We start from the raw sequence: 57671 nt of genomic DNA on the forward strand, positions 1-57671 counted from the left end.
CCAAGCCTACCGATTGATTGGGTCGAATGCCCGTACTTCAAGGCGTACGGTCATCGCAATATTTTATTGACAAATCTATTATCATTCCGATTGCAGGACTACCGCAAATTTAACGCAAAAAAATACCCCGGCAAGCCGAGGTATTTTTAACATCCGATAAACGACTAAGCTTATGCTTCGTTGTTTACTGCGAATGGGTGTTTTGCTTCTTTTTTAGCAGCTACAACTTCAGCAGCCGTTGGTGAACCGTCTACAGCACGTTTCAGGGCTTCTTTAGTTGCCGCATAGTTGAAAGATTCAATTTTAGCGTCGTCTTCAGCCAACCAGTGAATGAATACACCGACAGAGATGAACAGGTCATCCGCTTCATCAGCCGGGATAGTACCGTCTTCTACACAATCAGCAACCGCCATAGCAACTGCGCGTTGTGCCGGGCCAAACATTTGTACGGCTTGTTTAGAACCTTTGATGGTTACTTTGTTGAACAAAATAGTTGCTGGTTTAACCATCAGGTTAGGAGCAACAACTGCCAACAAAGTTGAAAAACCGTCTTTGTTGTTGGTCAACGCAGTTGCGAAAGCAGTTTCAGCGGCTGAACCTCTTGGTCCAACGATCAAATCAATGTGGGCGATTTCGTTGCCGTCGCCAACTAAAGATTCACCGACGCACATTTTAGTAATTTTTGCCATTTTTATTTTTCCCCTGTGAAGAAAAAGGTTGAAAGGTTTAAGCTAATAGTGGCACAGTTTGTTTTTAATACTGTCCGTACCGGATTATTTGTTTTTGAAAACAAATTCTTGATGGATAGAGTTCAAATCAACTCTTCCTGTAAAAGTACCGCCAGCAACGTCGCTACGGTCATGTCTGCTGTGGTGCCTGGATTTATTCGTTTGGCTTTTAGCTCTTGATCCACCTGATATAGCAACGGCAAGATTTGTTCAGGATTCCGGCTTGCCAGTTCACGACCCAACTTGGCCATCGTTTGCATTATCATGTCAGAATGTTGACCACCATATTTCCTTTCGATATGGCTATCAGGAAACCGGCTTAACAAGGCCATGTAGACCCCTACTGCTGACCAACTTTTGCTTTTCCATATATTCATAGCATTATAGTAGGATAAGATGGCGAAATCAAAAATATCTTCATAATCTGTAAGGTATTGAAGGGCAATACGGTCTTTGTCACTCGCCAGTCCCATCGCGGTTTTTAAGCTTACTGTCGCAGCGGCATGCACATCTTGTGCTTGCGCTTCGCCCAATCCCCCCGGAGCCGCCAAGGCAATTGCCCGGAACACCCAATCAGCATCGGCTATGGTCGTGGTATTTAATATTTCCCTTAAAGAGCCGCGTAAACCAAGGCCGTTTGTGTCAAGGGCGGCTTGTAGCAAAGGCGCGGCCAACAGGACAATACCTAAGTTGGTGTTGCAAGCGACTGCTTCCCGTGTAGCTTTGACGGCGTAATAAATTTTCTCGCCTACACTGTATTCAGGATTACACAATGGTGCGGCACTGACTTCGGCACTGATGCGGAAGTCAGCGACGGTCATATCATGACCATCGGCGTAAACACTGACGTTGCCAGGCTTGAAGGCTTGCAATTCAAGCTCGCAAGCTTCTTTATAAAGTTCTGCCAAACGGGTTGGGGATAGAGCCATTGTCAATTATTTCAGCGTTGTTGGATAGGGACTTTTCGTCAACTGCATTGTTTATGAATCTGGGTTTATGAATCCGGCGATTAATCAAATCATCGACGAGCAATCCGGCGATATTGACTTCACAGACACTTTGCAGCCCTTTCCAAGCAGGGATGCTATTGACTTCAATGACAGTGTACCGCCCTGCCCTGTCTTCAATAATATCGACACCCGCATAATCCATATTCAAGGCGGCGGCGGATTTGACCGCCAAATCAGCCAGCCCGGTATTTAATGTGATAGGTTCACAACTCGCGCCACGCGCGACATTGTTCAGCCAGAATTTGCCGCGCCGCTGCATGGCGGCGACCGCAAGACCATTGATGACAAAAACTCGGTGGTCAGAAAATCCTTCCCCCGCACAGTCGACAAAACGCTGTAAATAATACACACCGCGGCTGCTAGTCAGCCAGATTAAATCGGTCATTTTTTCAACGCGGCGTATGCCTTCGCCCTGGGAACCGAACAGCGGTTTGCTGATGAGAAAATGTCCATTTTTTAACTCTTGTCCGGCAATCGCCAATGCTTCTTCCCGATTACGTAGCACCCAAGTCAACGGGGTCGGCAACCCGGCATTGTGCAGCAAAAAACTGGTCATGCCTTTATCAACACTGCGCTCTATTGCCTGTCCGTCATTGTAGACAGGAATGCCCAATATTTTTAAGGCATGCAGTATATCCAGATATAACACCACTTCTTCCAAGGAACCACCTGGAACGCCGCGTACAAAAACAGCATCAGGCAAAGATTCTTCAAAACCAGGAATCAGTAACGGCAGGCTACCGGCGGCAATCCGCAAACGGCATTCGGTCAAGGACGCATAAGTGCTTGCGTAACCATAGCCAGCAAAAGCCAGTTGCAATTGTTTGCCATGCCAGCCTGGATCATCGGTAAAAATAGCTATTTTGCCCACGGGAATTTTATAGTCGGGAGCGATGGACAAGGCAAAGTGCCTTAAAACATGCAGGGAAAAGAGTGGATATGGCGATGGGGAATGTAGGGGTGGTGCGTAACTGGACACAATCATCCAGCTACGCATCCAATCCAATTACTTCTTAGCTTTATTACGTTCGTTGACTTCTTTGATGACTTCTTCAGAAACGTTTTTCGGACAAGGCATATAGTGCGAGAACTCCATGGAGAACTGACCACGGCCTGAAGTCATAGTACGCAAATCACCGATGTAACCAAACATTTCGCTCAATGGCACATCCGATTTGATGCGCACACCTGTGATGCCAGGATCTTGTGATTTGATCATGCCACGGCGGCGGTTAAGGTCGCCGATGACGTCACCGACATGGGATTCGGGTGTGAAGGTGTCCACTTTCATGATGGGTTCAATCAATTGCGGGCCGGCTTTAGGGATAGATTGACGGAAAGCGGCTTTCGCGGCGATTTCAAACGCAATGGACGACGAGTCAACCGCGTGGAAGCCACCGTCAGTCAGGATAACCTTGAAGTCCAAACAAGGGAAGCCTGCCAATACGCCTTTGTCCAACATGCTTTTAAAGCCTTTTTCCACGGCAGGCCAGTATTCCCTAGGCACGTTACCGCCAGTGACCGCTGATTCAAACACAAAACCGGTGCCTGGCTCACCTGGCTCGATCTTATAGTTGATTTTCGCGTATTGGCCTGAACCGCCCGATTGTTTCTTATGGGTATATTCGTCCTCAACCGGTTTGGTGATGGTTTCGCGGTACGCCACTTGCGGTTTACCAACGATAACATCGACACCGTGGGTACGTTTTAAGATGTCAACCTTAATGTCCAAATGTAGCTCGCCCATGCCTTTCAGGATGGTTTCGCCGCTATCCTCGTCGGTTTCAACGTGGAATGAAGGGTCTTCCTGGATCATCTTACCCAGCGCGATACCCATTTTTTCAGAAGCCGCCTTATCTTTAGGTGAGATGGCCAAAGAAATAACGGGATCAGGGAACACCATAGGCTCCAGCGTGGCAGGATATTTCGGGTCACATAAAGTATGTCCGGTTTGAATGTTCTTCATACCTAAAACAGCAACAATATCACCCGCTTGTGCAGATTCAAGCTCATTACGCGCATCGGCGTGCATTTCGACGATACGGCCTATACGCTCGGTTTTGCCGGTGAAGGTGTTCAGGACAGAAGTGCCTTTTTCCAATTTACCGCAGTAAATACGCAAGAAAGTCAAGGCACCAAAACGGTCATCCATGATTTTGAACGCCAGGGCACGTAATGGCTTGTCAGCATCAACAATCGCATATTCGCCAGTCGGGTTGCCTTCCAGATCCACTTCAGGCTGAGGTTTGACTTCAGTCGGGCAAGGCAGGTAATCGACCACACCGTCAAGCACCAACTGCACCCCTTTGTTTTTGAACGAAGAACCACAGAAAGTCGGGAAGAAATCCATGTTTATCGTGCCTTTACGCAAGCAACGTTTAAGCGTTTCAATATCAGGCTCTTCTCCATCGAGATATTTTTCCATAACATCGTCGAACTGATCGGAAACTGAATCGATCAATTTTTCGCGCCATATTTCGACATCTTTAACCATATCAGCAGGCACATCTTGTATGGTGTAGTTCATTGGGTCACCTGAGTTATCCCACACCCAAGCCTGGCGGGTCAACAAATCCACCACACCGACAAAGTCATCTTCACGGCCAATAGGCAAAGTCATGACTACTGGTTTTGCACCTAACACTTCCTCAACTTGTTTGACTACACGGTAAAAATCGGCCCCGATACGGTCAAGTTTATTGACGTAGATAACCCGTGCGACTTTAGAGTCGTTGGCATAACGCCAGTTGGTTTCTGATTGTGGCTCCACACCGCCGGAACCGCAGAATACACCAATACCGCCGTCCAACACTTTCAATGAACGGTACACTTCGATAGTGAAGTCAACGTGGCCTGGGGTGTCGATGATGTTGAAACGGTGGTCTTTCCAAAAACAAGTGGTTGCCGCTGACTGGATAGTGATGCCGCGTTCACGTTCTTGATCCATAAAATCGGTGGTGGTCGCACCGTCATGTACCTCACCGATTTTATGGATTTTACCGGTGAGTTTTAAAATCCGCTCTGTGGTGGTGGTTTTACCGGCATCGACGTGCGCAAAAATACCGATATTTCTGTAATGGGATAGTTCTGTCATGTATTTACTCTAGGGTTGGGCAATAAAAAACTTTTGGGTGACCACTCATGAACCTTAAACTCAAGAGGGCTCGGTTCGGACTGGGGCATTGGACTACCTTTGCTTCTCACCCGTCCAGCTTCGAAAGCCCCCTATTCTAACCTAAAAACTTAGCAAAAATATAGGAAACCATGGAATAGAAAGTATAAAGCCACTCGAACAGGGATATTTTGAAACGCAAGGGCCGCAATTAGCGGATAAAACAGTCTATATTGCCCGTAAACTTATACACAAAACCTGTGGATAAGTTTGTGGATAGCGTGTCGGCTTTTAGGGTTAATTACGGTTTTTATTAAAGTTTTGTTAAATTGTACAAATATAGACCATTCATATAATTATCTTATTTATCAAATAATTAGATTTTATAACCGATTATCATACAGTTACCTGAACAGTAAATCCAAGTCGTTGATTCTTTCTGTGGGCAACTGTTATTGAATCAAAACCAATTTCGTTGATGAAGCCTAACGCTATTTAGTATTTTTAATTTTTTCTATTCCGCAAACACAATCAAGAATATTTTGCCGGACTGTATTTTAAATCTATACACCTTAAAAAAGTTATACACAAAATCTGTGGATAGCTTGTCGTTACAAATGTTTAGCTACGGATTTTATTGGTGTTTTGTTAGATTGTACAAATCCACGTCAATAATAAATACAATTAAAAACAGTTAGTTATATTTTATAACTATATTTCATGTAGTTAAAATCAGGGCAATCTAAGTGCTTGATTGATTCTGTGGGCAACTGTTATGGAATCAAAACAAATCAGCCCCAAAAAGGTTTTTTATTTGTAAGTTTGCGCTATTTTTGCGCCGCGTTAAAAACGGCTTTGTCCAGTCATTATTTAAAATAGGTTACTTTTTAACTTATACACAAAACCTGTGGATAACTCTGTGGATTGATTGTTTTATTTACAGCTTAATTGCGGTTTTTGTTACAGTTTTGTTAGATTGTACAAATATAAACCAATATAATTGTTTATATTTTTCATTCACTTATAATTTTTCTAATGAGTCAATAGCTTATCTGAATAATAAACTTAAGTGCTTGATTCTTACTGTGGGCAAGTTTAAAAACTCGAAAACATCTTCTATTCAAAATAGCAATATTTTTGTGCTTCAAATCACAAAAAATAGCAAATACTATGTGTTCAGCAACAAATAGGTTGGTATCTAAACTATCCGATGCCTCTATCCTTCCGCCGCCGGCCAAACAAGCTTACCCAAATCTACAGAACGTTACTTCCCCCGATTTCAAACCCGCTCATCCCAGGCTTTATCCAAACGTTTTGCTGAAATTGGATAAGGTGTTTTCAGATGCTGGGCGAACAGCGACACGCGGAACTCTTCCAGCATCCAACGAAAAACCTCCTGCTCAGGCAGGATTTGGATTTTGGCGGCCTTTTTTTCCACGTCTTTCCAATAGCGCAAAACATAGCGGTTCAGCTCTTGGTTTTTCTGGGCATTATTGTCCAGCTTATCCAAGCGGTAGCTGATTGCCTTTAAATAACGCGGAAACGCTTTGAGCTGTTCATAAGGCGTGTTGCGCAAGAAACCGGCATAAACCAATACCGCCAATTGCGCGTTAATGTCTTGCGCCAGTGGATCACTCGCGTTCAGGCGTTGCAATTGGTTTTTGATAGCTGAATAAGCGTTCATGACCTCTAAGGCCAAGCGTCCGGCTTCGTTGGCGACACTCAGCAAACTCGCTTTGTTTTGCTTCAAACTGTCTTCAAACGCGGCTTGGGTGCGGATCGTGCGCCCGTCGATAAAAACATGGTGCAAAATCAATTGCAGCATATCCTCTTTATAAGACGCAGTGGCGGGTAGTTTGAGAATCGGATGTGGGGGCAAACGCTGGTAAGCCAGCTCGGCAGCGGCGGCTTGCAGATTGTTTTTGGTCAAATAGGTGCAGTCTTTGCGTAAAGACAGTTGGAATAAACGCAATAGACCTGCCTGATGTTCGGCATCGGCTTTGGCCCCCGTATCGAAAATCTTCACGCCCACGGCATCGCCTTCATCGACTATCGCCGGAAAACCGACAAAATTTTGGCCTTGCTGGATGGCGGCACGGGTTCCCGACCCGTCGCCGCACTTCCACCCTCCCTGGCGGTCGAACGCATAGGTATCCGGCAAATCATCAAACGCCCATTGGATGCAGCCCGTGTAACTCAACTCATCGGCGGCGATTTGGTCGAAACTTTGCACGGCTTGGCTGGCATGTTTTTGTTGTAATTTTTTTAAATCCCGCCCGTAATCCAGCAATTTGCCGTTTTCGTCGATGACGCGGAAATTCATTTTCAAATGCTCGGTCAGGCCGTCCAGCACCCACGCATTCAACGGAATCGCTTCGCCCGTCAATTTGCGCAAGCGGTTGCCTAGCCATTCTTGCAACGTGCCTTTAAAATCCGGCTCGATTTCCAAACAACGTTTGACCGTTTCCGGCACAGGCACAAAATGCTTGCGGATGTTTTTGGGCAAACCCTTAATCAGCGCGACGCATTTTTCTTCCAGCATCCCCGGCACTAGCCAATCAAACGGCACGGGCGACAATTGGTTAAGCTGATGCACCGGAATCACCGCCGTCACACCATCCTCATCATGACCTGGTTCAAAACGGTATTGCAGGGCGATGCTGAGATTGCCGATTTTCTTGTGGTCAGGATAATCCCATTCGTTGACGTAACCGTCTTTTTCACGCGTCAAATCTTCCTTGGTCAAGAACAAAAATTTCGGGTTCGTTTTTTCAACCGTCTTGCGCCATTGGTCCAGCGTGATGCCGTTGACGACTTCAGCGGGCAGTTTTTGGTCATAAAACGAATACAGCCACAATTCATCTTCGACCAAATCCACGCGCCGCCCTTTGTGCTGGATCATGCCGACTTCTTCCAAGAGCTTTTGGTTAGCGACATAAAACGGCGCGTTGCTGTGGTATTCGTGGCTGACCAAGGCCGATTGGATGAACAGCATACGCGCTGATTTGGCATCGACGCGCTCGTAAGGAATTTTCCGTCCCGCTTGCAAGGTCAGACCGTAAAGCATGGTGCGTTCGTAAACCGCCGAGCGTCCAGCTTTTTTCTCCCAATGCGGGTCGTAATGCGTGTGCTTGACCAAATGCCCCGCACAGGCTTCTATCCATTCCGGCTCGATACGCGCCACGTTACGGGCGTAGACTTTGCTGGTCTCCACCTGTTCCGCCGCCATAATCCATTTGGGCTTGACTTTGTGCAATCCAGAACCTGGGAAAATGAAAAACTTCAGGCCACGTGCGCCGAGATATTCGTGGGTTTCGTGGCGGAAACCAATGTTGGATAGCAGACCCGTTAATAAGGCGCGGTGGATGTTTTCGTAGCGGTATTCGAAAATCCCCCCCGCCCCCTCGGCAAATGCTCCCGGCTTTGCTCTACCTCCTGCATCCATGCAGTCGCCTTTTTCAAAGGGAGGAGTTTTGTCTTTACCTTTATTAGTTGCAGAATGTTCAGCTTCCCCACCCTTTGAAAAAGGGGGGCTGGGGGGGATTTTTTGAACGGTTGAGATTTCATTCAACTTCATATTCAAATCGCCCTTCACCACCTGCAAAATCTGCGCGTGAATATCAAACCATTCGCGCATCCTTAAATACGACAAGAAATTATCCGAGCAATATTTCCGTAATTTGCTGTTGGAAAGATGCTTTTTCTGTTCTTCGTAAGTGTTCCACAAATTGAGCAGCGTCAAAAAATCCGATTCAGGATGACGGAACGCCGCATGTTTGGCTTCGGCCTGGCCCATTTTTTCGGCAGGTTTATCGCGCGGGTCTTGCACGCTCAAAGCCGCGACGATAATCGCCACTTCGTGCAAACAACCTTCCTCATGCGCGGCGACCAACATCCTCGCCAGTTTCGGGTCGGTCGGGAATTTTGCTAACTGCTTGCCCGTTTCGGTCAATTGCCCCGCTTTATCGAGCGCATTGACCTCGTGCAGCATGGTTTTGCCGTCGCGGATCATCTTGTCATCGGGCGGTTCGATGAAAGGGAAATCTTCAATATCGCCCAATTTCAAGGCCAACATTTGCAAAATGACCGCCGACAAATTCGTCCGCAAAATTTCCGGTTCGGTAAATTCCGGCCTAGCTTCGTAGTCTTGCCTTGAATACAAACGGATACATATCCCTTCCGCGACCCGTCCGCAACGTCCGGCGCGTTGGTTCGCGCTGGATTGCGAGATGCGCTCTATCGGCAGGCGTTGGATTTTGCTTTTGGGGCTGTAACGGCTGATGCGGGCGTGGCCCGTGTCGATTACGCCACGAATGCCGGGTACGGTGAGCGAGGTTTCGGCGACGTTGGTGGCCAAGACGATGCGGAGTTTGCCACCCTTAGGATTGAACACGCGCTCTTGTTCGCTGACGCTGAGCTTTGAATACAGCGGCAAAATGTCGTACTCGGTGGGATGATGTTTTTTTAACGAATCAGTGGTTTCGCGGATTTCCCGCTCGCCGCTTAAAAAAATCAGAATATCGCCGCGCAAATCGCGGCTCAGTTCATCCACAGCATCGAGAATCGCATTTTGGAGGTCATCCGTCGTTTCGTCATTGGCAGCTTCTTCATCGTCATCCTTGGGTTCAATCGGGCGATAACGGACATCCACCGGATACGTCCGCCCCGATACTTCAATTATCGGCGCACCGCCAAAATGTTCGGAAAAACGTTGGGTGTCGATGGTCGCCGAGGTGATGATAAGTTTCAGATCAGGCCGTTTCGGCAACAGCCATTTCATATAGCCAAGCAGAAAATCAATGTTCAGGCTGCGTTCGTGCGCCTCGTCAATGATGATGGTGTCGTATTGGTTCAGGTACGGGTCGTTTTGCGATTCCGCCAATAAAATCCCGTCGGTCATCAGTTTAACCAGCGATTCGGCATGGGTTTTGTCGTTAAAACGAATTTTATAACCCACCGATTTGCCGATAGTCTCGCCCAATTCCTCGGCAATGCGATCCGCCACCGTCCGCGCCGCAATCCGGCGCGGTTGGGTATGCCCGATAAAACCCGCCGCACCGCGTCCAATCGACAGACAAATTTTCGGCAACTGCGTGGTCTTCCCTGAACCCGTTTCGCCGCACATCACCACCACTTGATGGTTTTTAATCAGCTCGGCAATTTCATCTTTTTTGCCCGTAACCGGCAAATCAGGGAAGTTCAGCGGCGGGATGCTGGCTAGGCGTTTGTTCCTGAACGCCACGGATTTGTCGATACGGCCGGCAAGATTCGCCAACGCACTATCAACAGGCTTGCCTTTCTTGGCATCCTGACGCAAACGGTCTAACTGCCGTTTCAGCGCGTGGCGGTCTTGGTTCAGGCAAAGGGGTAATTGGCGGGTGAGTTGTTGGAACAGTTCGGTAGTGGACATTAAGTAATGAATAGAAATGACTAAGCTTGGACAATTTTCGGAAACTAACGGCCTTAAACCATTAAGTTTAGGTTCACAGAATTGTTAAGCGGGTACTGGAGGCAATAAACTGACATACGGATAATTTCGGATTTTTCCGTCTAACGTCATAAGCTGGCAACCATAAATACGGGTAGTTGCCACATTTAATTGATCGTCGGGATCGGTGAAATGGTTGTGGCAACTGAGTGGCATCTATAACGATTTCGGGAGTTAAGTTGAGCAATTGGATATTGAGATAAGCAAGAGCTTGCCCGAACCATTCATTTACAGGGCAAGGCAGGGATAAGCGTTGGTATTCGACCAGTTTTGCTATCTCCCAACACGAAATGATGCTGACACCCAAAGCGGTATTTTCATGATTTTCTAAATATTGGGCATATTCAGGCTTTAAACGCTCATCACCATGCACCCACCATAGCCAAATGTGCGTATCCAGCACAATCATTTCAATACATCCCAATCTGTCAACGCCACAGGTTCAAAAGGCTCTTGATAATCAATTTTTGTGTTCCGCAAAGGATATTTAGTTTCTGGCAGTGTTTGTTGTTGCTCTTGGGACAAGCCTAATCGGAATTTATGAATCAAATTATAAAGCTCAGCGAGCTTATCAGCAGGGATATGGTTAATTTCATTGAAAATTTGTTCTTGTAATAACATTTTCTGCACATTTTTAGAAATTTATACCGCATCTAAATCCAGTAATAGGGTTTTTCCTTATTGGTATTCGCGTCTAAGTATCAGATTTCGAGTTATACACCGTTATCAAACACCGGCCTTGTCGTTTACTGATATACATGGCCTTATCCGCGTTGTTCAATAACACTTCAATGGTGTCGCCATGTTCAGGAAAACTGGCTATACCAATGCTTGCGCTGAGTTTAATGTATTTAGATTGATGGCGGATTTGTGTGTTATTGAACTCGTCAACAATTCGTTGGGCCACATCAATTGCTTCATTCTGGTCACAATCCGTCAGGAATACTGCGAATTCATCACCACCATAGCGGGCGGGAATATCACCATCCCTCAGCACCGAGACTAGACACTGGGCAATATTGGTCAATAATAAATTACCCGCTTCATGACCATAATCGTCATTAGTCTGTTTTAAATTATCAGCATCTATCATCAGCACCGATACTTTCCGATTGTGGCGTCTAGCCTGGTTAAGCAATTTTTTTGCAACGGAATTAAATGTCCTATAGTTAAATAATTTGGTTAACTCGTCTATTTCGGATTCGGATTTAAGGATATTAAAACCGCTTTGAATATCAGAAGTCAGCATGGTTGAGATATAGCCAACCAAAAGCATCGGAAAAAATAGCATCAACACATCGCTACTGCCAGCCATGGAAAATAAAACTTCAATATTATTTTGATAAAAATTATTTTCTAAATACACAAAAATAGAAAAAATCAGGCCAACTTGCAATAAGGTGACTAATTTACCTAACGTGATGGCACTGGCAAGCACTGGCAATAAGTAAAGGTTGAACAATGGGCTTTGCAGTTTTCCTGTGTACCATATCACCCAACTGATAAAAACAATCATCACCCAACTTTGGAAAGCAATTTTCCATTGTTTTGCTTCTTTAAAAAAATCCCAATATTGAAAAGCGGCGACACCTAACGCATAAATACAAGCAGCCAGTACAACCAGATTTTTTTCGGCATTTTCTACTTTTCCGACAACTAAATAAAATAATATCAAAACTAATAGAAGCCATTCGATTTCACCTAAAGTCCGCCTAAAACTATTGATGATTAGAGGTTCAGTATTTAGTTTGTAATAATTGTTTTTTTTCATTTCGAAGTCAGTCGCCTCAATGATTTGCTTGCAATCCAGTATAGCGGCTTTACACCTTTATCGGAACAGCTTAGCCTCTTGAAAAACGGCAAAAAAATGAATAAATCATGGGTTGTTTGTGCAAGACATTTATTAGATTGGAAATTATCAATAGTTTTCGAACGGTTTTTCGCTTTTAAAACCTTAAATGCGGGCGATGATTACTGCCTTGTACAACATATTTACCGACTCTTTACGCCTATCAAAGCCTATCATCCGCGTATATACTCAAACTATATACCTTAAACAAACGTCAGAAAAACAGGGTCAGGCATATCATTCCTATCGAAAACCATTGTTACCACCTTAAGCCTGAACTACACTTTAACTGTTTAACCGTGGGAACTGTCAATGTATTCCACCAACGTCAACAACCTAAAGAGCAATTCCTAAAAGACCCTTTGGTAAAAACAAAATGGGTGATACTTCATAGTTATCGTAATTGCTGAAGCTGGGCACTTGACCATCAGACTCAAACAAATCTGCCATCCCATTTCTACGGCTGTGATTGCCGAATTACACACTTCTCACCGGAGCCAATAAGTGAACTTAACCAACTGGACTATCCAGCAATCTGCACAAACCTACGCCATTGATTTATGGGGTGACAGTTACTTCTCGATCAATGAAAACGGGCATGTCTGCGTCAAACCCAGTGCCGATAAAGCCATCGCCCTGGATTTGTACGAAATTGCCCAATCTCTGAACGACAAACAATTGTCCTTGCCCGTGCTGGTGCGTTTCACCGACATCCTGAAAGACCGCGTCACCCGTTTGGACAATGCCTTCAAAAATGCCTGTGCCAAGTTGGAATACACGGGCAAGTACACGCCTGTCTACCCTATCAAAGTCAACCAGCAACGGCAAGTGGTCGAAGGCATACTGGCGGCGGACAATATCGGTTTGGAAGCGGGCAGCAAGCCGGAATTGCTGGCGATCATGGCCTTGTCGCACCAAGGCGTGGTGGTCTGCAACGGCTACAAAGACCGCGCCTATATCCGCCTCGCGCTGATTGGCCTGAAAATGGGCTTGAACCTGCATCTGGTGATAGAAAAACCGCTGGAATTGGAGCTGATTATCGAAGAAGCGGCCAAGCTGGACGTGCAGCCCGTGTTGGGTGTGCGTGTACGATTGTCCAGCATCAGCGCGGGCAAATGGCAAAACAGCGGCGGCGAAAAATCCAAATTCGGCCTTCATGCCTACGAAGTGTTGCAATTGATCGACCGCCTTAAAAAAGCCAATTTGCTAGCTTGCCTAAAGTTGATGCACTTCCACATGGGTTCGCAAATCGCCAACATCCACGACATCAAAATCGCCCTGAAAGAAGCCGGACAATTTTATGTCGAATTGCACCGCCTAGGCGCGGCGATAAAAATTGTCGATGCGGGTGGTGGTTTGGGCGTGGACTACGATGGCAGCCGTTCGCGCAGAGAATCGTCGATCAACTACAGCCTGGACGAATACGCGCACAATATCGTCCGCAGCTTCGCCGACATTTGCGCCGAAAAGCAAGTGCCGCAACCGGACATCATCACCGAATCAGGCCGCGCCCTGACCGCGCACCACGCCGTACTGATCACCAACGTCACCGACATTGAATCGGTGTACAGTAACGATAAAGCCGCGCTGGACGTAACGGACAACCGCAACCTGGTCGAAGCCTACCACGACGCCTATTTCCAATTGTCCGAAGCCCGCGCCAAATTCGCCCGCGACAAACTCAGTATCAATCGCTTGGCGGAAGCCGAAAACGACTACGCGATTTTCTGCCAACAACTGCAAAATTCGCTAAACCCGAACAACCAGAACGAAGCGGAGATTTTGCAGGAACTCAACGAAAAGCTCGCCGACAAGATTTTCTGTAATTTTTCCTTGTTCCAGTCCCTGCCGGACATCTGGGGTATAGACCAAATCTTCCCCATCATGCCCATCCATCGTTTAGACGAACAACCCACCCGCCGCGCCGTCATCCAAGACTTGACCTGCGATTCCGACGGACGTATCGACCAATACATCGACGGGCAAAACCTAGAAAAAACCCTGCCAGTGCATAACATCAACAGTGAAGAGCCGTATCTGATTGGTTTTTTCATGGTCGGCGCCTACCAGGAAATCTTGGGCGATATGCACAACCTGTTCGGCGACACCCATTCCATCAACATCAAACTCGACGACAACGGCTACCATTTCTACGACCTGCAAGAAGGCGAAGACGTGTCGGAATTGCTGGATTATGTCCATATCAGCAGCGAAGAACTCAAAGCCGCGTTTAGGGAGAAATTGGCGAACAGTGATTTGAGCGACGGGCAACGCCAAGAGTATGAACAGGAGTTGGTGGCGGGGTTGAATGCTTATACTTATTTGGAGAAATAGTATTTTGTGCTTACTCTGGTTCCCAAGCTCCAACTTGGTAACCCAAGTCAGAAGCTCTAGCTTTGAGAATGGCAGGAAGCTAGGGCTTCCCAGCCCGCATTCCCAAGCCACAGCTTGGGAATGCGCGGGATGCTGATTTTTATTGGGCAGCTAGGGCTTTTCACTTCCGTCGCAGGTTTGAGCCGAAGGGAGAGGTCATTTATGCAGGTAATACCGGTCTTAAACTCGTTGATGCCCACCTCAACGGCGGATCGGTTCCAACCCAACACATCTTCGGCGGCACGGTGCTTTCCGTCCAGCAAGGACAAGGTGGCATCGCCCATTGCACAGCGCCTGCCAGGGATCAAGCCAACCAAGCGCGAAACCAAAGCCACCACTTCCTTAGAAATTCCGTTTCGTTCAAGAGTTGACGTTTTCATCTGTGGGACTCAATTATTACACTTAGTCATCATTGTACGCGGTATGTTGGTTATTGCTGCTTCCCTTATGGCAATACTGAAAGTTTTTAAAGATACCCAAAAAGCCAAACAGCCACTTGTGTGATATAAAGATTAACTAGAAGGCTGGCTTCTGGTATATTCATTATCAGCGGAATGAGATTACAAGAGCGGATATGGCTCTGTTTTAAATAGAATAATAAGAAATTTACTAAAGGAGAGATGTCGTTATGACAGAAATATTATTTATCCTAACTACTATTTTTGTTGCGTATGTGATTTACAGCATTGTCAATGAGCAGAAAGCATCAATCAGTTCCATCCGGTCGGGGCCTTCCGTACCAATGGTTACTGAAGAAGCGAAGCTTGATGTCGTTATGGAGAAAGAGGCGGTGCCAGTTGTTGGTAAAGTAACGGTCAATGCGCCTTCAGCGACCACCAAACCGGTGGCAATACCCAAAGGTAGTGTCCGTGACCCTAAAACCGGAGAAGTGGTGGCGGTCGCCAATAATTACCGCTTTACCAAACGCTGGATAAAAGAAGCTTTGGTTACTGAGGGCTTGCTGGATAAAGTTTATAAGAACAATGAGTTGGATACTACGGCTGAAACGGTCATCAAAACGGCATTAACGGCGTTTGCGGCGATGGACAAATACCGCACCTAATTGTCTAGATTAAGTTTCTTCAGACGGTAACGGAAGGAGCGGAAAGATAAGCCCAGTTGTTTGGCGGCAGCGGTCTTGTTCCATTTGTTGTCTTCCAACGCGGCAGATATGGCTTTTCTTTCAATATCCTCCAGATAGTCTTCCAAAGATCCCTGTGCCGGATCATAATCTGCCTGAGTTGTCGTTTGTGGGCTGCTAACCGGCAGATTTAGGTCATCAACTTCAATATTTTTACCATTGTATAAAGCCAGCGACCGTTCCAGGATATTCTCCAACTCACGCACATTGCCGGGAAAATGGTACTGTTGTAAAGCCTCTTGTGCGCTGGGCGATAATCCTGGGCTATTATCGCCCGTCAATCTTGCCAAAATATGCCCGGTGAGCAAAGGAATGTCATCAATGCGGTCACGCAAGGGTGGGATGCAAAGGTCAATAACATTAATCCGATAATACAAATCCTGGCGAAAGCTGCCTTCTTGGACCATATTGGCAAGATTGCGGTGCGTGGCGCTTAACAGCCGGATATCGACCGGAATTTCCTGATGCTCGCCAACCGGGCGGATTTTTTTCTCTTGGATGGCGCGTAATAACTTCACCTGTAGTGAAAGTGGCAAGTCAGCCACTTCATCAAGAAATAAAGTGCCGCCTTCAGCCGCTTGGAACAAACCTTTCTTATCGCTGATTGCCCCGGTAAAACTGCCTTTTTTATGCCCGAAAAATTCGCTTTCTATCAATTCATGCGGAATCGCCCCGCAGTTTATCGCAATAAAGGGCTGGTCACCGCGTGAGCTTTGCTGATGGATCAAGCGGGCAACCAGTTCTTTGCCGGAACCTGATTCCCCGCTGATATAAACTGGAGCTTGGCTACGTGCCAGCTTAGTGATTTTCGTGCGTATCTCGCGCATGACAACTGATTCACCCAGCAACGAGTGGCGCATTTGCTGGTTTTTTTCAGTATGGGTATCGGACAGTTTCAACGCGCTTTTGATTAACTGCCTGAGCACCGCCAAATCCACCGGTTTGGAAACAAAATCAAACGCGCCTTTTTTCATCGCTAAAATCGCCGTGTCCATACAGCCATGTGCAGTAATGACGGCAACCGGCATGGGGGCCTGCATGGCTTGGATTTGGTCGATTAATTCCAGGCCGTTACCGTCAGGCAGGCGCATGTCCGTCAGACAAATATCAAAAACATGGTTTTGTAGTAGCGTGTTGGCCTGCCCAAGCGTGTAGGCGCAATGGGTTTCGATTCCCATCCTACTCAGCGTGATTTCTAGTAATTCCAGAATATCAGGTTCGTCGTCAACGATTAATGCCAATGGTTTATTCATATTTCAATCAGATTTTTTTCAGCGTTCAGCATACAGAGCCGGAAGCACCCTCGGTTATTGTCAGCTAAATAATAACTTAATTTAGCCTGATTGAGTTCAGCCAGTTCTTTGGAAATGTACAAACCCAAACCCGTGCCATTCGGTGACGTGGTAAAAAAAGGTTCAAAAAGGTTTTTAAGATGTTGATGGCTAATGCCGGTACCATTGTCTATCACTTCAATATAGGGCAGTTCCTGAAAAATAAATGATTGGACAAGGATGTGGCCTAATTCCGGTTTTCCGTATTTCAACGCATTTTCGCACAGATTATTTAAAATTTGCCTTAAATGGTTAGGATCAATAAACGCATACAGCGGTGTCTGGTTATGGACGAGTTCGAATGAATGGGCATAGTGTTGATGATGCGACAAAAAACTTTTCAAGTAATTATCGAGCCATGATGTGAGTTCTAGCCGCTTTCTCTTGGAATCGTGGCGTTTCGAAACCCGCAAAATGTCTTCAATAATGACATTAATGCGGTTAGATTGAGTTTGAATGATATTGGTCAAGCGACGGTCACCGGGGGGCATATCGACAGATTCCGCCAGTAATTGCCCGGCGTGGCTGACGGCCGCTAGCGGATTACGTATTTCGTGGGCGATACTGGCGGTTAGCCGTCCTAAAGAGGCCAATTTACCTTGTTGGACACGCTGGTTATAGAGAGCTATGTCTTCAAGGATAATCATGTAAAAATTGTCATAATGAGTGGACAACAACATGAAACGGAACCTGATTTCCGATTGGTTGGTAATCGGTAGGGAGACAGTATCGGCTTCTGGTTCGTTTAGCCAAGTCGAAAATGCCCGTGATAATTGTGGGGAAACATCGCTCAGATGGTTGGGGGATTTGTCCAGATTGGCCAATCTTAACGTGGCTTCATTCACCATTAGGACGCTTTGTTCCTGGTCGATAATAATGATGCCGGATTGCAGGTTCTGGATGATGTATTGGTTGAGGTATTCGAGATTGACAATCGTTTTTTGCTGTTGATCAGCCAATTGCATGCTGTCTTCACTATGTTTGGCGAGCACATAAGATAATAAGGCAATGGTAAAATAAGCCGCGCCCAGCATCCCAGTGTAAGTATAAGAGCTTGGATCGAAACCATGCAGTTGATCCGTAAAAATCCGTTCGGCCAGTATGGACAGGCTCGCTATCGCGGCAAACAACACCGAACAAACACCGCCGATCAGTAACCCGCCAGAAGCAATGGATACTGTGATTAGAATGCCGAGGCCGCATTTAATGCCGCCACATGCGTGCATTAGCAAAGTGAGCAGAATAATATCAGTAAAAATAAGCAATTGCGCTTGCACCGTATAGGGTGTTAATCGCCAGAATACGCAGACCACCGAAATGATGGTCAGCAACCAATAACTTTGGCTGCTGTATATGTACAATTCGTTGTAATAACCGCTTAGCAGGGACGAATCAATCCGCTGATAAATCAAGAGAATAAATAGCGTTGCAAGAACAAGGCGATAAATCAAAAAAACTTTTAACAGCGTCCAGGCTTGCTGTGCAGGAATACTATAAGCTTTGGAAAAAGGGCAGGGATAAAGCCTATCGGGAGAATTTTTAGTCATTTATTTATTAACAATAGCGTTTTATGGAGACTTGGCTAGAATATCGAGGCCATTGCCAGATACAAAAGCAACGGTAGCAACCGAAGCCTATCAAATTTATAAACATTCTAACTAAATAACGCAAATGAAGCCGCAATCATTTTTTAACCACCCCGTCAGGAGTAAATAATGAATATCCATGAATATCAAGCCAAACAGTTGTTCCAGCAATACCGCATTCCTGTTCCTGAAGGTAAACAAGCGGTAACGCCGGAACAAGCTGTAGAAATTGCCAAGGGATTGGGTGGCGATGGCTGGGTGGTAAAAGCGCAAGTCCATGCGGGTGGAAGAGGTAAAGTCGGCGGCGTAAAACTGGCGAAAACAGCGGCTGAAATCGACGAATTTAGCCGCGATTTGCTTGGCAAACGTCTGGTGACCATCCAAACCGACGCAACCGGTTTGCCGGTCAATTCCTTGTTGATAGAAAATATTTATCCGATCCAACGCGAAATGTATTTAAGCCTGTTGCTGGACCGTGCCAGCGAACGCTTGATCTTTATCGCCTCAGCCGCCGGCGGTATGGACATAGAAACCGTTGCCCATGAAACGCCTGAGAAGATTATTTCCGTGCAAGTCCATCCAGCCGCCGGACTGCAAGGCTACCAATGCCGCAAAGTGGCGTATGCGCTGGGCTTGCAAGGCCCGCAACACAAGGCGATAACGGCCATCATGCAAGGCATGTATGATTTGTTTTTAGCCAAAGACGCCAGCCAGATTGAAATCAACCCGCTGATAGAAACCGACAGCGGCGATTTGTTGGCTTTAGACGCTAAAATCAACTTCGATGACAACGCTATCGCCATCCATCCCGATATTCTGGCGATGAAAGATGCCAGCCAGGAGGATGACAAAGAAAACGAAGCGCAACAATTTGGCTTGAACTATATCACCCTGGATGGCAACATCGGCTGTATGGTCAATGGTGCGGGCTTGGCGATGGCGACGATGGATTTGGTCAAACTCAAAGGCGGCTTGCCCGCCAATTTCCTGGATGTCGGCGGCGGCACCAATGTCGAAAAAGTCTGCGAAGCCTTCAAATTGATTTTGTCGGACGGCAACGTCAAAGCCGTGTTGGTAAACATCTTTGGCGGCATCGTCAAATGTGACGTGATTGCCCAAGGCATTTTGGAAGCCATTAAACAAATTCATGTCGCCGTTCCCGTCGTTGTCCGCCTGGAAGGTACAAACGTCGAACAAGGCCGTGAATTATTGAGCAACACCGGCTTGAATATTTATCCGGCGGATGATTTGGCGCACGCGGCGGAACAAGTCGTCGCTTTGGCGGAGGCAGTGGCATGAGCATATTGATCAACAAGGACACCAAAGTGATTTGCCAAGGTTTCACAGGCAAACAAGGCACCTTCCATTCTGAACAAGCTTTGGATTACGGTACGCAACTGGTCGGCGGCATAACCCCCGAACGCGGCGGCGAAACCCATTTAGGTTTGCCCGTGTTCAACACCGTCCAAGCTGCCGTTGACAGCACCGGCGCAACCGCCAGCGTCATCTATGTGCCACCGTTTTATGCCGCCGATGCGATATTGGAAGCGGTCGATGCGGGTATCCAGCTCATCGTCTGCATCACCGAAGGCATCCCCATCTTGCAAATGCTGCGCGTCAAAGCGGCAATGGCGGGCACCGGTGCGTTGCTGATCGGTCCTAATTGCCCTGGCATCATCACTCCCGGCGAATGCAAAATCGGCATTATGCCCGCGAAAATCCACAAACCCGGCTCTATCGGCATTGTCTCGCGCTCCGGCACCTTGACTTACGAGTCCGTCCATCAAACCACCGCCCAAGGCTTAGGCCAAAGCACCTGCGTCGGTATTGGCGGCGATCCTGTGCATGGCATGAACTTCGTCGATGTCCTCAGCCGTTTCCAGGAAGATGAACAAACCCAAGGCATCGTCATGGTCGGCGAAATTGGCGGCGGCGAAGAAGAAGATGCCGCCGATTACATTAAAGCCCATGTCACCAAACCCGTCGTGGCGTATATCGCCGGACAAACCGCACCGGCAGGTAAACGCATGGGTCATGCGGGGGCGATAGTCACCGGCGGCAAAGGCACGGCGGCGGGCAAAATTGCCGCGTTGAAAGCGGCGGGGATTGAAGTGGTGAGTTCGCCTACTGAAATTGGCGTGGCTATGAAGGCGTGTTTTTGATTAACTTAAACTCCCCCCGGCAAAGCTTGGTGCTGGAGAGCTGAACCTATCAAAGCATCTAATCTAGGGTGAATTTGGTAGTATTTTGAGACTATTTTACTTGTAAGGGTTTCAAATAAAAAAAGGGCGGTGAAAACCGCCCTTTTTTGTTTGCCAAGGTCAAGCTTATTTCTTTTTCTCAGTCGCCGGTTTAGCCGCTTCTGGTTTCTTTTCTTCCGCTACCGGGGCTTTTTCTTCTGTCACTTCTTCAACATCGACTTCTTTAGCGACGGTTTTGCCATCTTTGTCTTTGATTTCTTCTTCAATGACCACTTCTTCGGTCACGGGTTTTGGCGCTTCGGCAGGTTTGGCGGCTTCGTCTTTCACTGGCATCAAGATTTCGACTTTTGCTGTTTTACGCAGGTTTTCCAACATGTCTTGGACTTTTTTGCGTTGCAGGAACGGCATCAATTGTTCTTTTACCGCTTCCAATGGAGGTGGTGTTTGGGCGCGGGAGTCTTCACGCAAAATCACATGCCAACCGAATTGGGTCTGTACAGGCGTTTTAGTGTATTTGCCTTTTTCCAATGCAATGACGGCTTTTGAGAAAGGTTCAACCATTTGATTGGCAACAAACCAGCCTAGATCGCCGCCGTTTTGCGCTTCTTTGCCATCCAGCGAATTTTTGTTTGCCAATTTGGCGAAGTCCGCGCCTTTATCGAGTTCAGCAATCAATTTCTTTGCTTCGGCTTCGGTTTTTACCAGGATGTGACGGGCTTTATATTCGGTGTTATTGTTGCCGCCAACTTTGCTGTCGTATTCGGCTTTGATTTCCGCATCGGTGACCGGATTGGCTTTCATGAAGTTTTGCACTTCGGCTTGGGTCAGGATAGCTTTTTTGGCTTCGTCAAGACGTTCCACCACTTCAGGTGATTTATCCAGTTGTTTTTGGAGTGCGTCCTGAACCAGTAATTCGCGTTGGATCAGCTCTTCAAGCAATTTTTCTTTAGGGATGGCTTGGCCTTGTGAGCGTTCGGCAATTTCTTTTTCCATGTTGTCGAAAGTTGTTTTGGCGATGTATTTGCCGTTCACAACGGCGATGGCATCGGCTTTGTTGACAACGGGTGCAGGAGCGCTGCCGTTATCACCGGCTTTCTGGTCACAAGCGGTTACGAGAAGTGCGGTGCCGACAACAAGTAAGGGGATGAAGTTTTTTTTCATTGCTAATTTCCTTTAGTTTTGTTCAGAGGGTGAGAGGGCATTAATGCCTAAGGCATGAATTTGTTGTTTCATCAGATCACCGAGGGCCTTATAGACCAATTGATGACGCTGTACCAAAGATTTACCTTCGAAAGCATCGGCAACAATAGTGACGTGGTAGTGGCCGCCGCCGCTTCTGGCTCCGGCATGACCGGCGTGGGCGGCACTGTTGTCGAGGATTTCTAGGAGTTCAGGGTGGAAGGTTTCGGTTAATGCGGTTTTGATTAATTCAGTGCTCATTGGGGAAATATTTTTTTAAAGGGTTTAACGGTGACTTTGGCGTAAACGCCCGCCTCAAGGTAAGGATCGGTATCAGCCCAGTTTTGTGCGGCTGGTAAATTGTCGAATTCGGCGATGACCAGGCTGCCGGTAAAACCCGCTTCGCCTGGGTTGTCACTGTCCACCGCCGGATGGGGCCCTGCCAACAGCAATCGTCCGGCATCTTGCAAGGCTTGTAAACGCGCTAGATGGGCAGGCCTTGCTGATAGGCGTTTCTCCAGGCTGTCCGCGACATCTTCGCTGATGATGGCGTATATCACATTATTCCTCGGCGTCGGGGACGTATTTGTACAAATAAACCATTTGTAACGCGATAAACAACACCATTAGCCCAGGTACGCCAAAGGTTTTAAAAGTGACCCATTCATCGGTGCTGAAATTGAACATGACGTAAAGGTTGATAAAACCCACGCTGGTGAAGAACCCCCCCCACAGCATGTTCAAGCGTTTCCATATTGGTTTTGGCAACGTTATGCTTGCAGACATCATGCGTTCCACAAAAGTTTTCTCGCCAAAAAATTGGCTGCCAAAAAAAGCTACGCCGAACAGCCATTCTATAATGGATAATTTCCATTTGATAAATTGTTCGTCTTGGAGATACAGGGTCGCACCCCCCATGACCACGACCAAACCTAAGGTGATCCATTGCATGGATGCGACTTTGCGGTAACGCAGCCAAGAATAGCTGACCTGGACAATGGTCGCAACCATCATGACCCCTGTGGCGACATAAATGTCATAGGTCTTGTAAGCAATAAAAAACAGGATAATGGGGAAAAACTCTAAGAGTTGTTTCATAGCGGTGGTAAGCGGTATCGGATAGGGTTTTAGGCGGCAAACTGTCCTGGCGGCAGTTTAAAAATTTCGCCATTGTAGAAGTTTTGCCGATGAATGTACATGTTTGCATGATGGTTTCTGCTAGAATAGGCGACATTTTGGGAGCTTAGCGATGACAGACAATATCCACACAGAATTGGAAGCGGCGGCATTTAGACGCTTGCTCAAGCACTTGCAGCAACATACCGAAGTGCAAAATATAGACCTAATGATACTGGCGGATTTTTGCCGCAATTGTTTGGCGAAGTGGTATGCAGAAGCGGCGGTGGAGCGGGGTGTTGCTGTGGATTACGAACAAGCCAGGGAAATTGTTTATGGCATGGCTTATAAAGACTGGAAAGGACAATTCCAAACCGATGCAACACTTGAGCAATTGGCTGCTTATCATCACAAACAGGAGGCCAAATGACGTATAACTCACCATATGACGCCATGTTTTCCGGTCTGATCGGGCAAGATTACGGGATGTTGAAGCGGCTTGCGCCAATGACCGTGGCAATGAGCCACTTGGTTGGCGTGGCCGTGGGCCAATATCCAGATCCCCTATCAGGCTCCTTGAAGGTAGTCGAATTGGGCGGCGGTACCGGCATCACCACTTTGTCGTTATTGATGGCAAAACCTGCAATCGAGATTTTAAGCGTTGACAACGAACCGGTCATGCAGGATCAAGCCAAGCAAAACTTGCAAGAATGGCAAACACAAGGCAAATTGGCTTTTTGCACCGATGACGCATTAAGCGCATTAACTAAGCTCGCCGATGGGAGCGTCGATGTCGTGGCGTCGGCTTACACGCTGCACAATTTTACCAATGACTATCGCCAGCAAGTCATCACGGAAATTTTCCGTGTGCTAAAACCGGCAGGCCAGTTTGTCAATGGCGACCGTTATGCTTTGGATGACATCGACCAACACACGCGCACCACCCAGGCAGAAGTCAGTCGTTATTTCCAGATTTTGATCGAAGCCGACAAACTGGCCTTGCTCGAACACTGGATAGTGCATTTGTTCAGTGATGAATCAGCAAACCACATCATGCGCGAAACGCAGTCCCTGCAACAATTGGCGGCTGCCGGCTTTATTGATATTCACTTGAGCAAGCGAAATGAAGTCAACGCGCTGGTGGTTGCCAATAAACCTTATTAATCATTTAAGCAATTGAATAAAAGCAATTACCGGCATCTAGCCCTGTGTTGACAAGCGTTTGATGAGCTGATATTTTCGCCCTTTGGCACTCCCGCTACAAGAGTGCTGATTCTGTTATTTGTCGAGGTCGGTGTGGGCAAGCATACGCAACTATTAAACGAACGGTCACTACAATTATTGAAAACCTTGGTTGAGCGTTACATCAGTGATGGCCAACCCGTAGGCTCCAGGGTTTTATCGAAAGATTCCGACTTAAACTTAAGCCCTGCAACTATCCGTAACGTCATGGCGGATTTGGAAGACTTGGGCCTTGTGCATTCTCCACATACCTCGGCAGGCCGTGTGCCAACCGTCAGCGGTTATCGGCTGTTTGTCGATAACCTGTTGACGGTCAAGCCCTTAAATACCCAGGAATTGAGCCATCTTGAAGGATCCCTGTCAGCCCAGCACGATACCGGCCACATGATAGGTATTGCCTCGCGCTTGCTGGCGGATTTAACCCAAATGGCGGGTGTGGTGACCGTGCCGCGTCGTGAAATTGTCTGCTTCCGTCATATCGAATTCCTGCCCTTGTCGCATAACCGTGTATTGGTAATTTTTGTCACCAATGAGCAGGAAGTGCACAACAAGATCATCCATACCGCCAAGCTGTTCAGTCCGGCCGAATTGCAACAGGCCGCAAATTATATCAACTCCATTTACACTGGACGTAGCCTCAATGCCGTGCGCGAAGCCGTCATCAAGGATTGGCAAGATGATCGGGAGCGCGTCAACCAGGGGATGCTGGATGCGGTTACTATGGCGCAACAGGCATTCAACCAGGACGATTTAAAAGACGATTATGTGCTGGTCGGCGAAACCAATTTGATGGGCTTTTCGGAACTGGCGGATCGTGACCGCTTGAAATCCTTATTCGATGCGTTTTATCAAAAACAAGGCGTGATTGATTTACTGGACCAGTGCATGAAGGCTGATGGCGTGCAAATTTTTATCGGCGAAGAATCGGGTTACCAGGCCTTCGACCATTGTAGCCTGGTGACATCTTCCTATTCAGTCAGTGATGAAGTGGTGGGTGTGCTCGGCGTGATCGGCCCGACCCGCATGGCTTATGAAAAAATCATCCCTTACGTTGACATCACCGCAAAATTATTAGGTGCGGCCTTGAATCCGAAAGCGACACCCCCATTGTAGGCATAGTTATTTACAGATCCCCGCCGTTGCCATGATTCGGCGTGTTTTTAAGATTAGGTTAGAAATAACTTCATAGAACGGGGCGTAGGATGTGCCGACGGCAGGAGGCGCATCGTTTGCTTGAGGCGGAGCGATGAGCTTTGTACCTCAGAACGTGTTTTAAAAGCTGCTACGCGGTTCGATTGCGGCGTTGCGCGGTGCTCAAAATCCTCATGTACTCCAGTACACTCCGGTTTTTCCGCTCCGTGCGCCTTGCGCTCGAACCGCTCGCGACGCTTTTAAAACACGTTCTCAAGTATCTACACCGAACCCGTGAAGTAATCACAAGGCCAAATCACTGGCGGAATCAGCCCGATATTCGCTTGACATAATCCCCACATATCCCAAAGGTAGAAATAATGAGTAATGAGCAAGAAAAACCGGAATCACCAGTGGATGCTGACGTAGAAACTGGGGCGCAAACCGGGCAGGAAACGGTTATCGACCAGGACACAACTGAAACGGTTGCCGATACCGAAATTGGCGAACACGAATACACCATAGACGAATTAAAAAAAGAGCTGGCAGAAGCCAAACAAAAAGCCCATGAAAATTGGGACAAAGCCGTGCGCACCCAGGCGGAAATGGAAAACCTCAAGCGCCGTACCCAAAAAGATTTGGAAGACGCGCATAAATTCGCGCTGACAGGCTTCGCCAAAGAATTGTTGCCTGTGTTGGATAGCCTGGAATTGGGTTTGCAAGCGGCGACTGGCGATAATGACGAAGTGAAAAAATTCCGTGAAGGCAGCGAGTTGACCATCAAACAATTTGAGGCGGCTTTTGCAAGATTTAACGTCGTGACTATCAACCCCGTTGGCGAGCCGTTCAACGCCGAACACCACCAAGCGATGGTCATGCAAGCCGTGGAAGGCGCAGTGCCCAACACCGTTGTGACCGTGTTCCAAAAAGGTTATTTACTCAATGGACGCTTGCTCCGTCCGGCAATGGTTGTCGTTGCCAAAGCAGCAGATTGACCGCAGGCTTGAAATTAACAAAAACAGCCTCATATCGCCCATAACAACAAACATTTACATTCAAGTCTGGAGAAAAATTCAATGGCTAAAATTATTGGTATAGATTTAGGGACCACCAATTCCTGCGTAGCGGTACTGGAAAACGGTGTTGCTAAAGTGATCGAAAACAGCGAAGGTGCACGCACCACGCCGTCCATCATCGCGTTCAGCAGCGATGACGAAGTGTTGGTCGGCCAATCGGCAAAACGCCAAGCCGTCACCAACCCTAAAAACACCTTGTTCGCGATCAAACGCTTGATAGGCCGCCGTTTTAAAGATGATGTCGTGCAAAAAGACATCAAAATGGTGCCTTACAACATCGTTGAAGCCGAAAATGGCGACGCGTGGGTAGAAGTCCACGGCAAAAAAATGGCGGCACCTGAAATTTCCGCCCGCGTGTTGATGAAAATGAAAAAAGATGCCGAAGCGTATCTGGGTGAAACCGTCACTGAAGCGGTCATCACCGTCCCTGCTTATTTCAACGATTCACAACGCCAAGCGACTAAAGACGCCGGACGTATCGCGGGTCTTGACGTAAAACGTATCATCAACGAACCCACCGCGGCGGCATTGGCGTTCGGTATGGACAAACCCAAAGGCGACACCAAAATTGCCGTGTACGACTTAGGCGGTGGCACGTTTGATATTTCCATCATCGAAATCGCTGAAATTGACGGCGAGCACCAGTTTGAAGTCTTGGCGACCAACGGCGACACCTTCCTGGGTGGTGAAGATTTTGACTCACGCGTCATCGAATATCTGGCGGAAGAGTTCAAAAAAGACACAGGCGTGGATGTCCACAACGACCCGTTGGCATTGCAACGTTTGAAAGAAGCGGCGGAAAAAGCCAAAATCGAATTGTCATCCAGCCAACAAACGGATGTGAATTTGCCGTACATCACCGCCGATGCGACTGGCCCGAAACATTTGAACGTCAAACTGACCCGCGCCAAATTGGAATCATTGGTTGAAGAATTGATCAACCGCACCAAAGGCCCTTGTGAAATGGCCCTGAAAGATGCGGGTTTGTCGGCTAAAGAAATCAACGACGTGATCTTGGTCGGCGGCCAGACCCGTATGCCGAAAGTCCAGGAAATGGTCAGGACTATTTTTGGTCAAGAACCGCGCAAAGACGTCAATCCAGACGAAGCCGTGGCTTTGGGCGCGGCAATCCAGGCGGGCGTTTTGGGCGGCGAAGTCAAGGACGTGTTGTTGTTGGACGTTATCCCATTGTCGCTAGGTATCGAAACCCTGGGCGGTGTCATGACCAAGCTGATCGAGAAAAACACGACTATTCCGACCAATGCGTCACAAGTGTTCTCGACTGCTGATGACAATCAAACGGCGGTGACGGTGCATGTGTTGCAAGGCGAGCGCGAAAAAGCGGCGGCCAACAAATCTTTGGGACGTTTTGATTTGTCGGACATCCCCCCTGCGCCACGCGGCATACCGCAGGTTGAAGTGTCGTTTGACATTGATGCCAACGGTATACTGAACGTGTCGGCAAAAGACAAGGCGACCGGCAAAAAACAGTCCATCGTCATTAAAGCGTCCAGCGGTTTGTCCGATGACGAAGTTGAACGCATGATCAGAGATGCCGAAGCCCATGCCGACGAAGACCGTAAATTGCACGAATTGGTGCAAGCGCGTAACCACGCCGACGCCATGATCCATGCGACCGAAAAATCGCTGAAAGAACTGGGCGACCAAGTCAACAGCCAAGAAAAAACCGACATTGAACATGCGGTGGAAGCGTTAAAAGCCGCTCTGAAAGGTGACGACAAAGACGACATCGAAGCCAAAACCAACACCTTGACCGAAATTTCCGGCAAATTAGCGGAACGTGTCTATGCCCAAAAAGGCGCGGCGGAAGGTGGCGAAGCCCATGCCGGCGGTTCAGCCCATGCGGCGGATGATGGCGTGGTTGATGCCGAGTTTGAAGAAGTCAACGACAATAAGAAATAAGGTGTTGGGTTGATGCCAAAACATCAACCCAATCTTTAAAATAACTAAGCTGGAATACCCGCAGGGCATAGCGCAGAGTGGGTTTTTCCGGCTTTTTTGTGTTTGGGTGGTGAGCAGGGAACACAAATTTTGTTATCGTTCCCACGCTCCAGCGCCACTGCCCACAGTTAAGGGTTTATATTTGTGTTCAATAAGATAGAACGCTGGTTCCCAAGCTCCAGCTTGGGAACCAGCGTCAACGCTCCAGCGCCACTGCCCACAGTTAAGAAAAAACCATTTAAAAACAATGTTTTTTCTGTCGTTTATGGAAGCTCAACAACGCCCTCGCCGAAGGGTTTTTCCGTGGCGGATGGCGGTGGCTCCGCTCCAGGCAGGTTGATGAGGAATAAGGACGCTTACAGCTTATCGAATCAAATCGGCAAGGCCGCAAACGCATCCCAATCATCCACTGCCGCCGCCGTGCGGCGTATCAACTCCAGATTGCTTTCCGTAGCCATCATATCGCCGACCGCCAAGGTCACCACCATCGCTTCAAAGGCATACACTAGATGCGCCCGATAACGTTCCGTAAGCTGTGGGCCATCCATTCCGGTGACGCCATAGCTTGCCAATTGCGCGACATACCGTTCCAACAGCGTTGTTTCGTGTAATCGCCGTTGCTCAGGTGTCAATGCCGTTGCTAAAAAATACGCGACATCACTGGCCCCTTCACCTAACCGCACCAATTGCCAATCCAGAAAACCCGCGTGATTGTGCTGCCAAAATAAATTGCCCGGATGGCAATCATGATGCACCAAGGTTTGCGGTCTAGCCGATAAAAACCGCATGGCACGGCGACGATTTTTGGCATAGTGCAAGCCCCGTTTGTGCAAATTTTTCGGAACCCAGGCCCCCGCACGGCGTAGGCCTTGTTTCATCAACGGCACAGCCAACACGGCACCCAAATGGTCTTCCACTTGCCGCACCCGGCCTGCCAACCAGCGATAATGGGCAGTGCTTTCATTTTGCCAGAAACGGGCATGAAAACGCGCCAATCCGTCAATCACTAACGCGGCTTGCCCAATAGTCAAGCTATCGTGCGCCTTTCCCGGTAACGCACCGTTTTCCTCCAGATCGGCAAGCACCAAGATGCCCCCTACCCCCCAGCGGCTCTGTGCCGCCAGACAGACGGGCAAGGCAATTGGTACGGATTTGGCTAGTTCCTGATAAAAACGGATTTCAGTCGCCAACAACTGTGGCAACGCGGTAATAAACCACGCCCGCCAAGCCAAGGACGGCAATTTGACAAACCAGCGGCGTGGCAGGGCACTAAAGCCTTTATAGTCTATCGCCAAGCGTATCCGCGTTGTCGTGCCAACATCAACCGAAACGACCTCGACCTTCGTCACCACCGTATTAGCGTCGTGTTGGTTTACAATGCCTTGGGCCCAAACAAGCGTCAACTCGCTAGGTTGGCTAACCATAATATTTTGCGACATGTTTTTAGATTAATCGTTGGAAATTTTGATAATGGAATGCCAGTTACCGTATTCCCAAATTATGAGATTAGCTGTATTGATATTTTACCGGCTTTAAGAAACAGGATGGTTAAACCGATGATATTGAATTGGAACAGAAGTCTGATGGAGGCAAAAAAGCTTGTAATGGCTACTAAAAAAATAGGGGCGGAATAACCGCCCCTATTTTTTAAAAAACCAAGACTTATTTACTTGGCTGCGCTGGCTTTGATATGTCCAACCGCTTCCTCTGCCGATTTAGTGGCGGGTTCAACTTGCTCCAAACTACCTTGGTCAATGGCATTTTGCAATGATTTGGCTGCTTCGTTCAAATGGTTTTTTGGCGCCCCTTTGGCAACCAAGGAACCCGCCAGTGTATGTTCCAGAGCCAATTTCGCATGCTCAACCAAAACAGGGGCGTGGCCCGCTTTACCATGCTCCACCGCTGCTTGGGCATGCTCCAAAGCTTCGGCGGAATGTTCTTTGGCAATAACGGCAGTACTTAAAATAAGAAGTAAACCTGCACAAATGGATGCTATTTTTTTCATTATTCTTTCCTCATTAATTTAAATTGTCGATACGACTAATTATTGTGGGTAATGGTTGAGCTAAAACTGATCCAACGATACCTTACCTCTTTTTGTAGGCTAGATTCCGGTAGCTTGTACGCAATTGCCGCTTAAACGCCAACAGTTAGATCACACCACTTACCGTATTGTCTTGCTTGCCGATGCCGCTATTGCGACCCGACACCCTGTATTCTAATAGCAAATTATTTATTTTCAATATACTTTTGCCACCCAGTTTTTATGCTAACCATATTGTTTTACAACCCATCTTTTAATGCACAAAAACACAGTAATTAGCCGCTTTATATGCCTAAATCCCACACACACCACTCGAACAAACCCATAAACCAGCAGCCTTCATAGTTATTCCCCTGCGCCGATTCTGTGATTGCAGAAAAACCGCCACATGTCTGCGGACATAAAAAAAGGCGGATTGACCGCCCTTTTTTCTTTTTCTTCGTCAAATCAAATTGATTAGGTCGATGGCTGGCCTTCCACAATCACTTTCAGTTTTTGACCAGGACGCAGGCCTTTGCCCAAAACATCGGCATTGGATTTACGCAAGTCATTGACAGTGACGTTAAATTTTTTGGCTATTTGGGTCAAAGAATCGCCATTGCCCACTTTGTAATGCACCAAACGGATGGGCGACACTGAGGCAATTTGTTGATGCGATGATTTTATGACTAATTTACGACCAGGAAGCAGTGCCGTTTTTAAGGTGATTTTGTTCCAATCGGCAATGTCTTTCGGTGTCACGGCAAAACGTTGGGAAATATTCCAAAAAGTATCGCCTTTTTTCACGGCATAAGTTTGTTGGTTTGACGTTTGGATTTTTGCAGCCTTGGCGACCAAAATATGGTTATCAGCTTTGTTGTCAGCTTTGTTGTCAAATTTTGACGGAATTTGCAAGGTCATGCCTGACATGACTGTATTGCCGGACAAATGGTTGGCCTGACGCAAGGTCGCTATCGTCGTGTGGTTGCGGTTAGCAATAATCGACAGGGTTTCACCTCGCTTAACTTTATAGCGTCCAGAAATTGCAGTAGTCAGGATTTCCTCATGCCTGACTTCCTTGATTTCAGGTTTTTTGCTTGCCGTTACCATCCGGTGGTCATCAAGCTTAGGTTTTTCTGCGGTTTTGTTTCTGGCAAGCGTTGTTTCTTGGTAAGCCTGATTGAAATTGACCCGTTCGTTAAAAGGAAGCTGGGCAAGATTTCTTTTGAAAGAGTTTGCTTGCCCAACAGGGACCAGCAAACGGTGGGGGCCTTGTGGGGCGGTACATGAACGGTTGAAGCCAGGGTTGAGCTTCAAAAACTGATCGTATGGAGTATTCGCCAATTGCGCGGCTTTGTGTAAATCCAGCGGGGCTTTTATATCGACGACTTCAAAATAGGGTTTGTTGGGGATGTATTGCAAATCAATATTGTATTGCTCGGCATTGGCGAATATTTTCGCAATCGCCAGCAAACGCGGGACATAATCCATCGTTTCTTGAGGCAGATCCAGTGACCAATAATCGGTCGGCAAATCCCGCTCTTCATTTTTCTCCACCGACCTTCTAACACGGTTCTTGCCGCAATTATAGGAAGCCAGGGCTTTTAACCAATCGCCATCAAAAAGTTCGCTGAGTTCTTTGAGATAAGTTGTCGCCGCTTGGGTGGACGCATAAACGTCACGGCGACCGTCATACCAAGCATTTTGTTGCAAACCGTATTCTTCACCGGTTGACGGGATGAATTGCCACAAGCCCGACGCATCGGCGTCAGAATAAGCATTGACCACAAAAGCGCTTTCCACGACAGGCAATAGTGCCAATTCACCTGGAATATTTTTGGCTTCAATTTCATCCAAAATGTGGTGCAGATAAGGTTCAGCACGCTCCTGAATAATGGCTAGGGATGCTGGATGCTGCAAGTACCAATCGACCGCACGATCAACCCGATAGTTGTCAATTTCAGGTAAGGAATACAAAGACAGTAAGCGGTCCCACACCGTCTCATGTTCGGTGGAAGCACTATTCAATCTATGTTTGTTGAATTTAAGGCGGGAACTCGCTGGGGGATATCGTCCTGAAAAACCCTCTAGACCATCAGATCCGGATTGTCCAGGTAATTGATCACTTACGCTAAGCGGAGTTTTGGGGGTTTCCGAGCAACCTGCTGCAATTAAAGACAGCAAAATCAAAAGGAAATTGACTGGTCTTTTAAAATTAACATGCATCATCTTAAATCCTAAGAGTGTAGTTTAATTATATAAGGTATATAGTATAACGTGTTTTTCTTGAAAATAATCAAAGTTATATTACATTGGCTTGGAGGGAACGTTAATAATCAAGCCTTATTCGATTAGGTAACGATTGACTAAACATGCCAAGCCGCTTTTCCAGTCGCCGTAAACCTAGCGAAAAAATAAAAATAACCACGCTAAAACATCAATATATCTGGCCTTGCCCTAAAATGGGACGGGTCTTAATCCTCAAGCACGACAATGAAACGTAATTTTTTATTTTCCTGGTATCAAACACCTAGAGGCAAATTGCTAAAAGAGCTGGAAGCGGAGTATCTGCAACGCGCCATCACGGTTAGCTGCCAACAAACGATTTTACAAATTGGTGGCTTGGGCTGGGAAAATGACTTTATTGATTGTACCTTATACAAATTTTATACCATACTCGATGCTAAAAATTTGGGTTGGAACCAAGCCCGGAAAATCCAGGCCAAGGCGTACCGTTTACCGCTAAAAAGCGAATCTGTCGATATGATCATTGTCCCGCATTTATTGGAATTCGACACCTCCCGCTTCCAGACCATGCGCGAAATAGAACGTGTCTTAAAACCGGAAGGCATTGTTTTAATTATGAACTTTAACCCGTGGAGTATTTGGGTCAGGTATCATTTTTTGTGGGAAATCAAAATGGCAGATTCTTTGCGCGGTCATTTTCTCAGCCATTCCAGGGTTATGGATTGGTTAAAATTGTTAAATTTTGAAGTATCGGTGTCCACCGCCTTCTATCTGGATGAAATCAAATCCAGACATGGCAAAGCCATACGCACCAGAGGCTCGTTCACGTCAACCTCCTATGCAATCAAAGCCATAAAACGCCGCTATAACCTGATCCCCCTCACGCCGATAACAGAAGAACTCCCCCTGATTAACGCAACCTCGCTAGCCTCCTCTACACATCTATACGACGGTGCAAAACCCCCTGGGCATAATTAACCTGTTTAAGTGTTTGAATACCGGCTTAATTAAGCCCGTTCCTTGGGTTTATCAACCGACATCGCCAGCTACGAAATCCCCGCCAATCCTCTGCGTAACCCGACGATAATATTCCGCCAACCGGACAATACCCTTTATAATGCCAGCACTCTTTTGGACTATTGGGGTAAACACCCAGGCTATGACTCATTTTACTAACACGCTTTCGGCGCGGCTGGACGGGCTGCTGGCAAACGGAACGGAAAACCTGCTTCGCGGCGGGCTAAAAGGCATCGAAAAAGAAAGCCTGCGCATTTCCCGCGATGGAATTATCGCCCACACGCCACATCCTTACGCCCTAGGTTCGGCCCTGACCCACCCGCATATCACCACGGATTATTCCGAGGCTTTGATTGAACTGATTACGCCGCCATTTACCGACATCCAGGACACGTTGGATTATTTGCAGCGCGTCCACCAGTTTGTCTACGCCCATTTGGAGCAGGAACTTTTGCTGGGCGCCAGCATGCCTTGCGGTATCAGCGGTGATGAAAGCATCCCCATTGCCGAATACGGCTCATCCAATGTCGGGCGCATGAAACATATTTACCGCCACGGTTTGTGGCATCGTTATGGGCGCACAATGCAGGCGATTGCCGGCATCCATTTCAATTATTCCGTCCCGGAAGCCTTATGGCCTGTGTTGCACAGCCAAGAAAACAGCCCGTTAAGCCTGGCAGATTTTATCGCCGCGTCTTATTTCGGACTGATCCGCAATTTCCAGCGCGTAGGCTGGTTGATTTTGTACCTGTTCGGTGCCTCGCCGGCAATTTGCAAAAGCTTTTTCAAAAGCCGTCCTGATTTGATGGCACAATTTGAACAGTTCGACGGGCACACGCTGTACCATCCGTATGCCACCTCGTTACGCATGAGCGATATTGGTTACAAAAGCCTAAACCAAGCGAACCTGGACATCGATTACAATTCCCTAGCCGGTTATGTCGAGAGCTTAAGCCAAGCAATCAACACGCCTTACCCTGAATATGAAAAAATCGGCACGGTGGTGGATGGCGAATACCGCCAATTAAACACGCATATCCTGCAAATTGAAAACGAGTTTTACAGCACAATACGACCGAAACAAATTGCGCAATCTTGCGAAAAACCGACCGTGGCTTTAAAACGCCGTGGCGTGCGTTATGTGGAAATGCGCTCCCTGGATTTGGACGTATTCCACCCGCTGGGCATAGAAACTGACACGGCCTATTTTATCGAAACCTTGTTACTGACGTGTTTGTTGACTGACAGCCCGTTGATGGGCGGACATGACCACCGGATAAACAACAGCAACCAACTGGCAGTCGCCCATGCAGGCCGCAAACCGGGGTTGGAATTGGCACGCAATGGCGGCACTATCCTTTTGCAAGACTGGGCACATGAAATCCTTGCCGCGATGCAGCCTGTCTGTTCCGTATTGGATGCGGACAATCCACACCAACCTTACACAACGGCACTGAAAACCCAACAAGCCAAGGCCGACAATCCCGACCTGACCGCCTCGGCACGATTGCTGGCGGTTATGCGCGAACGCCCGCAGCCCTTCGCCAGTTTCGCTATTGGACAATCCGTCGAACACGCAAATTATTTTAATGACCAGACGCTGGACGACAAGACGGCCCAAACCTTTGTCGATATGGCGGTTCAATCCCACGCCAGACAACAGTTCATCGAAAGCCAACCCCAACTGCCTTTCGCTGAATTCCTGCACCGTTACTTTACCCAAACCTGTACTGAACCATCATGAACGCCGCCGACATTGACGAATTAAAAAGCCAATTACAGCAAAAAAGCCCGCGTATTATCCTGAAACAAGCCCTGTCCTTGTTCGACAACATCGCCATTTCCTTTAGCGGAGCCGAAGATGTGGTGCTGATTGACATGGCTTTGCACATCCGCAAAGACATTTCTGTATTTTGTCTGGACACCGGACGCCTGCACCCTGAAACTTACCGTTTCTTGGAAAAAGTACGCAAGCATTACCAAATCGACATTGACATCCTCAGTCCCAACCGCGATGTGCTGGACGAATTTGTCAAACGCAAAGGCTTGTTCAGTTTTTATGAAGACGGCCATCATGAATGTTGCGCCATCCGCAAAGTCGAGCCGCTGTCACGCAAACTGGCAAGTTTGGATGCGTGGATCACCGGACAGCGCAAAGACCAAAGCGCGGACACCCGCCAGCACATCCCCGAATGCGAGCTGGACGGCACGTTTTCTAGCGAAGGCCATCCCCTGGTAAAATTCAATCCCCTGCTGAATTGGAATTCCGCGCAGGTGTGGGACTATATCGAAGCCTACCAGGTGCCATTTAATGAATTGCACGAAAAAGGTTTTGTCAGCATAGGCTGCGAACCCTGCACCAAAACCGTGTTGCCGAACCAGCATGAACGCGCCGGACGCTGGTGGTGGGAAGCGGAAACCAAGAAGGAATGCGGTTTACATGCGGGGAATTTACGGGCGGGTTAATGATGAGTTGCCGGAAGTTATGTAGCACACTTTAACTAAACCCATTGAATGCGTTAAAGCCATCCTACAACTGCTTCAGACACGCGATGGCAAGGAAATAGATACCTCTCTGCCTTCGCGTCTTTTATCTAACCCCCGATCAAAAACCGTAAAATAAACGGCATGTTTTTATAAGCCTGTTTGACACGGGCCAAACCGTAGCCTGTGGCTATCATGACGGCGATAACCACCAAGTAAGTCAGGCTAAAAGACCACAAGGGCTGGTTATTCAAGGCAGGGATCGGTTTAAGCACAGCCACCAAAATGATCTGGTGGAAAATGTACATAAACAAACTGGCGTGGCCTAGGTTTAGGAAAAGGCCATAAACTGGCAGGTGGCGCGTTTTTTCAACGGCATAAAAACCCAGCAGGATCAAACCGCAAGCCGTCAGGAAATAGCCCATGCTAGGCGGGTAAAAAAGTTCAGAATAGCCGTCGCGGATGACCAGATGCGGTTGTTGCCAACACCAGATAGCAATGCCAGCCGCTGCCAACACCAAACCGCTGGACAACAAAGATTGGGCGGCAAGCGAATAACCCTTGACATAACGGGTACCTAAGATACTGCCAATGATGGCAAAACTCAGCCAAGGCAGCAGCGGAAACCAGCCATCCAGCAACAGCCGTTGCAAGGTACTGGCAGACCCTAGCAATTGCAAATATTCCTGTATATTCAGTTGGTTTAATTCAAAACTGATTAGCTCTTCCCGATAAGCAAACAGCCTTTGCAACAAGGGCGTGACCAACACGAATAAAGACGCAATAACCAGCCGGACCGTTATGCTGCAATAGCACGCCAACACATAAATCATGGGGATTGCCAGCCCGGTCAGGTACAACACGTCATAACCCAGCAAAGGCCAAGTTTGCCAGACCGTTAAATCCAACAAGCAAGCAAAGCCGATGATCAACAAGCCACGTTTTAGATAATGCGTAAACCCACCATGCCGGGCTTGGGTGATGACGACCATCATCCCCGCCAACAGGATAAACAACGGTGCGGCAAAAGTACCGTAAAGCCGGAAGGCGAAAACTTTGTCCTCTGCTTGCAGCAATGAGGAACTCAGATTGGCGGCAACCATCGTGAAAATGGCAATGCCGCGTAAAATGTCTATGGTGGTGTTGCGGGAGGATAAAAGCTTCGTCATAAGCTGTTGTTTTGTGAAAAATAAAATAAGAAAAACTGGCATCTTTTCATAGTTCCCACGCTCCGGCGCGGGAATTCATCCCCTAACGCTCCGGCGTTGCGAAATGGCAAAACGCGATGCTGGAAGCGTCACGAACTGCGTTCCCACGCCGGAGCATCACTGCCATTAAGTTAAGATATAAATTTTAATAATCAAGATATTAGAATTGTGTAGGTTGGGTTAGCGATAGCGTAACCCAACATTTACCGTTCCGATGTTGTCGGGTTACGCTATCGCTAACCCGACCTACGGAAGAATATTTCGCAAAAGACAATACACAACTAATTGATTATTAACATACATTCATTAACTTAATGGCAATGACGCCGGAGCGTGGGAACGATGGTATAAAAAAAATATAAAACCGTTGCAGTACAACGTATCCGCCGGTTTAAAGGCTTTTTTATTGGCTAAAAATACACAAGGATTTCGGCTATGACCACACACGCAAACCATCCGCCCCAACACCCCAACCGCCAAACCTTTTATGTCGCCCTCGCCCTGGTTTTAGGCATCGCACTAGGTGACGTGCTGAACTTGACACTAGGCGGGACGGGGCCGCATGATCCGTTGCTGGCCCAAATCGTCGCCGTGCTCAATATGTTGACGGACGTGTTCCTGCGCTTGGTCAAAATGATCATCGCGCCGCTGGTGTTCGCCACGCTGGTGGTGGGCATGGCGAAAATGGGCGACATCCACACCGTCGGGCGCATCGGCCTTAAAGCCATGCTGTGGTTTTTTTCAGCCTCCCTCGCCAGCCTGCTCTTGGGCATGTTGCTGGTGAATGTCTTCGAACCGGGCGGCTCCCTGCATATCCCCTTGCCGCCTGCCGATGCGGTGAGCGGCTTGCCGAATGTCAAACCGACGCTCAGCAATTTTATCGCCCATATCTTCCCGAAAAGCATCTTCGAAGCGATGTCCGCCAACGAAATTTTGCAAATCGTCGTGTTCTCGATGTTCTTCGGCATCGCCTGCGCATCCTTGGGCGAACTGGCGCATCCTTTCGTCAAATTGCTGGATTCGCTGGCGCACATCATGCTCAAAGTCACCAGCTACGTCATGCACTACGCGCCCGTGGCGGTGTTTTCGGCAATGGCCTCGGTGATCGCCCAACAAGGGATAGGCGTGTTGCTGTCTTACGGCAAATTTATTGGCGAGTTCTATTTTGGCCTGTTGTTGCTGTGCAGCTTGCTGGGCGGCTTCGCTTGCCTGTTCCTAGGGCGGCGGATGCTGTCGCTGATCCGCCATATCCGCGAACCCATGCTCTTGGCTTTCGGCACCGCCAGCAGCGAAAGCGCGTATCCTAAATTATTGCAACAACTGGAGCGTTTCGGTTGTGATGAAAAAGTCTGCGGGCTGGTGTTGCCGCTAGGTTATTCGTTTAATTTAGACGGCAGCATGATGTACATGACCTTCGCCGTGCTGTTCATCGCCCAAGCTTACGGCATCGACATGCCGCTGGCGGACCAATTGCTGATGCTCTTGGTGCTGCTGTTCACCAGCAAAGGCGTGGCGGGTGTGCCCAGGGCCTCGTTGATCGTCATCTCGGCAACCTTGTCGATGTTCAAAATCCCCGAAGCCGGTTTGCTGTTGTTGCTAGGCATAGACCAAGTGCTGGACATGGGCCGTAGCGCGACCAATGTGTATGGCAATAGCATCGCTTCGGCCTTGGTTAGCCGTTGGGAGAAAGCGTTGAGGTAACATCAGGCTACGCGGGTTGTTTGGGGCGGTTTTCCTAACTCGGCCAATATTATTTTGACGGGTATTGCGTAGGCCGGAAACACCCGTTCGGGCGATAGCGAGAACGGGTGTTTCCGGCAAACACCTAATCGGCACTCGTTTATAAATATTGGGCAAAAAGCCCCACCCACAAACTACTGAAATAACACCGCCAAGCTAATCAACGCCGCACCAATGATCATCGCCCACAGGGTACTGCGTTGGTGGCTGTCGATTTGCTCGCGCAATAAGGCCAGTTCACGTTGTTGGGCTTCGGCTTGGTGTTGGGCATGGGCGGCGTTGTCCAGGGCTTTGTAGACCAGGGAAGGAATTTCGGGGAATTGCTGGGCAAATTCGGGAAATTGTTTTAACAATTGGGTGATTTTGGCTTTAGGGCCCATGCGCTCATGAAACCAGCTTTCCAAGAACGGTTTTGCGGTTTGCCATAAATCCAGATCGGGATACAGTTGACGTCCCAAACCTTCGATGTTGAGCAAGGTTTTTTGCAGCAAGACCAATTGCGGTTGCACACGCATGTCAAAACGGCGGGCGGTTTGGAACAGGCGCAGCAGCAATTGCCCGAAGGAAATGTCTTTTAACGGTTTTTCAAAAATCGGCTCGCAAACGCTACGGATTGCCGATTCGAATTCTTCGATGCGTGTGCCGCGCGGCACCCAGCCGGATTCGACGTGCATTTCCGCCACTTTGCGGTAATCGCGGTTGAAAAAGGCAAGAAAGTTTTCCGCCAGATAATGTTGGTCGGACAAGGACAAAGACCCGACGATGCCAAAGTCGATGGCGATGTATTTGGCGGGCAATTCGACGAAGATATTGCCAGGGTGCATGTCGGCGTGGAAGAAATTGTCGCGGAACACTTGCGTAAAAAAGATTTCCACACCGCGTTCGGCGAGCAATTTAAAATCAGCCCCCCCTGCCCGCATTTGTTCGATGTCGCCGACCGGGATGCCATAAATCCTTTCCATGACCATGACTTTTTGGCGGGTGAACTCCCAGTGTATTTCGGGGATGTAGATGATCGCGGATTTTTCAAAATTGCGGCGGATTTTGGCGGCGTTGGCGGCTTCGCGCACCAAGTCCAATTCATCCAGCGTGGTTTTTTCAAATTCGGCGACGACTTCCATAGGCCGTAACCGCCGCGCATCGGGCGAGAATTTTTCGGCGATACGCGCCAGTTCGTAAATCAGGCCCATGTCGGAATGGATGCGCTCTTCAATGTCGGGGCGCAGGACTTTAACGACCACTTGTTGCCCGGTATGCAACACCGCGCCGTGTACTTGCGCGACGGAAGCGGAAGCCATCGGCTCCGGGTCAAATTCGGCAAACGCCTCGTTAATCGACATGCCCAGCTCTTTTTCGATGATGGCGAGGGCAATGTCACTGCCGAATGGTGGCACACGGTCTTGCAATTTGACCAGTTCGTCGGCAATGTCATCCGGCAGCAAATCTTTGCGCGTCGATAAGGCTTGCCCGAATTTGACATAAATCGGCCCCAAGTCTTCCAAAGCCTGGCGGATTCTGACCCCACGGGAAACCGTCTTGCCCGACTGTCGGCTCACCCAATAATACGGTGAAAAGATTGCCAAAAAACGGATGGGGCGGAAGTAAGGCGTTTTTAAGACAATTTCATCAAGGCCGTGCATCATCAAGACCCAATTGATATGGACCAGGCGCATTAGTATTTTTGGGCGGATCACTGCGTTACCTTTGGTGGCGTTTTGAACCAGCTAGCGGGGCCGCTGGTGTGTTTATTGTTTTTATAGTCCACGAAAGACACGAAAGTCACGAAAAATTGCATATTTTGGTTGGGGCGAGGCATCCTGTGTCCGCTTTGCTGTCAGAATGACCACATTCCCAGCAGCAACCTCCACTTTCGTGCTTTTCGTGTCTTTCACTTCGTGCTCTTTGGGTCGTGGACAATATTTTTATTTTAGCTGATTTTCCAAGCGTTCCACGCGGCTTTGTAAACGGTCAAAATCCAGCCGTAAATCGTCGATATACTGGTAGAAAATATCCGCTTCCGGCACGGCGGGCAGGTCGCGGGTTTCTTCTTGCAGGAATTCGGCGGTGTTGAGGCGGAAAGTTTCCAGCGTTTCTTTGCTCCAGTCCTGCCCTGCGCGAAACCACTGACTGAGATTATGGGCGAAGCGTTCCCCTGTATAACGCGCCAGCTTGTTTTCCAGATTGATGTCCAGTTTGGCGAACAATTCCTGAAACCGTCGTCCGGTGTGCATATCGCCGTCGATTTTCACTTCACCTGAAAAAATTGACCGCATCGGTTTGTCGCTGATACCCATCAAACCGAATGCCAGCAACGAACCAGTCAAGTGCGTGTCGGGTTCATCAGGATATTGGTCTATGAGTTGAATCGTATCCGTAGCCGGACACAAATACAAAGTTTCACCAAACGGCGTGATGGTGACAGCGATGACTTTGCCAACCATCGGCGCGAGCAAGACAGGGCTGTTGACGTCCAAAGCCAGATATTCACGGAAGGCGGTTTCCAACACGCCCAATAACAGCGGTTTAACCAGCATATTAAATTTTATAACCGCGATGCACGGCGACTATGCCTTGCGTCATATTGAAATATTCGCAGCGTTCTAGCCCCGCGTTTTCCATCATCATTTTTAGCTCTTCCTGCTTAGGGTGCATACGGATAGATTCTGCCAGATAGCGGTAGCTCTCTTCATCTTTAGCCACAAAGCGGCCTATTTTCGGCAGTATATTAAACGAGTAAAAATCGTAGACTTTTTCGGTGACTTTATCGGTGGGATGCGAAAATTCCAAGACGATGACGCGACCGCCAGGTTTCAAGACGCGGTGCATGGAACGTAAAGCCGCGTCTTTATCGGTGACGTTACGCAGGCCAAAGGCGATGCACACGCAATCAAAGGTATTGTCTGCAAACGGCAGGCACTCGGCGTTGACCTGGGCATAGCGGATGTTCGCCAAACCACGGTCTATCATGCGGTCACGCCCGGTACGGAGCATTTGCGCGTTGATGTCCGCCAGCACGACTTGGCCTTCCGGGCCGACGCGCTCATTGAATAAAGCGGTCAAATCGCCTGTGCCACCTGCCAAATCCAGCACATGCTCGCCTTTGCGGACATTGCTGAGTTGTACGGCGATGCGTTTCCAAATACGGTGTATGCCTAACGACATCAGGTCATTCATGACATCGTATTGTTCGGCGACGGAATCAAATACCCCGCGCACCAGTTTCACTTTTTCATCGACAGCGACTTGCTTGAAGCCAAAATGGGTGGTGTTGTCGGTAGTCATGGTCATTCCCCTTTCATTAATGCGAGTTTGGTCGTGTGGTTTTGCGCTGGATTCCTGCCAGTTCCAGTTGTTCCAAGTAAGCGGCCCACAAAGTTTGATAGTCGGCGCCAAGCTGGTACAACAAATCCCAAGTGTAAATACCCGTGTCATGCCCATCGCTAAACACCAGCAAAATGCCGTAATTGCCGATGGGGCGGATTTCTTTAATGCTCACGTCTTCTTTGCCGTATTGCAAAGTTTCCTGACCTGGCCCATGCCCGACCGCTTCCGCCGATTGGGTGTAGACGCGCAGGTATTCGGTAGGCAGGACGAACACGCTACCATCGTCGTAGCTGATTTCCAGACGGTTGGACAATTGGTGATGTTTGATTTCAACCGGTTGGCTGTTGCAGGGTTTGATGTTTAGGCGCATAGGAACTAGAAAGATAAGGAAGGTAATGGATAAACACATTCTTGTGTTCTGGGTTCGCTTCGCGGTCTATGGCCTTGGCGCCCGCTAGGACACGAGGTGAATCCCTGCCGGAATGGCGGCTTACTGACGGGCTTGGCTGTTTAAGAGCCATTCAAAAGCTCCTTAACATTTGTGCTGGAGTCCAAAACATGTTTTGGACTCCAATCGTCTAAACACCACAACAACCGTCATTGTTAAAAAAATTTGAACGATTACTTACAACACGCCTTCTTCCAGTAAATCCAAATACATAAATTCGGGAGCTTTCACTCCGGCTTGTTTGCGGATTTCCACCAATTCGGGCGATTCAAAAAACGCCTTGGCATTGGCGATGCTTGACCATTGGGAAAAATGCACGATGTGGTTGGCATCGTCGGCAAATTTTAAAACTTGGTAGTTCTGCTCGCCCGCATTTTTTCTGATGGTTGTAGCGTTATCGAATATTTTTTTCCATGCGGTGTAGTCTTCGACTTCATGGATGATGAGTACGCGGGGCATTGTTGTCCTTTGTAGGATAGGCAAATAGCTTTATTTAAGTCGGGTACGTGGTTAGTAAAGCCACCTACTAAATACCTAGGAATGTAACTTTCCCACCAACAATAATTTTGGAACGACATGAGCTTTTATAAAAAATTGTAACTACCTACCCCCACCATGCCAATTTTCTGTTTATTAAAAACAGTCAGTTACTTTTTGAGCCGCTATGTGAATTTGGCAAAAAACAACGATTTTGTCTCAAAATTGCTCATTTTTTGACCATTTTCCTTACGCTTGAATTTTTAACTACCTGTTTCTAAAGTATTTAAGTTGGCATGGTAGGGGTAGGTAGTTACAAAAAATTAACCCTAGGCGCAATACCTTGCTGAATTGCTTTTTTACAAAAACGCTCATCAAAAGTATAAAAAGGTAGTGATTTTGTGTGGGCTAAATGGATGGCATCGGCAAAATCAGCTCCTAGGCGATACCAACAAATAGCGTTAATTAATTCTTCTTCATTTTCACAAAGTATTTTCGTTTTTTGTAATAACAGGCTAAAGAAATTGGCAATTTCTTCAACGGATTGTTTATAACGTGAACGTAATACCCATTCCATTTCCAATTGTACAGTCCGGCTAATAAAAAATTGGTGTCCTGTTAATAAGGCGAGGGCTTTTTGATAATGTGCCTCATCATCGCGCATGGCAAGACGGATCATGATGCTGGTATCAACCGCAATCAGCACGGCTTATGCCTCGGTTAAATTAACAGGTTCACACAGCGATTCGGTATTCAGTTTTATGGGGTTGTTTTTAAAAAATCCGCCCAAATCACTAATGTCATCGGTTTTTTGATAGTGGGCGGGGCGCAAAATAACCGTATCCCCTAAGCAAATTAAGGTCAACTCTTTGTTATTTTGCCATGCGTCTATTTTTAGCACTTCATTGGGCAATGTGATTTGCCCTTGGGGTGATATAGAAACGGTGGTCATTTTATTTTCTCCGTTTGGGGAAATTTTTTGGATAGGCAATACCCATGCCGTACTTTTACAAAATATACCGGCTCAAATCCTCATCTTCAACAAATTCGCTCAGATGCTTATCGACATAATCGCCATCAATAACGATAGTTTTTTCCTGCAAATCCGGCGCATCAAACGAAATTTCTTCCAACAAACGCTCCAAAATCGTATGCAAACGCCGTGCCCCGATATTTTCAGTTTTCTCATTCACTTGCCAACCTAATTCGGCGATGCGCTGGATACCGTCAGGGGTAAACGACAGCGATACGCCTTCGGTTGCCAGCAACGCGGTATATTGTTCGGTCAATGAGGCATTGGGTTCAGTCAGGATACGGACAAAATCCTCGGCTGACAACGGATTTAATTCCACACGGATCGGAAAACGGCCTTGCAATTCCGGGATCAAATCCGAAGGTTTGGCGACATGGAATGCGCCGGAAGCGATAAATAAAATATGGTCGGTCTTAATCATGCCGTATTTAGTGCTGACGGTGCTGCCTTCGACGATAGGCAACAAATCACGTTGCACACCTTCGCGTGACACTTCACCGCTACCGCCGCCATGTTCACCACGTTTGCAGATTTTGTCGATTTCATCCAGAAACACAATGCCATGTTGCTCTACGGCGTCAAGGGCATGTAATTTGATGTCATCGTCATTCAGTAATTTGGCGGCTTCTTCTTCCTGCAAGACCTTTAAGGCTTTGCTGACTTTCATCTTGCGTGGTTTGGTGCGTTCTGAATTGATGTTCTGAAACATGCCTTGCAGTTGGCTGGTCATTTCTTCCATGCCTGGCGGCGCCATAATCTCCACGCCCATCGGGGCGACATGGACGTCAATTTCAATTTCGCGGTTGTCCAAATCCCCGGCGCGTAATTTGTTACGCATTTTCATGCGCGTGTTTTCTTCGGACAGGGACAAACTGCCTGTTGGTGACAAAGGCAATGGCAATAATATATCCAGCAAACGCTCTTCGGCGGTTTCGACGGCTTGGCCCTGCATTTTTTCCATTTCGTCCAGGCGCGTCATTTTTATCGCCGACTCAACCAGGTCGCGGATAATCGACTCGACATCACGGCCGACATAACCGACTTCGGTAAATTTGGTGGCTTCAATCTTGATGAACGGGGCATTCGCCAAACGCGCCAGACGACGGGCGATTTCAGTTTTGCCGACACCCGTGGGCCCAATCATCAAGATATTTTTCGGCGTAATCTCGTCACGCAAGGCCGGATCAACATTTTGCCGCCGCCAGCGGTTACGCAATGCAATAGCCACCGAACGTTTGGCACTGGTCTGGCCAATAATGTGTTTGTCCAATTCTCGGACAATTTCTTTAGGGGTCATTTGGGTCATGGTTTTGCTCGTTTTATTCGTTAGGTTCTGCGTCGAGTTCTTCAATACGAAGATTGTGGTTGGTATAAATGCAAATATCAGCGGCGATATTTAAAGACCGCTCAACAATATCCCGCGCACTCAAATCGGTATTTTCCAACAAGGCACGCGCCGCCGCTTGGGCAAACGCGCCACCTGAACCTATCGCCATCAAATCATGCTCCGGCTCAATCACATCGCCGGTCCCTGAAATAATCAACGAGGTTTTGGCATCGGCGATCACCAACAAGGCTTCCAATTTGCGTAATGCCCGGTCGGTGCGCCAATCTTTAGCCATTTCGACAGCGGCGCGGGTCAGATTGCCGCGATGCTTTTCCAGCTTGCCCTCGAAATGCTCAAATAAGGTAAACGCATCCGCCGTCGCCCCCGCAAATCCGGCAATCACCTTGTCATGATATAAACGGCGCACTTTCCGGGCATTGCCCTTCATGACCGTATTGCCCAAAGTTACCTGCCCGTCGCCGCCGATGACCACTTTGCCGCCACGACGCACAGAAAGTATGGTTGTTCCTCTAAACACGATTTTTATATCCTAAAAGTGACAAAACTTAAAAACCATCAAAATAACTTTGCGATTTTACATGGTCTCACCAATAAAGTGCGAATAAATGTCAACCAAACCTGCTGGATATTGATTTTCCCATTCAATTAATAACACCGGCAATTGGCAAAAATACGGGCAAACTAACGCTAATCCAAGCTACGCGTAGCATTTACATTTTCTCTTGCCATTAATCTCTGCTAACATCAGAAAAGTTCGGTTTTCCCCTTTCCCTTTAATCGAACGACGGGTTAAACAGACTGCCTCACTGGATAATCCGGCTACAATAATTCACTGAGGCCACTATTGGAGATACATTAATGAACAAACTAACCGCACTTTCTGTAAGTATCGGCGTCCTTGCCGGCCTTGCAACATTTTTGGCAGTTGGCCCCTTAAGCGGCGTCTTTTTTATCTGGGCGGCAACCATCGCCTGGGCGGCTTACTTCCTTTTGGGCGGCACTAAAGAAGCGTTGGTCAACACCATCGTCTGCGGCATCTTCGGCGTGTTCATGGCGTGGATTACCGCGTTGCTGTTGACTGAAATTGCCCCTGACACCATGCTCGGCTTCCCGTTCATGGCGGCGATTACCGTTGCCATTGCCGTCATCGTCCTATGCCTTGCCGCAAGCTGCCCAATGCTTGCCGCGATTCCTGCCAGCGTCTTGGGTTATTCTTCGACTTTCGCCTACCTGCTACAAACGCCTGACAAATTGACCCAAGACGTGTTGTTGAACATTTCCCTCAACAACCCACTGCTGGTCATCTCAATTTCCATAGTTGTCGGTACTTATTTTGGTCAGCTTTCAGGCCAATTGGCTGCTAAATGGACTAAAGAATAAGCGTTGAAAAATTGAAACTCTGAAAGCACCAAGTGGTTAGCAAAGCGTAAAATTAAAAAAAGCTGACCACTTGGTATTTTATTGGAAGCAAACGCCCACCACGCGGGCTTGTTAAAAACGAAAGGTGATTGTCCAGTAAATCGATAGCACAAGCCCCCATCAAATGCCTAACTGCTTTTAAAACATCGGTCAAACGTCTGGTGCAATAATCAAATCATTTTACTGATGCTTGCCATCACTTTGTTTAGCAACTCGCTATCCCCCGTCTCAAAATGTAGCGCGTCGGTTTCTTTGCGTAACCAGGTAAATTGCCGTTTCGCCAATTGCCGTGTCGCGGCGATGGCTTTTTCGGTCATGGTCGGCAAATCCATCCCCCCTTGCAAATACGCCCACGCTTGCCGATAACCCACGGCGCGGATGGCTGGCAGGGTTTCGTCCAAATCTCCCCGTTGATAAAGTGCCTGCACTTCTTCGAGAAAGCCCTGTTCCAGCATTTGCCGGAATCGTCCGGCAATTTTTATGTGCAAAATGGCGCGGTCTGATGGCGCGACGATTAATTTACTGGCACGGTACGGCAAGGTCGAACCCGTATCGGCAAAAAAATCTGATAAGGCTTGACCGCTCAATTCATACACTTCCAACGCCCGTTGCACCCGTTGCGGGTCATTCGGGTGGATACGCGCAGCGGCTTTAGGGTCTAGCATCGCCAGGCGTTGATGCAGGACTTCTTTGCCAAAATCCGCCAATTCCTGATCGAGCCGCGCCCTGATTTCAGGATCGGCTTCCGGCAATTTTGCCAAGCCCTTGCTTAAGGCATTGAAATACAGCATCGTGCCACCGACCAAAATCGGCAATTTACCGCGTCCGGTAATATCCGCCATAGCCGCCAAGGCCAAGCTGCGAAATTGTCCGGTTGAGAACGTTTCGGACGGGTCAAGAATGTCGATGAGATGATGCGGTATGCCACCGCGTTCTTCTACAGTCGGTTTGGCTGTGCCTATGTCCATGCCTTTGAAAACCAGAGCAGAATCCACGCTGATGATTTCGCCGTTAAGCTGTTGCGCCAATTCCACGGCTAAGTAGGTTTTGCCGGAGGCGGTCGGGCCCATTAAGAAAATAGCAGGGGGTTGCATTGCCGTCATGAAAAGTTATTACTGCCCACGTAAAAAGAATTTATCCAAATCACCCGTTGATAACGCAATCCACGTCGGGCGGCCATGATTACATTGCCCGCTGCGTTCGGTTTTTTCCATATCCCGCAACAAGGCGTTCATTTCGTCAACGGTCAAGCGGCGTTGGGCACGGACCGAACCGTGGCAGGCCATCGTCGCCAGCAATTCCTGGATGTGTTCCTGCACCCGTTGGCTCATGCCGTGTTCGGACAAATCCGCCAGCACATCACGCAATAAAGTCTCCACATCGGTGTTACGCAATAAAGCGGGGACTGAGCGCAAGACCAAGGTTTCAGGACCGAAACGGTTGATTTCAAAACCCAAAGCGGTGAAAAGGGCTTGGGATTGTTCCGCCAATTCGGCTTCGGCAAGGCTGACCGAAATTTTGATCGGCAATAACAAGGGTTGGCTGGCGATTACGCCTTCCTGGTATTGCTGTTTCAGGCGCTCGTAAGTGACGCGCTCGTGGGCGGCATGGGCATCGACCAAGATAATGCCGGTACGGGTTTCCGCCAAAATATAAATATTGTGCAAATGGGCAATGGCATAACCTAGCGGCGGAAAATCATCTGGCGTTTGGGTATCCATGCGGGCAGCCGCCAGCGGTTCGGGTACGAGTTTGGCATATTGGCGGATTTGTTCTTCGACTTGCAAGGGCACGAAGGCTTGCTGGGGCGGCCTTGATTGATACGCGGATTGATATGTGCCAACGGTGTGTATTGGTGGCACAATTTCGGATACCGGCAACCCTCGCTTGGTGGCGGCAATGTCTTGAAAACCTGGGCGAAAATCCGCCAAACTGCGGTGCAGGGCACTGAACAGGAAATCATGCACTAACCGCCCTTCCCTAAACCGCACTTCCAATTTAGCGGGATGGGCGTTGACATCAACCAAGGTCGGGTCCAGCGTCAAATACAGGACAAACACCGGATGGCGTCCGTGGAACAACACATCCTGAAAGGCTTGTTTGACGGCATGGGCGACCAGTTTGTCTTTAACCAGGCGGTTGTTGACGTAAAAAAACTGCATGTCCTGCTGGCTGCGCGAAAATGTCGGCAAGCCCACCCACCCCGTCAACTGCAAGCCGGACGCGGCAAAATCAATCGTCACGGCATTGTCGACAAACGCGCCGCCACAAATGCCCGCCACCCGTTGGGTTTGCTGCGCTTCGGTCAGTGCGGGTTTTAATTTGAGGATTTCTTTCTGGTTGTGCAGCAAGGTGAAACCAATGTCGAAACGGCTTAAGGCCATGCGTTGGATCAGGGTTTCGATATGGGTGAATTCGGTTTTTTCAGTTTTTAAAAACTTGCGTCTGGCGGGCGTGTTGTAAAACAAATCACGCACTTCGATGGTCGTGCCTTGCGGGTGCGGGTCAGGTTGCGGAGCGTAGCCCTGTTCCGAACCATCGGCATTGACGCGCCACGCGCACTCGGCTTCGGGGATCCGGGAGATCAAGGTCAAACGCGATACCGAGCTGATGCTAGGCAAGGCTTCACCGCGAAAACCCATGCTGGCGACGTGCTCCAAATCTTGCAAGGACGCGATTTTGCTGGTGGCGTGACGCGACAAGGCCAGCGGCAAATCGTCTTTGACGATGCCGCAACCGTCATCACGGATTTTGATGAGCCTGATGCCGCCTTGTTCGATGTCGATATGGATTTGAGTGGCCCCGGCATCGAAACTATTTTCAACCAGTTCTTTGACCACCGATGACGGCCTTTCGACCACTTCGCCGGCGGCGATTTGGTTGACGAGTTGGGTGGGGAGCGAGTGTATGCGCATGAATATTTGAGTACGGCCTTGGCTAGGATTAGGCCGGAAAGATGGGATTTACTGCGTAGTCAAACGAAAAAAACGCCAGAAATACAAACAAAGTGGTATTCCTGACAGTTGCAATGTTTTTACAATGCCGCCATACGGCTATCGACAGGGGCTGATTCTTTGAAATAATCGTAAACACCTTTAAAAATAGCTTTAGCCATTTGGGTTTGATAACGCGGGCTAAGCAGGTTTTGCTCTTCCAAAGGATTGGATATGAACGCGGTCTCCACCAAAATGGACGGGATATCGGGTGATTTTAGGACAATAAACCCGGCCTTCTGGACAGAATCACGATGCAATGGGCTGATATTATGGAAATGTTTCAAGACGCTTTGGGCCACTTGTTGGCTGGCGGACAAGGTCGCAGACTGTGATAAATCCAACAGCACCGAAGCCAATACGTCTTCTTTGTCACTCAAACTGACCCCGCCCACCAATTCAGCGGCATTTTCAGATTTTTCCAGCCAACGGGCGGCTTCGGTAGATGCCCCTTGGGTAGACAGCGTAAAAACCGAAGCCCCTCGTACTGTCGTGTCATTAAACGCATCGGCATGTATCGAAATGAACAAGTCTGCTTTTGCTGCCCTGGCTATTTGTATCCGTTCGCGCAAACCCACATAATAATCATCTTTACGCACCATCACCGCTTTTAAGCCAGCTTGGGCATTAAGCAATGCGGCCAATTTTTGCGCGATAGCCATAGTAACGACTTTTTCTTCCGTGCCCTGCTGGCCATGCGCCCCCGGATCGTTGCCGCCATGACCGGCATCTATCGCGACAATAATATCCCTGCCTTTGTTGGCAACGGATTTTTGTTCAATAGATTTGGTAGATTTGGTTTTAGTGACTTGCTTGGCGGGCTTAACCACTTTAGTTTTCACCGTGTCCGCCTCACTGCCCGTTTTGCTGGCAAGATTGACCATCAAACGATGTTCATCACGGTTATTGGAGGTTAAGGAAAATTTCTCAGGACTAACCGGTTTTTTTAAATCAACAACCAACCTTAAACCCGCAGCATTTTGGGCGGCTAGTTTTACTTTGGCAAACAAAGGGTGCGCCGCAGGAGGTTGGCTCAATGCCCCAACCCAATTGGCATTTTTTATGTCGATGACCAGACGTGAAGGGTTGTCCATGACAAAAACACGATGTTTCGGCGAGGCAGAAACGGCAACCGACAAACGCCCTTGGCGAGCATCATAAGCCAATGAATTAACTTGGATTTGCCCTGCATAAACCGTCGCGGACAAAAACAGCAACACCAGAATACACAATCTTTTATGGTAATTTTTCATAGACAAAGCCGAAAAAATAATATCCGAACAGTGATTATATATAGTAGCGGATAAATATTATACAAGTTGGGGTTATTTTTTATTCAATGAACGCTTTTAAACTGATTGTCACAAGCCTCTTGTGATCTAAACCAACAGTCATTACCAATTATTAGGTAACCCAATTCCAAAATTGTTAATGACCCAAACAGCATAATTTTGTATAGTGTCAGGGTTAATTTATTGATAACGGGATGCGTCCTTCCGGGTCCGTCCCGTTTTGCATATTTGAGGTAACGCAATTGGTTAAGCCTGCTTTATTAGTGTTGGAAGATGGTACCGTATTTAGTGGCGTGTCTATAGGCGCGGACGGCTGTTCAGTCGGTGAGGTGGTGTTCAACACCGCAATGAGCGGTTATCAGGAAATTCTTAGTGACCCGTCTTATGCACAACAAATTATCACACTGACGTATCCGCATATCGGCAATGTCGGCACCAACAGCGAAGATGATGAATCAGTCGGCGTATTCGCCAGCGGCTTGATAATCCGCGATTTGCCTTTGCTGGCAAGTAATTGGCGTAGCGAGCTTAGCTTGCAGCAATATTTACTGGACAACAATGTCGTAGCCATCGCCGACATCGACACCCGCAAACTGACCCGCATTTTGCGTGACAAAGGCGCACAACGTGGTGCGATTGTCGCTGGTGATGGGGTTGACAAAGCCACCGCTTCCGCCGCCATCGCCGGATTTGCGGGCTTGAAAGGTTTGGATTTGGCTAAAGAAGTCACCACCGCCGAAAGCTACGAATGGACGGAAAACGTCTGGACTTTGCAAGAGGGGCATCAACAACGTGCTAACTTGACCAAACATGTGGTGGCTTATGATTTTGGCATCAAACGCAATATCCTGCGCTTGCTGGTCAACCGCGGTTGCCGCGTCACCGTAGTCCCCGCCCAAACTCCCGCCGCCGATGTGTTGGCAATGAATCCCGATGGCGTATTTTTATCCAACGGCCCTGGCGACCCGGAACCCTGCACTTACGCGATTGAAGCCATCAGCGAGATTTTGGCGCAGAAAATCCCTGTGTTTGGCATTTGCTTAGGCCATCAATTGCTGGCCTTAGCCAGTGGCGCAAAAACCGAAAAAATGAAATTCGGTCATCACGGCGCGAACCATCCGGTACAAAACCTCACCACCGGTCACGTCATGATCAGCAGCCAAAACCACGGTTTTGCCGTTAATGAAGCCAGTCTGCCAGAAAACCTGGTCGCCACGCACCGTTCCTTGTTTGATGGCAGTTTGCAAGGTATCCGCCGTACTGATGTGCCCGCGTTTAGTTTTCAGGGGCATCCTGAAGCGAGTCCTGGCCCGCATGATGTTGAAGGGTTGTTTGATGGGTTTATGGAAATGGTAAATAAATCATAGTGTTTCGTTAATTAGCGGTGAATATTTGTACCTTTATTTAGGGGATTCAAAAAGAAATCATGGCTGTTCACGAACTAGATGTACTTAAAGATATTCCCGCTAATGTATTGACCTCTAATATCATGAACGCCTTTGCAGAAGCGGCAGTGGTCTGTTTAGATAACCAAGGCCATAAATCAGGTGTGGAGTTAGAAATAATTGGTCATCTGAACAGTCACATCATTTTGTCATGGTCAGATGAAATCACTCCTCAAATAAAAGATGCTTGGCATGATTTACAAGAAACAACAGAATACGGGGCAACGTATTTAGCTATTTTAATTATTTATCGCCTTACTCCTTTCAAAGTTATCGAACGGTCATTGAAAAGAACCGGATTTGATTATTGGTTAGGTGAAAAAGAAGACGAGGCTTATCCTTTTCAAAAAAAGGCAAGATTAGAAATATCAGGGATATTACAAGAGAATAAAGGCAATACTATTGCTAGACGAGCGGATATAAAACTGACTCAAACCAAGCAAAGCGATGATTTGGATTTACCCGCTTATATTGTTATCGTAGAGTTTAGCAAACCACGTTCATGGGTGGAAAAGAAATGAGCAACCAAGTCAATGAACTACATTCTAAAGCAATGGGCATTGCCGAAGCGGCTTTTTTTGCCAAGCGTAAAGGCTCGTTCGATGAAGCTAAACGCTTGGCTAGTGAAGCCTTTGAGTACGAGCATGACGCTGCTTTGCTATTGCATGACCAACTCGAAATAGAACCAACGCGGTCAGTTTTATTTAGAAGTGCGGCTTGTTTAGCATTAGATGCTGAAAAATATGAGCAAGCCGAAAAGATGATTTGTTTGGGTTTGCAAGGTAATCCTCCCAATGAAATTAAAGAAGAATTGGAAGGCCTGAAAAAGGAGTTACAAGAAATAAAAGCCGTTGAAGACATAATGATTGAGCAACAATCTGATGTTCTGAATATTCATTTCAACGATGGCGAAGCGGTTAGCGCAGGAAAAATAAAACTGGATTTTTTTGCTCCTATCGTCAGTAGCTTTAATGATCTTAGACACGCTGCTGCCAATTGTTTTTATGGAGATGGTTTAGAACTATTTGCTAGTGCTCCCGGTTCTTTTAATCTTTTCTTAAAACCTATAAAAGAAAGCAATCAACAAAATGAGGTATTCGAAAAAGAATATCCTTTGGAAAAAAGGCTTAGTGACATTCTCACTTATTCAAATGATATTAATCAGTTACGCGGCCTTAAATTAAATGAAAAAGAAATAAAGGCTCTTAAAAAATTTTTACAATGCATTTCCCGACATGAAGCATCAATTGATTTTCATTTTAACGCTTTAAGTGGCGAGAAAATCAATTACCAAATTGATAGGCCAAAATCGGATTCTATTTTAAGGGCCATAAATAATTTGGATTATAGCAATCAAACCAATCTCTTATATAACGGAGTATTTGTGGCTATTAGTTTGGTAACGAAAACGTTTAAGTTTTTGGTGGATTCTCAAAACGATCCAATGGACGGAAAAATTAGCGACTCTATTTTTAACGAAATCAAAAAGGTGTCCTTTGCTGGTTATTACAACATAGAAGTTTTAAGGCATGAGAGCAAAAAAGCCGGAGAAGAAAAAATTAAAGTTAAGAATATACTTACTCGAATTTATGAAAACGAATTACCTAGCGAAGAAACCTTAATAGCAATTGAAGATGGGCGTAATAACGCGGTTGAACGTTACTCTTCCTTAGAAACCATGTGGTCGGATTTGGATAATGATCAATAGAATTTGAATATGCTACAAATAACCCTAGAACTCAAAAATAGCGAAGATGAAATGCTTTTGTTGCCGTTGTTGCAACGCCTAGGCATCAGCTACTCAACGCAAAAAAAAGCAGAAATTAATAATGAAAGCCTCGATTATCACCGCCGTATCATTGAACAAGGTGTTGATGTGGCGAACTTTGATGCTTTCTTGCAAGAATTTAATGACAGCCGCAAAGATAGAAAACTACCGTTTAGAGACGAATGAAATTACTGGACAGTAATATCTTGATTTATTCACAGCTAACGGAATACGCTTATTTGCGTCCGCTTATCTTCGACAAAGAAAGTTCAGCTTCAAAAATCACCCAGCTTGAGGTTTCAGGATTCCATCGTTTAGATGATAAAGCCAAGCAGTATTTTGTAAGCTGTTTTCAGTTTATAAACTTGATTGATATAAACAGCAGCATTATTGATAGGGCAATCACCTTACGTCAGCAACGCAAAATGTCATTAGGTGATGCCATTATTGCCGCAACAGCCTTGTACTATAACGCAACGGTTATAACCCGAAATGTGAGCGACTTTGCGCAAATAGCCAATTTAAATATAGTAAACCCCATTCATAATTAGCGGTTATAATTTTTACTATAACTAATTAATTAGATTAACAAAATTACAATATGCCCAAAAGAACCGACATAAAATCCATCTTATTACTAGGCGCAGGCCCTATCGTCATCGGCCAGGCTTGCGAATTTGATTACTCCGGCACCCAAGCCTGCAAAGCCTTGCGCGAGGAAGGCTACCGCGTGATTTTGGTCAATTCCAATCCCGCGACGATTATGACCGACCCCGATATGGCGGACGCGATTTACATCGAGCCTATCGACTGGCAAACCGTGGAAAAAATTATTGCCAAAGAACGCCCCGATGCGGTATTGCCGACGATGGGCGGACAAACTGCGTTAAACTGCGCCTTGGCCTTGGACAAACACGGCGTATTGGCGAAATACAATGTCGTAATGATCGGCGCAACCAAAGAAGCGATTAACAAGGCGGAAGATCGCCAGCTATTTAACGAGGCGATGGCGCGTATCGGCTTTGAGGTCGCCAAGTCAAAAACCGCGCATTCTATGGAAGAAGCCCTCGCCGCGCAAAAAGAGGTCGGTTATCCGACAGTCATCCGCCCTTCTTTCACGATGGGCGGCAGTGGCGGCGGCATTGCTTACAACAAACAGGAATTCATGGAGATTTGCGAACGCGGCCTGGATTTGTCGCCGACCAATGAATTGCTGATTGAAGAGTCGGTGTTAGGTTGGAAAGAATACGAAATGGAAGTGGTGCGCGACCGCAACGACAATTGCATCATCGTCTGCTCGATTGAAAACTTCGACCCGATGGGTGTGCATACCGGCGACTCGATCACCGTCGCGCCCGCGCAAACCTTGACCGACAAGGAATACCAAATCCTGCGGAATGTATCGCTGGCGGTGTTGCGCGAGATTGGCGTGGACACGGGCGGCTCGAACGTGCAGGTGGCGATCAATCCGGTCGATGGGCGTTTGATTGTTATCGAGATGAATCCGCGTGTGTCGCGCTCTTCCGCTTTGGCTTCCAAAGCCACTGGCTTCCCCATCGCCAAAGTGGCGGCAAAATTGGCGGTGGGCTACACGCTGGACGAGTTGCAAAACGAAATCACCGGCGGACGGACACCCGCATCGTTCGAGCCTAGCATCGATTACGTCGTGACCAAAGTGCCGCGCTTTACCTTTGAAAAATTTCCGCAAGCCGATGACCGTTTGACCACGCAAATGAAATCGGTCGGCGAAGTCATGGCGATAGGCCGCACCTTCCAGGAGTCTTTGCAAAAAGCCTTGCGCGGTTTGGAAATTGGCATTAGCGGGTTGGATGAAATTATCGACCTGAACGCCGACGACGCGGTGGACAAAATCCAACGGGAAATGCGCCATCCAGGACCTGACCGTTTGCGCTATGTCGCCGATGCCTTCCGCATGGGCATGAGTTGGCAGGAAATACACGCCGTGTGCAAAATCGACCCGTGGTTCTTGGCGCAATTGGAAGATTTGGTATTGGCGGAAAAAAATCTTGCCAGCAAAACCCTGTCCACCCTAAAAGCGGGCGAGCTGTACCAACTCAAACGCAAAGGCTTTTCTGACTTGCGTCTGGCAAAATTGCTCGACACGTCGGAAACGGAAGTACGTAACACCCGCCATAAGCAAAATATCCGTCCCGTCTACAAACGCATCGACTCCTGCGCTGCGGAATTCGCGTCCGATACGGCGTATTTGTATTCGACGTATGAAGAAGAATGCGAAGCGCGAGTTTCCGACAAAGACAAAATCATCATCTTGGGCGGCGGCCCCAACCGCATCGGGCAAGGTATCGAGTTTGACTATTGCTGTGTCCACGCAGCCTTGGCCTTGCGCGAAGACGGCTATGAAACCATCATGATTAACTGTAATCCTGAGACCGTTTCAACGGATTTTGACACTTCTGACCGTTTGTATTTTGAATCGTTGACGCTGGAAGATGTGCTGGAGATCGTCCATTTGGAAAAACCCAAAGGCGTGATCGTGCAGTACGGCGGACAAACCCCGCTGAAACTGGCGCGGGCTTTGGAAGCGGCGGGCGTACCGATTATCGGCACGTCACCGGATTCGATAGACTTGGCGGAAGACCGGGAGCGTTTCCAAAAACTGTTGGAGCGTCTGAATTTACGCCAACCGCCCAACGCCACCGCGCGTTCAGTCGAGCAAGCCCTGATCGCGGCGCGGGAACTGGGTTATCCGCTGGTGGTGCGCCCGTCCTATGTGTTGGGCGGGCGGGCGATGGAAATTGTCGTCAACGAAGAAGGGCTGCAACGCTACATGAAAGAAGCGGTGAGCGTGTCCAACGATTCCCCCGTGTTGTTGGACCGCTTCTTGGATGATGCCGTGGA

Annotated in this window: 51 protein-coding genes (1 of these 51 running past the window's edge); 20 read left to right on the forward strand and 31 right to left on the reverse strand. The window is 47.8% G+C overall.

Features of this window, described 5'->3' with window-relative positions; all coding sequences use genetic code 11:
* Positions 1 to 170: 170 nt before the first annotated feature.
* The 8 genes from fae to PHH59_RS12425 all read right to left on the reverse strand — a co-directional run bounded on the left by fae (position 171) and on the right by PHH59_RS12425 (position 12109).
* The gene (gene fae, locus PHH59_RS12390; RefSeq protein WP_300016472.1) at positions 171 to 689 is read right to left on the reverse strand and encodes a formaldehyde-activating enzyme; all 519 of its coding nucleotides are present in this window, start codon (positions 687 to 689) and stop codon (positions 171 to 173) included.
* 122 nt (positions 690 to 811) lie between these two features.
* Positions 812 to 1657, reverse strand: a complete 846-nt coding sequence (locus PHH59_RS12395) for a triphosphoribosyl-dephospho-CoA synthase (protein WP_300016475.1) — start codon at positions 1655 to 1657, stop codon at positions 812 to 814.
* Positions 1620 to 2609 carry a RimK family alpha-L-glutamate ligase gene (locus PHH59_RS12400; protein ID WP_300016639.1) on the reverse strand — a complete coding sequence of 330 codons (990 nt, stop codon included), beginning with the start codon at positions 2607 to 2609 and terminating at the stop codon, positions 1620 to 1622. The genes PHH59_RS12395 and PHH59_RS12400 overlap by 38 nt, the downstream gene beginning before the upstream one ends.
* 135 nt (positions 2610 to 2744) lie before the next feature.
* The gene (gene fusA / locus PHH59_RS12405) at positions 2745 to 4832 is read right to left on the reverse strand and encodes an elongation factor G (protein WP_300016478.1); all 2088 of its coding nucleotides are present in this window, start codon (positions 4830 to 4832) and stop codon (positions 2745 to 2747) included.
* Positions 4833 to 6129: 1297 nt separating this feature from the next.
* Entirely contained in the window at positions 6130 to 10260 is a 4131-nt protein-coding gene (gene hrpA, locus PHH59_RS12410) for an ATP-dependent RNA helicase HrpA (protein WP_300016481.1), read from the reverse strand.
* A gap of 73 nt (positions 10261 to 10333) precedes the next feature.
* Positions 10334 to 10747, reverse strand: coding sequence for a type II toxin-antitoxin system VapC family toxin (locus PHH59_RS12415; RefSeq protein ID WP_300016484.1), 414 nt, complete (start codon positions 10745 to 10747; stop codon positions 10334 to 10336).
* The gene (locus PHH59_RS12420; RefSeq protein WP_300016487.1) at positions 10744 to 10959 is read right to left on the reverse strand and encodes a hypothetical protein; all 216 of its coding nucleotides are present in this window, start codon (positions 10957 to 10959) and stop codon (positions 10744 to 10746) included. Before PHH59_RS12420 ends, PHH59_RS12415 begins: the two co-directional genes overlap by 4 nt.
* A 73-nt stretch (positions 10960 to 11032) precedes the next feature.
* Positions 11033 to 12109 (reverse strand): GGDEF domain-containing protein, encoded by a 1077-nt coding sequence (locus PHH59_RS12425; protein WP_300016490.1) that lies wholly within the window; start codon positions 12107 to 12109, stop codon positions 11033 to 11035.
* Positions 12110 to 12691: 582 nt separating this feature from the next.
* Here PHH59_RS12425 and speA point away from each other — a divergent pair.
* A complete protein-coding gene (speA, locus tag PHH59_RS12430) occupies positions 12692 to 14521 on the forward strand; it encodes a biosynthetic arginine decarboxylase (protein WP_300016493.1) in 1830 nt (609 codons plus the stop codon).
* Positions 14522 to 14577: 56 nt separating this feature from the next.
* Here speA and PHH59_RS12435 read toward each other — a convergent pair whose 3' ends face one another.
* Positions 14578 to 14940, reverse strand: a complete 363-nt coding sequence (locus PHH59_RS12435) for a hypothetical protein (protein WP_300016496.1) — start codon at positions 14938 to 14940, stop codon at positions 14578 to 14580.
* A 248-nt stretch (positions 14941 to 15188) separates the two neighbouring features.
* Here PHH59_RS12435 and PHH59_RS12440 point away from each other — a divergent pair, with 248 nt between their 5' ends.
* Positions 15189 to 15623, forward strand: coding sequence for a hypothetical protein (locus PHH59_RS12440; RefSeq protein WP_300016499.1), 435 nt, complete (start codon positions 15189 to 15191; stop codon positions 15621 to 15623).
* Here PHH59_RS12440 and PHH59_RS12445 read toward each other — a convergent pair.
* On the reverse strand, positions 15620 to 16954 hold the full coding sequence (locus PHH59_RS12445) for a sigma-54 dependent transcriptional regulator (protein WP_300016502.1): 1335 nt from the start codon (positions 16952 to 16954) through the stop codon (positions 15620 to 15622). The genes PHH59_RS12440 and PHH59_RS12445 overlap by 4 nt on opposite strands.
* Positions 16951 to 18579 carry an ATP-binding protein gene (locus tag PHH59_RS12450; RefSeq protein ID WP_300016505.1) on the reverse strand — a complete coding sequence of 543 codons (1629 nt, stop codon included), beginning with the start codon at positions 18577 to 18579 and terminating at the stop codon, positions 16951 to 16953. The genes PHH59_RS12445 and PHH59_RS12450 overlap by 4 nt, the downstream gene beginning before the upstream one ends.
* Positions 18580 to 18747: 168 nt before the next feature.
* On the opposite strand from PHH59_RS12450, the gene sucC reads away from it, so the two are divergent.
* Positions 18748 to 19917, forward strand: a complete 1170-nt coding sequence (gene sucC / locus PHH59_RS12455) for an ADP-forming succinate--CoA ligase subunit beta (protein WP_300016508.1) — start codon at positions 18748 to 18750, stop codon at positions 19915 to 19917.
* Entirely contained in the window at positions 19914 to 20780 is an 867-nt protein-coding gene (sucD, locus tag PHH59_RS12460; protein WP_300016511.1) for a succinate--CoA ligase subunit alpha, read from the forward strand. Before sucC ends, sucD begins: the two co-directional genes overlap by 4 nt.
* Before the next feature lie 165 nt (positions 20781 to 20945).
* On the opposite strand, the gene PHH59_RS12465 is transcribed toward sucD, so the two are convergent.
* From PHH59_RS12465 to PHH59_RS12480, 4 genes are read right to left on the reverse strand one after another with little or no spacing between them, the layout of a single operon-like run.
* Entirely contained in the window at positions 20946 to 21980 is a 1035-nt protein-coding gene (locus PHH59_RS12465; protein ID WP_300016514.1) for a peptidylprolyl isomerase, read from the reverse strand.
* 12 nt (positions 21981 to 21992) lie between these two features.
* Positions 21993 to 22259, reverse strand: a complete 267-nt coding sequence (locus tag PHH59_RS12470; RefSeq protein WP_300016517.1) for a BolA family protein — start codon at positions 22257 to 22259, stop codon at positions 21993 to 21995.
* Positions 22256 to 22558, reverse strand: coding sequence for a YciI family protein (locus PHH59_RS12475; RefSeq protein WP_300016520.1), 303 nt, complete (start codon positions 22556 to 22558; stop codon positions 22256 to 22258). Before PHH59_RS12475 ends, PHH59_RS12470 begins: the two co-directional genes overlap by 4 nt.
* A 1-nt stretch (position 22559) precedes the next feature.
* The gene (locus PHH59_RS12480) at positions 22560 to 23096 is read right to left on the reverse strand and encodes a septation protein A (protein ID WP_300016523.1); all 537 of its coding nucleotides are present in this window, start codon (positions 23094 to 23096) and stop codon (positions 22560 to 22562) included.
* Positions 23097 to 23247: 151 nt separating this feature from the next.
* Between PHH59_RS12480 and PHH59_RS12485 the strand changes: the two genes are divergently transcribed.
* The 5 genes from PHH59_RS12485 to dnaK all read left to right on the forward strand — a co-directional run bounded on the left by PHH59_RS12485 (position 23248) and on the right by dnaK (position 28486).
* Entirely contained in the window at positions 23248 to 23544 is a 297-nt protein-coding gene (locus PHH59_RS12485; RefSeq protein ID WP_300016526.1) for a DUF1244 domain-containing protein, read from the forward strand.
* Positions 23541 to 24278, forward strand: coding sequence for a class I SAM-dependent methyltransferase (locus PHH59_RS12490; protein ID WP_300016529.1), 738 nt, complete (start codon positions 23541 to 23543; stop codon positions 24276 to 24278). Before PHH59_RS12485 ends, PHH59_RS12490 begins: the two co-directional genes overlap by 4 nt.
* A gap of 132 nt (positions 24279 to 24410) precedes the next feature.
* Positions 24411 to 25469 (forward strand): heat-inducible transcriptional repressor HrcA, encoded by a 1059-nt coding sequence (gene hrcA, locus PHH59_RS12495; protein WP_300016642.1) that lies wholly within the window; start codon positions 24411 to 24413, stop codon positions 25467 to 25469.
* A gap of 398 nt (positions 25470 to 25867) precedes the next feature.
* A complete protein-coding gene (gene grpE, locus PHH59_RS12500) occupies positions 25868 to 26482 on the forward strand; it encodes a nucleotide exchange factor GrpE (RefSeq protein WP_300016532.1) in 615 nt (204 codons plus the stop codon).
* 81 nt (positions 26483 to 26563) lie between these two features.
* Complete coding sequence (gene dnaK / locus PHH59_RS12505) at positions 26564 to 28486, forward strand: molecular chaperone DnaK (RefSeq protein WP_300016535.1); 1923 nt, start codon at positions 26564 to 26566, stop codon at positions 28484 to 28486.
* Between the two features lie 410 nt (positions 28487 to 28896).
* Here dnaK and PHH59_RS12510 read toward each other — a convergent pair whose 3' ends face one another.
* From PHH59_RS12510 to PHH59_RS12520, 3 genes are all read right to left on the reverse strand, one after another.
* Positions 28897 to 29964 carry a phosphotransferase gene (locus PHH59_RS12510; protein WP_300016537.1) on the reverse strand — a complete coding sequence of 356 codons (1068 nt, stop codon included), beginning with the start codon at positions 29962 to 29964 and terminating at the stop codon, positions 28897 to 28899.
* 227 nt (positions 29965 to 30191) lie between these two features.
* Positions 30192 to 30530 (reverse strand): small metal-binding protein SmbP, encoded by a 339-nt coding sequence (smbP, locus tag PHH59_RS12515; RefSeq protein ID WP_300016541.1) that lies wholly within the window; start codon positions 30528 to 30530, stop codon positions 30192 to 30194.
* A 495-nt stretch (positions 30531 to 31025) separates the two neighbouring features.
* Complete coding sequence (locus tag PHH59_RS12520) at positions 31026 to 32576, reverse strand: LysM peptidoglycan-binding domain-containing protein (RefSeq protein WP_366145464.1); 1551 nt, start codon at positions 32574 to 32576, stop codon at positions 31026 to 31028.
* A gap of 465 nt (positions 32577 to 33041) precedes the next feature.
* Between PHH59_RS12520 and PHH59_RS12525 the strand changes: the two genes are divergently transcribed.
* The 3 genes from PHH59_RS12525 (at position 33042) to PHH59_RS12535 (ending at position 36278) form a co-directional block, all read left to right on the forward strand.
* A complete protein-coding gene (locus tag PHH59_RS12525; RefSeq protein ID WP_300016547.1) occupies positions 33042 to 33773 on the forward strand; it encodes a methyltransferase domain-containing protein in 732 nt (243 codons plus the stop codon).
* A 181-nt stretch (positions 33774 to 33954) separates the two neighbouring features.
* Complete coding sequence (gene gshA / locus PHH59_RS12530) at positions 33955 to 35556, forward strand: glutamate--cysteine ligase (protein ID WP_300016550.1); 1602 nt, start codon at positions 33955 to 33957, stop codon at positions 35554 to 35556.
* Complete coding sequence (locus tag PHH59_RS12535; protein WP_300016553.1) at positions 35553 to 36278, forward strand: phosphoadenylyl-sulfate reductase; 726 nt, start codon at positions 35553 to 35555, stop codon at positions 36276 to 36278. Before gshA ends, PHH59_RS12535 begins: the two co-directional genes overlap by 4 nt.
* A 128-nt stretch (positions 36279 to 36406) precedes the next feature.
* On the opposite strand, the gene PHH59_RS12540 is transcribed toward PHH59_RS12535, so the two are convergent.
* Positions 36407 to 37465, reverse strand: coding sequence for a heparan-alpha-glucosaminide N-acetyltransferase domain-containing protein (locus PHH59_RS12540; protein WP_300016556.1), 1059 nt, complete (start codon positions 37463 to 37465; stop codon positions 36407 to 36409).
* A gap of 474 nt (positions 37466 to 37939) precedes the next feature.
* On the opposite strand from PHH59_RS12540, the gene PHH59_RS12545 reads away from it, so the two are divergent.
* The gene (locus tag PHH59_RS12545) at positions 37940 to 39205 is read left to right on the forward strand and encodes a dicarboxylate/amino acid:cation symporter (protein ID WP_300016559.1); all 1266 of its coding nucleotides are present in this window, start codon (positions 37940 to 37942) and stop codon (positions 39203 to 39205) included.
* Between the two features lie 173 nt (positions 39206 to 39378).
* On the opposite strand, the gene ubiB is transcribed toward PHH59_RS12545, so the two are convergent.
* The 9 genes from ubiB to hslV all read right to left on the reverse strand — a co-directional run bounded on the left by ubiB (position 39379) and on the right by hslV (position 46394).
* The gene (gene ubiB, locus PHH59_RS12550) at positions 39379 to 40938 is read right to left on the reverse strand and encodes a ubiquinone biosynthesis regulatory protein kinase UbiB (RefSeq protein WP_300016562.1); all 1560 of its coding nucleotides are present in this window, start codon (positions 40936 to 40938) and stop codon (positions 39379 to 39381) included.
* A 228-nt stretch (positions 40939 to 41166) separates the two neighbouring features.
* A complete protein-coding gene (locus PHH59_RS12555) occupies positions 41167 to 41778 on the reverse strand; it encodes an SCP2 sterol-binding domain-containing protein (RefSeq protein ID WP_300016565.1) in 612 nt (203 codons plus the stop codon).
* A gap of 1 nt (position 41779) precedes the next feature.
* Positions 41780 to 42526 (reverse strand): bifunctional demethylmenaquinone methyltransferase/2-methoxy-6-polyprenyl-1,4-benzoquinol methylase UbiE, encoded by a 747-nt coding sequence (ubiE, locus tag PHH59_RS12560; RefSeq protein WP_366145463.1) that lies wholly within the window; start codon positions 42524 to 42526, stop codon positions 41780 to 41782.
* Positions 42527 to 42542: 16 nt separating this feature from the next.
* A complete protein-coding gene (locus PHH59_RS12565; protein WP_300016571.1) occupies positions 42543 to 42938 on the reverse strand; it encodes a DUF971 domain-containing protein in 396 nt (131 codons plus the stop codon).
* 255 nt (positions 42939 to 43193) lie between these two features.
* A complete protein-coding gene (locus tag PHH59_RS12570) occupies positions 43194 to 43475 on the reverse strand; it encodes an antibiotic biosynthesis monooxygenase (RefSeq protein WP_300016574.1) in 282 nt (93 codons plus the stop codon).
* 331 nt (positions 43476 to 43806) lie between these two features.
* On the reverse strand, positions 43807 to 44199 hold the full coding sequence (locus PHH59_RS12575; protein WP_300016577.1) for a type II toxin-antitoxin system VapC family toxin: 393 nt from the start codon (positions 44197 to 44199) through the stop codon (positions 43807 to 43809).
* A gap of 3 nt (positions 44200 to 44202) precedes the next feature.
* Complete coding sequence (locus tag PHH59_RS12580) at positions 44203 to 44445, reverse strand: AbrB/MazE/SpoVT family DNA-binding domain-containing protein (RefSeq protein ID WP_300016580.1); 243 nt, start codon at positions 44443 to 44445, stop codon at positions 44203 to 44205.
* Positions 44446 to 44500: 55 nt separating this feature from the next.
* Positions 44501 to 45832: an ATP-dependent protease ATPase subunit HslU gene (hslU, locus tag PHH59_RS12585; protein WP_300016583.1), complete on the reverse strand. Its 1332-nt coding sequence runs from the start codon at positions 45830 to 45832 to the stop codon at positions 44501 to 44503.
* A gap of 13 nt (positions 45833 to 45845) precedes the next feature.
* Positions 45846 to 46394: an ATP-dependent protease subunit HslV gene (hslV, locus tag PHH59_RS12590; RefSeq protein ID WP_300016645.1), complete on the reverse strand. Its 549-nt coding sequence runs from the start codon at positions 46392 to 46394 to the stop codon at positions 45846 to 45848.
* 338 nt (positions 46395 to 46732) lie between these two features.
* Between hslV and PHH59_RS12595 the strand changes: the two genes are divergently transcribed.
* On the forward strand, positions 46733 to 47254 hold the full coding sequence (locus tag PHH59_RS12595) for a DUF1097 domain-containing protein (RefSeq protein WP_300016586.1): 522 nt from the start codon (positions 46733 to 46735) through the stop codon (positions 47252 to 47254).
* Positions 47255 to 47463: 209 nt separating this feature from the next.
* Here the strand turns inward: PHH59_RS12595 and miaA are convergent, their stop codons facing one another.
* From miaA to PHH59_RS12610, 3 genes are all read right to left on the reverse strand, one after another.
* Positions 47464 to 48396 carry a tRNA (adenosine(37)-N6)-dimethylallyltransferase MiaA gene (gene miaA, locus PHH59_RS12600; protein ID WP_300016589.1) on the reverse strand — a complete coding sequence of 311 codons (933 nt, stop codon included), beginning with the start codon at positions 48394 to 48396 and terminating at the stop codon, positions 47464 to 47466.
* 9 nt (positions 48397 to 48405) lie between these two features.
* Positions 48406 to 50208: a DNA mismatch repair endonuclease MutL gene (gene mutL, locus PHH59_RS12605; RefSeq protein WP_300016592.1), complete on the reverse strand. Its 1803-nt coding sequence runs from the start codon at positions 50206 to 50208 to the stop codon at positions 48406 to 48408.
* 119 nt (positions 50209 to 50327) lie between these two features.
* A complete protein-coding gene (locus PHH59_RS12610; protein WP_300016595.1) occupies positions 50328 to 51539 on the reverse strand; it encodes an N-acetylmuramoyl-L-alanine amidase in 1212 nt (403 codons plus the stop codon).
* Positions 51540 to 51820: 281 nt separating this feature from the next.
* On the opposite strand from PHH59_RS12610, the gene carA reads away from it, so the two are divergent.
* The 6 genes in view from carA to carB are tightly spaced (at most 59 nt apart) and all read left to right on the forward strand, a layout consistent with a single transcriptional unit that may run on beyond the window.
* Positions 51821 to 52945, forward strand: coding sequence for a glutamine-hydrolyzing carbamoyl-phosphate synthase small subunit (gene carA / locus PHH59_RS12615; protein WP_300016598.1), 1125 nt, complete (start codon positions 51821 to 51823; stop codon positions 52943 to 52945).
* 59 nt (positions 52946 to 53004) lie between these two features.
* A complete protein-coding gene (locus tag PHH59_RS12620) occupies positions 53005 to 53544 on the forward strand; it encodes a hypothetical protein (RefSeq protein ID WP_300016601.1) in 540 nt (179 codons plus the stop codon).
* Positions 53526 to 54731, forward strand: coding sequence for a hypothetical protein (locus PHH59_RS12625; RefSeq protein WP_300016604.1), 1206 nt, complete (start codon positions 53526 to 53528; stop codon positions 54729 to 54731). The genes PHH59_RS12620 and PHH59_RS12625 overlap by 19 nt, the downstream gene beginning before the upstream one ends.
* Before the next feature lie 9 nt (positions 54732 to 54740).
* A complete protein-coding gene (locus PHH59_RS12630; protein ID WP_300016607.1) occupies positions 54741 to 54977 on the forward strand; it encodes a hypothetical protein in 237 nt (78 codons plus the stop codon).
* A complete protein-coding gene (locus PHH59_RS12635; protein WP_300016610.1) occupies positions 54974 to 55342 on the forward strand; it encodes a type II toxin-antitoxin system VapC family toxin in 369 nt (122 codons plus the stop codon). The genes PHH59_RS12630 and PHH59_RS12635 overlap by 4 nt, the downstream gene beginning before the upstream one ends.
* 50 nt (positions 55343 to 55392) lie before the next feature.
* Positions 55393 to 57671: the 5' portion of a carbamoyl-phosphate synthase large subunit gene (carB, locus tag PHH59_RS12640; RefSeq protein WP_300016613.1), read on the forward strand. 940 nt of this gene lie beyond the right edge of the window; only the first 2279 of its 3219 coding nucleotides appear in the window; it begins with the start codon at positions 55393 to 55395; the stop codon falls past the right edge of the window.

The sequence above is a fragment of the Methylovulum sp. genome, from assembly GCF_028687615.1.
GTDB lineage: Bacteria > Pseudomonadota > Gammaproteobacteria > Methylococcales > Methylomonadaceae > Methylovulum.

What these genes read in the sequence shown, in the direction of transcription:
- hrpA (WP_300016481.1), bottom strand. Translation starts at nt 10,260, where the DNA reads ATGTCCACTACCGAACTGTTCCAACAACTCACCCGCCAATTACCCCTT.
- PHH59_RS12630 (WP_300016607.1), top strand. Translation starts at nt 54,741, where the DNA reads ATGCTACAAATAACCCTAGAACTCAAAAATAGCGAAGATGAAATGCTT.
- PHH59_RS12595 (WP_300016586.1), top strand. Translation starts at nt 46,733, where the DNA reads ATGAACAAACTAACCGCACTTTCTGTAAGTATCGGCGTCCTTGCCGGC.
- PHH59_RS12490 (WP_300016529.1), top strand. Translation starts at nt 23,541, where the DNA reads ATGACGTATAACTCACCATATGACGCCATGTTTTCCGGTCTGATCGGG.
- PHH59_RS12570 (WP_300016574.1), bottom strand. Translation starts at nt 43,475, where the DNA reads ATGCCCCGCGTACTCATCATCCATGAAGTCGAAGACTACACCGCATGG.
- PHH59_RS12535 (WP_300016553.1), top strand. Translation starts at nt 35,553, where the DNA reads ATGAACGCCGCCGACATTGACGAATTAAAAAGCCAATTACAGCAAAAA.
- PHH59_RS12610 (WP_300016595.1), bottom strand. Translation starts at nt 51,539, where the DNA reads ATGAAAAATTACCATAAAAGATTGTGTATTCTGGTGTTGCTGTTTTTG.
- PHH59_RS12395 (WP_300016475.1), bottom strand. Translation starts at nt 1,657, where the DNA reads ATGGCTCTATCCCCAACCCGTTTGGCAGAACTTTATAAAGAAGCTTGC.
- PHH59_RS12580 (WP_300016580.1), bottom strand. Translation starts at nt 44,445, where the DNA reads ATGACCACCGTTTCTATATCACCCCAAGGGCAAATCACATTGCCCAAT.
- PHH59_RS12445 (WP_300016502.1), bottom strand. Translation starts at nt 16,954, where the DNA reads ATGAATAAACCATTGGCATTAATCGTTGACGACGAACCTGATATTCTG.
- dnaK (WP_300016535.1), top strand. Translation starts at nt 26,564, where the DNA reads ATGGCTAAAATTATTGGTATAGATTTAGGGACCACCAATTCCTGCGTA.
- PHH59_RS12555 (WP_300016565.1), bottom strand. Translation starts at nt 41,778, where the DNA reads ATGCTGGTTAAACCGCTGTTATTGGGCGTGTTGGAAACCGCCTTCCGT.
- mutL (WP_300016592.1), bottom strand. Translation starts at nt 50,208, where the DNA reads ATGCGCATACACTCGCTCCCCACCCAACTCGTCAACCAAATCGCCGCC.
- fae (WP_300016472.1), bottom strand. Translation starts at nt 689, where the DNA reads ATGGCAAAAATTACTAAAATGTGCGTCGGTGAATCTTTAGTTGGCGAC.
- PHH59_RS12480 (WP_300016523.1), bottom strand. Translation starts at nt 23,096, where the DNA reads ATGAAACAACTCTTAGAGTTTTTCCCCATTATCCTGTTTTTTATTGCT.
- PHH59_RS12565 (WP_300016571.1), bottom strand. Translation starts at nt 42,938, where the DNA reads ATGCGCCTAAACATCAAACCCTGCAACAGCCAACCGGTTGAAATCAAA.
- PHH59_RS12635 (WP_300016610.1), top strand. Translation starts at nt 54,974, where the DNA reads ATGAAATTACTGGACAGTAATATCTTGATTTATTCACAGCTAACGGAA.
- smbP (WP_300016541.1), bottom strand. Translation starts at nt 30,530, where the DNA reads ATGAAAAAAATAGCATCCATTTGTGCAGGTTTACTTCTTATTTTAAGT.
- sucD (WP_300016511.1), top strand. Translation starts at nt 19,914, where the DNA reads ATGAGCATATTGATCAACAAGGACACCAAAGTGATTTGCCAAGGTTTC.
- ubiE (WP_366145463.1), bottom strand. Translation starts at nt 42,526, where the DNA reads ATGACTACCGACAACACCACCCATTTTGGCTTCAAGCAAGTCGCTGTC.
- PHH59_RS12440 (WP_300016499.1), top strand. Translation starts at nt 15,189, where the DNA reads ATGACAGAAATATTATTTATCCTAACTACTATTTTTGTTGCGTATGTG.
- PHH59_RS12420 (WP_300016487.1), bottom strand. Translation starts at nt 10,959, where the DNA reads ATGTTATTACAAGAACAAATTTTCAATGAAATTAACCATATCCCTGCT.
- PHH59_RS12465 (WP_300016514.1), bottom strand. Translation starts at nt 21,980, where the DNA reads ATGAAAAAAAACTTCATCCCCTTACTTGTTGTCGGCACCGCACTTCTC.
- PHH59_RS12470 (WP_300016517.1), bottom strand. Translation starts at nt 22,259, where the DNA reads ATGAGCACTGAATTAATCAAAACCGCATTAACCGAAACCTTCCACCCT.
- PHH59_RS12545 (WP_300016559.1), top strand. Translation starts at nt 37,940, where the DNA reads ATGACCACACACGCAAACCATCCGCCCCAACACCCCAACCGCCAAACC.
- sucC (WP_300016508.1), top strand. Translation starts at nt 18,748, where the DNA reads ATGAATATCCATGAATATCAAGCCAAACAGTTGTTCCAGCAATACCGC.
- miaA (WP_300016589.1), bottom strand. Translation starts at nt 48,396, where the DNA reads ATGACGGCAATGCAACCCCCTGCTATTTTCTTAATGGGCCCGACCGCC.
- PHH59_RS12625 (WP_300016604.1), top strand. Translation starts at nt 53,526, where the DNA reads ATGGGTGGAAAAGAAATGAGCAACCAAGTCAATGAACTACATTCTAAA.
- PHH59_RS12415 (WP_300016484.1), bottom strand. Translation starts at nt 10,747, where the DNA reads ATGATTGTGCTGGATACGCACATTTGGCTATGGTGGGTGCATGGTGAT.
- fusA (WP_300016478.1), bottom strand. Translation starts at nt 4,832, where the DNA reads ATGACAGAACTATCCCATTACAGAAATATCGGTATTTTTGCGCACGTC.
- PHH59_RS12485 (WP_300016526.1), top strand. Translation starts at nt 23,248, where the DNA reads ATGACAGACAATATCCACACAGAATTGGAAGCGGCGGCATTTAGACGC.
- gshA (WP_300016550.1), top strand. Translation starts at nt 33,955, where the DNA reads ATGACTCATTTTACTAACACGCTTTCGGCGCGGCTGGACGGGCTGCTG.
- PHH59_RS12620 (WP_300016601.1), top strand. Translation starts at nt 53,005, where the DNA reads ATGGCTGTTCACGAACTAGATGTACTTAAAGATATTCCCGCTAATGTA.
- PHH59_RS12435 (WP_300016496.1), bottom strand. Translation starts at nt 14,940, where the DNA reads ATGAAAACGTCAACTCTTGAACGAAACGGAATTTCTAAGGAAGTGGTG.
- grpE (WP_300016532.1), top strand. Translation starts at nt 25,868, where the DNA reads ATGAGTAATGAGCAAGAAAAACCGGAATCACCAGTGGATGCTGACGTA.
- PHH59_RS12450 (WP_300016505.1), bottom strand. Translation starts at nt 18,579, where the DNA reads ATGACTAAAAATTCTCCCGATAGGCTTTATCCCTGCCCTTTTTCCAAA.
- PHH59_RS12425 (WP_300016490.1), bottom strand. Translation starts at nt 12,109, where the DNA reads ATGAAAAAAAACAATTATTACAAACTAAATACTGAACCTCTAATCATC.
- PHH59_RS12540 (WP_300016556.1), bottom strand. Translation starts at nt 37,465, where the DNA reads ATGACGAAGCTTTTATCCTCCCGCAACACCACCATAGACATTTTACGC.
- PHH59_RS12510 (WP_300016537.1), bottom strand. Translation starts at nt 29,964, where the DNA reads ATGTCGCAAAATATTATGGTTAGCCAACCTAGCGAGTTGACGCTTGTT.
- hslU (WP_300016583.1), bottom strand. Translation starts at nt 45,832, where the DNA reads ATGACCCAAATGACCCCTAAAGAAATTGTCCGAGAATTGGACAAACAC.
- PHH59_RS12525 (WP_300016547.1), top strand. Translation starts at nt 33,042, where the DNA reads ATGAAACGTAATTTTTTATTTTCCTGGTATCAAACACCTAGAGGCAAA.